At 71.6% G+C, this 56710-nt stretch carries 53 protein-coding genes and 1 pseudogene (2 of these 54 cut by a window edge); 32 read left to right on the top strand and 22 right to left on the bottom strand.

Annotated features, from left to right (window positions below; translation table 11 throughout):
- A protein-coding gene (locus tag AC07AW_RS24425; RefSeq protein WP_392158894.1) for a DUF6126 family protein crosses the window boundary here: on the bottom strand, positions 1-32 show its 5' portion. It extends 109 nt beyond the left edge of the window; only the first 32 of its 141 coding nucleotides appear in the window; the start codon lies at positions 30-32; its stop codon lies off the left edge, out of view.
- 131 nt (positions 33-163) lie between these two features.
- On the opposite strand from AC07AW_RS24425, the gene AC07AW_RS24420 reads away from it, so the two are divergent.
- The 4 genes from AC07AW_RS24420 to AC07AW_RS24405 are packed head-to-tail and all read left to right on the top strand — an operon-like array spanning position 164 to position 2736.
- Positions 164-1243 carry an LLM class flavin-dependent oxidoreductase gene (locus AC07AW_RS24420; protein WP_478817569.1) on the top strand — a complete coding sequence of 360 codons (1080 nt, stop codon included), beginning with the start codon at positions 164-166 and terminating at the stop codon, positions 1241-1243.
- A gap of 4 nt (positions 1244-1247) precedes the next feature.
- The gene (locus AC07AW_RS24415; RefSeq protein WP_478817568.1) at positions 1248-1871 is read left to right on the top strand and encodes an FMN reductase; all 624 of its coding nucleotides are present in this window, start codon (positions 1248-1250) and stop codon (positions 1869-1871) included.
- Between the two features lie 50 nt (positions 1872-1921).
- Positions 1922-2359: a universal stress protein gene (locus AC07AW_RS24410; RefSeq protein WP_478817567.1), complete on the top strand. Its 438-nt coding sequence runs from the start codon at positions 1922-1924 to the stop codon at positions 2357-2359.
- A gap of 2 nt (positions 2360-2361) precedes the next feature.
- The gene (locus tag AC07AW_RS24405) at positions 2362-2736 is read left to right on the top strand and encodes a VOC family protein (RefSeq protein WP_478817566.1); all 375 of its coding nucleotides are present in this window, start codon (positions 2362-2364) and stop codon (positions 2734-2736) included.
- A gap of 51 nt (positions 2737-2787) precedes the next feature.
- Here the strand turns inward: AC07AW_RS24405 and AC07AW_RS24400 are convergent, their stop codons facing one another.
- Positions 2788-3192, bottom strand: a complete 405-nt coding sequence (locus AC07AW_RS24400; protein ID WP_478817565.1) for a hypothetical protein — start codon at positions 3190-3192, stop codon at positions 2788-2790.
- Positions 3193-3279: 87 nt separating this feature from the next.
- Positions 3280-4611, bottom strand: a complete 1332-nt coding sequence (locus tag AC07AW_RS24395; RefSeq protein ID WP_478817854.1) for an aminotransferase-like domain-containing protein — start codon at positions 4609-4611, stop codon at positions 3280-3282.
- A 93-nt stretch (positions 4612-4704) separates the two neighbouring features.
- On the opposite strand from AC07AW_RS24395, the gene AC07AW_RS24390 reads away from it, so the two are divergent.
- The 8 genes from AC07AW_RS24390 (at position 4705) to AC07AW_RS24355 (ending at position 11545) form a co-directional block, all read left to right on the top strand.
- Complete coding sequence (locus AC07AW_RS24390) at positions 4705-5478, top strand: alpha/beta fold hydrolase (RefSeq protein WP_478817564.1); 774 nt, start codon at positions 4705-4707, stop codon at positions 5476-5478.
- A 37-nt stretch (positions 5479-5515) separates the two neighbouring features.
- Positions 5516-5956: a DUF7144 family membrane protein gene (locus tag AC07AW_RS24385; protein WP_478817563.1), complete on the top strand. Its 441-nt coding sequence runs from the start codon at positions 5516-5518 to the stop codon at positions 5954-5956.
- Positions 5957-5962: 6 nt separating this feature from the next.
- Entirely contained in the window at positions 5963-6394 is a 432-nt protein-coding gene (locus tag AC07AW_RS24380; protein ID WP_478817562.1) for a hypothetical protein, read from the top strand.
- The gene (locus AC07AW_RS24375; RefSeq protein WP_478817853.1) at positions 6391-7377 is read left to right on the top strand and encodes an endonuclease/exonuclease/phosphatase family protein; all 987 of its coding nucleotides are present in this window, start codon (positions 6391-6393) and stop codon (positions 7375-7377) included. The genes AC07AW_RS24380 and AC07AW_RS24375 overlap by 4 nt, the downstream gene beginning before the upstream one ends.
- Before the next feature lie 18 nt (positions 7378-7395).
- Positions 7396-7638 carry a DUF2630 family protein gene (locus tag AC07AW_RS24370; RefSeq protein ID WP_478817561.1) on the top strand — a complete coding sequence of 81 codons (243 nt, stop codon included), beginning with the start codon at positions 7396-7398 and terminating at the stop codon, positions 7636-7638.
- Between the two features lie 173 nt (positions 7639-7811).
- Positions 7812-8789 carry a hypothetical protein gene (locus AC07AW_RS24365; protein WP_478817560.1) on the top strand — a complete coding sequence of 326 codons (978 nt, stop codon included), beginning with the start codon at positions 7812-7814 and terminating at the stop codon, positions 8787-8789.
- Between the two features lie 229 nt (positions 8790-9018).
- Positions 9019-10494, top strand: coding sequence for an APC family permease (locus tag AC07AW_RS24360; RefSeq protein WP_478817559.1), 1476 nt, complete (start codon positions 9019-9021; stop codon positions 10492-10494).
- 61 nt (positions 10495-10555) lie between these two features.
- Positions 10556-11545, top strand: a complete 990-nt coding sequence (locus tag AC07AW_RS24355) for a hypothetical protein (protein ID WP_478817558.1) — start codon at positions 10556-10558, stop codon at positions 11543-11545.
- A gap of 12 nt (positions 11546-11557) precedes the next feature.
- Here AC07AW_RS24355 and AC07AW_RS24350 read toward each other — a convergent pair whose 3' ends face one another.
- Entirely contained in the window at positions 11558-13621 is a 2064-nt protein-coding gene (locus AC07AW_RS24350) for a PhoX family protein (protein WP_478817557.1), read from the bottom strand.
- A 258-nt stretch (positions 13622-13879) separates the two neighbouring features.
- Between AC07AW_RS24350 and AC07AW_RS24345 the strand changes: the two genes are divergently transcribed.
- Positions 13880-15910 (top strand): VWA domain-containing protein, encoded by a 2031-nt coding sequence (locus tag AC07AW_RS24345; RefSeq protein WP_478817556.1) that lies wholly within the window; start codon positions 13880-13882, stop codon positions 15908-15910.
- On the opposite strand, the gene AC07AW_RS24340 is transcribed toward AC07AW_RS24345, so the two are convergent.
- Together AC07AW_RS24340 and AC07AW_RS24335 are read right to left on the bottom strand one after the other, a co-directional pair.
- Positions 15907-17001 (bottom strand): ATP-binding protein, encoded by a 1095-nt coding sequence (locus AC07AW_RS24340; protein ID WP_478817555.1) that lies wholly within the window; start codon positions 16999-17001, stop codon positions 15907-15909. The genes AC07AW_RS24345 and AC07AW_RS24340 overlap by 4 nt on opposite strands.
- The gene (locus AC07AW_RS24335) at positions 16998-17825 is read right to left on the bottom strand and encodes a response regulator transcription factor (RefSeq protein WP_478817554.1); all 828 of its coding nucleotides are present in this window, start codon (positions 17823-17825) and stop codon (positions 16998-17000) included. Before AC07AW_RS24335 ends, AC07AW_RS24340 begins: the two co-directional genes overlap by 4 nt.
- 100 nt (positions 17826-17925) lie before the next feature.
- On the opposite strand from AC07AW_RS24335, the gene metG reads away from it, so the two are divergent.
- Entirely contained in the window at positions 17926-19533 is a 1608-nt protein-coding gene (gene metG / locus AC07AW_RS24330; RefSeq protein ID WP_478817553.1) for a methionine--tRNA ligase, read from the top strand.
- 67 nt (positions 19534-19600) lie between these two features.
- On the opposite strand, the gene AC07AW_RS24325 is transcribed toward metG, so the two are convergent.
- Positions 19601-19954: a DoxX family protein gene (locus AC07AW_RS24325; protein WP_478817552.1), complete on the bottom strand. Its 354-nt coding sequence runs from the start codon at positions 19952-19954 to the stop codon at positions 19601-19603.
- 74 nt (positions 19955-20028) lie between these two features.
- Between AC07AW_RS24325 and AC07AW_RS24320 the strand changes: the two genes are divergently transcribed.
- The 3 genes from AC07AW_RS24320 to AC07AW_RS24310 all read left to right on the top strand — a co-directional run bounded on the left by AC07AW_RS24320 (position 20029) and on the right by AC07AW_RS24310 (position 22368).
- On the top strand, positions 20029-20793 hold the full coding sequence (locus AC07AW_RS24320; RefSeq protein WP_478817551.1) for a hypothetical protein: 765 nt from the start codon (positions 20029-20031) through the stop codon (positions 20791-20793).
- Positions 20794-21525 carry a hypothetical protein gene (locus AC07AW_RS24315; protein ID WP_478817550.1) on the top strand — a complete coding sequence of 244 codons (732 nt, stop codon included), beginning with the start codon at positions 20794-20796 and terminating at the stop codon, positions 21523-21525.
- Between the two features lie 63 nt (positions 21526-21588).
- On the top strand, positions 21589-22368 hold the full coding sequence (locus AC07AW_RS24310; protein WP_478817549.1) for a triphosphoribosyl-dephospho-CoA synthase: 780 nt from the start codon (positions 21589-21591) through the stop codon (positions 22366-22368).
- Here the strand turns inward: AC07AW_RS24310 and AC07AW_RS24305 are convergent.
- From AC07AW_RS24305 to AC07AW_RS24295, 3 genes and pseudogenes are all read right to left on the bottom strand, one after another.
- Positions 22362-23264, bottom strand: a complete 903-nt coding sequence (locus AC07AW_RS24305) for an intradiol ring-cleavage dioxygenase (protein WP_478817548.1) — start codon at positions 23262-23264, stop codon at positions 22362-22364. The two genes, AC07AW_RS24310 and AC07AW_RS24305, sit on opposite strands and share 7 nt — an antisense overlap.
- 65 nt (positions 23265-23329) lie before the next feature.
- The gene (locus AC07AW_RS24300) at positions 23330-23539 is read right to left on the bottom strand and encodes a DUF397 domain-containing protein (protein ID WP_478817547.1); all 210 of its coding nucleotides are present in this window, start codon (positions 23537-23539) and stop codon (positions 23330-23332) included.
- Positions 23536-24410: pseudogene (locus AC07AW_RS24295) on the bottom strand (helix-turn-helix domain-containing protein). Before AC07AW_RS24295 ends, AC07AW_RS24300 begins: the two are co-directional and overlap by 4 nt.
- Positions 24411-24565: 155 nt before the next feature.
- Between AC07AW_RS24295 and AC07AW_RS24290 the strand changes: the two are divergent.
- The 6 genes from AC07AW_RS24290 (at position 24566) to AC07AW_RS24265 (ending at position 32861) form a co-directional block, all read left to right on the top strand.
- A complete protein-coding gene (locus AC07AW_RS24290) occupies positions 24566-24973 on the top strand; it encodes an ATP-binding protein (RefSeq protein ID WP_478817546.1) in 408 nt (135 codons plus the stop codon).
- Between the two features lie 291 nt (positions 24974-25264).
- Positions 25265-26119, top strand: coding sequence for a helix-turn-helix domain-containing protein (locus AC07AW_RS24285; RefSeq protein WP_478817545.1), 855 nt, complete (start codon positions 25265-25267; stop codon positions 26117-26119).
- 491 nt (positions 26120-26610) lie between these two features.
- Positions 26611-27126 carry an SseB family protein gene (locus tag AC07AW_RS24280; RefSeq protein ID WP_478817544.1) on the top strand — a complete coding sequence of 172 codons (516 nt, stop codon included), beginning with the start codon at positions 26611-26613 and terminating at the stop codon, positions 27124-27126.
- A complete protein-coding gene (locus AC07AW_RS24275) occupies positions 27123-27770 on the top strand; it encodes a hypothetical protein (RefSeq protein ID WP_478817543.1) in 648 nt (215 codons plus the stop codon). The genes AC07AW_RS24280 and AC07AW_RS24275 overlap by 4 nt, the downstream gene beginning before the upstream one ends.
- A complete protein-coding gene (locus AC07AW_RS24270) occupies positions 27770-32425 on the top strand; it encodes a putative T7SS-secreted protein (RefSeq protein ID WP_478817542.1) in 4656 nt (1551 codons plus the stop codon). The genes AC07AW_RS24275 and AC07AW_RS24270 overlap by 1 nt, the downstream gene beginning before the upstream one ends.
- A 22-nt stretch (positions 32426-32447) precedes the next feature.
- Positions 32448-32861: a hypothetical protein gene (locus AC07AW_RS24265; protein WP_478817541.1), complete on the top strand. Its 414-nt coding sequence runs from the start codon at positions 32448-32450 to the stop codon at positions 32859-32861.
- 114 nt (positions 32862-32975) lie between these two features.
- Here the strand turns inward: AC07AW_RS24265 and aspS are convergent, their stop codons facing one another.
- On the bottom strand, positions 32976-34796 hold the full coding sequence (gene aspS / locus AC07AW_RS24260) for an aspartate--tRNA ligase (protein WP_478817540.1): 1821 nt from the start codon (positions 34794-34796) through the stop codon (positions 32976-32978).
- 174 nt (positions 34797-34970) lie between these two features.
- On the opposite strand from aspS, the gene AC07AW_RS24255 reads away from it, so the two are divergent.
- Together AC07AW_RS24255 and AC07AW_RS24250 are read left to right on the top strand one after the other, a co-directional pair.
- Positions 34971-37097, top strand: coding sequence for a SpoIIE family protein phosphatase (locus AC07AW_RS24255; protein WP_478817539.1), 2127 nt, complete (start codon positions 34971-34973; stop codon positions 37095-37097).
- A gap of 608 nt (positions 37098-37705) precedes the next feature.
- Complete coding sequence (locus AC07AW_RS24250; protein WP_478817538.1) at positions 37706-38521, top strand: MBL fold metallo-hydrolase; 816 nt, start codon at positions 37706-37708, stop codon at positions 38519-38521.
- Here AC07AW_RS24250 and AC07AW_RS24245 read toward each other — a convergent pair.
- Positions 38518-39576 carry an AI-2E family transporter gene (locus AC07AW_RS24245; protein ID WP_478817537.1) on the bottom strand — a complete coding sequence of 353 codons (1059 nt, stop codon included), beginning with the start codon at positions 39574-39576 and terminating at the stop codon, positions 38518-38520. The two genes, AC07AW_RS24250 and AC07AW_RS24245, sit on opposite strands and share 4 nt — an antisense overlap.
- A gap of 331 nt (positions 39577-39907) precedes the next feature.
- On the bottom strand, positions 39908-40870 hold the full coding sequence (locus AC07AW_RS24240) for a pirin family protein (protein ID WP_478817536.1): 963 nt from the start codon (positions 40868-40870) through the stop codon (positions 39908-39910).
- 227 nt (positions 40871-41097) lie between these two features.
- Between AC07AW_RS24240 and gcvH the strand changes: the two genes are divergently transcribed.
- The gene (gcvH, locus tag AC07AW_RS24235; protein ID WP_478817535.1) at positions 41098-41493 is read left to right on the top strand and encodes a glycine cleavage system protein GcvH; all 396 of its coding nucleotides are present in this window, start codon (positions 41098-41100) and stop codon (positions 41491-41493) included.
- A 74-nt stretch (positions 41494-41567) separates the two neighbouring features.
- On the opposite strand, the gene AC07AW_RS24230 is transcribed toward gcvH, so the two are convergent.
- A complete protein-coding gene (locus tag AC07AW_RS24230; protein ID WP_478817534.1) occupies positions 41568-42086 on the bottom strand; it encodes an SseB family protein in 519 nt (172 codons plus the stop codon).
- Positions 42087-42462: 376 nt separating this feature from the next.
- On the opposite strand from AC07AW_RS24230, the gene AC07AW_RS24225 reads away from it, so the two are divergent.
- From AC07AW_RS24225 to AC07AW_RS24215, 3 genes are all read left to right on the top strand, one after another.
- Entirely contained in the window at positions 42463-44292 is a 1830-nt protein-coding gene (locus AC07AW_RS24225) for an acyl-CoA dehydrogenase (protein WP_478817533.1), read from the top strand.
- Between the two features lie 131 nt (positions 44293-44423).
- On the top strand, positions 44424-45731 hold the full coding sequence (locus AC07AW_RS24220) for a M18 family aminopeptidase (protein WP_478817532.1): 1308 nt from the start codon (positions 44424-44426) through the stop codon (positions 45729-45731).
- A 52-nt stretch (positions 45732-45783) separates the two neighbouring features.
- The gene (locus AC07AW_RS24215) at positions 45784-46107 is read left to right on the top strand and encodes a hypothetical protein (protein ID WP_478817531.1); all 324 of its coding nucleotides are present in this window, start codon (positions 45784-45786) and stop codon (positions 46105-46107) included.
- Here the strand turns inward: AC07AW_RS24215 and AC07AW_RS24210 are convergent, their stop codons facing one another.
- Entirely contained in the window at positions 46108-47901 is a 1794-nt protein-coding gene (locus tag AC07AW_RS24210; protein ID WP_478817530.1) for an NHL domain-containing thioredoxin family protein, read from the bottom strand. It abuts the gene before it with no gap.
- Positions 47902-48032: 131 nt separating this feature from the next.
- Between AC07AW_RS24210 and AC07AW_RS24205 the strand changes: the two genes are divergently transcribed.
- Positions 48033-48524, top strand: a complete 492-nt coding sequence (locus AC07AW_RS24205) for an LURP-one-related/scramblase family protein (RefSeq protein WP_369145235.1) — start codon at positions 48033-48035, stop codon at positions 48522-48524.
- Positions 48525-48526: 2 nt separating this feature from the next.
- On the opposite strand, the gene AC07AW_RS24200 is transcribed toward AC07AW_RS24205, so the two are convergent.
- Positions 48527-49711 (bottom strand): trans-sulfuration enzyme family protein, encoded by a 1185-nt coding sequence (locus tag AC07AW_RS24200; protein ID WP_478817529.1) that lies wholly within the window; start codon positions 49709-49711, stop codon positions 48527-48529.
- Between the two features lie 116 nt (positions 49712-49827).
- On the opposite strand from AC07AW_RS24200, the gene AC07AW_RS24195 reads away from it, so the two are divergent.
- Positions 49828-50436 carry a hypothetical protein gene (locus AC07AW_RS24195; protein WP_478817528.1) on the top strand — a complete coding sequence of 203 codons (609 nt, stop codon included), beginning with the start codon at positions 49828-49830 and terminating at the stop codon, positions 50434-50436.
- 7 nt (positions 50437-50443) lie between these two features.
- Here the strand turns inward: AC07AW_RS24195 and AC07AW_RS24190 are convergent, their stop codons facing one another.
- Complete coding sequence (locus AC07AW_RS24190; protein ID WP_478817527.1) at positions 50444-51562, bottom strand: SMI1/KNR4 family protein; 1119 nt, start codon at positions 51560-51562, stop codon at positions 50444-50446.
- 29 nt (positions 51563-51591) lie between these two features.
- Positions 51592-52395, bottom strand: coding sequence for a carbon-nitrogen family hydrolase (locus tag AC07AW_RS24185; protein WP_478817526.1), 804 nt, complete (start codon positions 52393-52395; stop codon positions 51592-51594).
- A 155-nt stretch (positions 52396-52550) separates the two neighbouring features.
- Here AC07AW_RS24185 and AC07AW_RS24180 point away from each other — a divergent pair, with 155 nt between their 5' ends.
- Positions 52551-53378, top strand: a complete 828-nt coding sequence (locus tag AC07AW_RS24180; protein WP_478817525.1) for a maleylpyruvate isomerase family mycothiol-dependent enzyme — start codon at positions 52551-52553, stop codon at positions 53376-53378.
- A 54-nt stretch (positions 53379-53432) separates the two neighbouring features.
- Here AC07AW_RS24180 and AC07AW_RS24175 read toward each other — a convergent pair whose 3' ends face one another.
- The 4 genes from AC07AW_RS24175 to AC07AW_RS24160 form a co-directional block, all read right to left on the bottom strand.
- The gene (locus AC07AW_RS24175) at positions 53433-54725 is read right to left on the bottom strand and encodes an MFS transporter (RefSeq protein ID WP_478817524.1); all 1293 of its coding nucleotides are present in this window, start codon (positions 54723-54725) and stop codon (positions 53433-53435) included.
- Complete coding sequence (locus tag AC07AW_RS24170) at positions 54722-55396, bottom strand: GntR family transcriptional regulator (protein ID WP_478817523.1); 675 nt, start codon at positions 55394-55396, stop codon at positions 54722-54724. The genes AC07AW_RS24175 and AC07AW_RS24170 overlap by 4 nt, the downstream gene beginning before the upstream one ends.
- 81 nt (positions 55397-55477) lie before the next feature.
- Positions 55478-55972, bottom strand: coding sequence for a hypothetical protein (locus AC07AW_RS24165; RefSeq protein ID WP_478817522.1), 495 nt, complete (start codon positions 55970-55972; stop codon positions 55478-55480).
- 17 nt (positions 55973-55989) lie between these two features.
- Positions 55990-56710: the final stretch of a DUF6531 domain-containing protein gene (locus tag AC07AW_RS24160; RefSeq protein WP_478817521.1), read on the bottom strand. Its footprint extends 3998 nt past the window's final position; only the last 721 of its 4719 coding nucleotides appear in the window; its start codon lies beyond the right edge, outside the window; the stop codon is at positions 55990-55992.

Below are 56710 nucleotides of genomic sequence, written 5' to 3'. Positions count from 1 at the left end.
CAGCGTTCGTTGTCGTGCGCCTTCTCGGTCATGGGGTCCAGGGTACGGGCGTCGCGGGGTGCTCGGACGCGGCCGGAATAGCGGAGGGGGTCGCACCGTTGAACGCGATGGTTTAAGGTTCAACCAATAGGCCGCGAGGCAGACACCGCGAGAGGTGAGCACGATGCAGTTCGGGATCTTCACCGTCGGCGACGTGACGACCGACCCCACCACCGGCCGTACCCCCAGCGAGCACGAGCGCATCAAGAACACCGTCGCGATCGCGCTCAAGGCCGAGGAGGTCGGGCTCGACGTCTTCGCGACCGGCGAGCACCACAACCCGCCGTTCGTCCCGTCCTCCCCGACGACCCTCCTGGGGCACATAGCCGCCCGCACGGAGAACCTGATCCTCTCCACCTCGACCACCCTCATCACCACCAACGACCCGGTGAAGATCGCCGAGGACTACGCGACCCTCCAGCACCTCGCCGACGGCCGCGTGGACCTGATGATGGGCCGCGGCAACACCGGCCCGGTCTACCCGTGGTTCGGCCAGGACATCCGCCAGGGCATCCCGCTCGCCATCGAGAACTACGCGCTCCTCCACAAGCTGTGGAGGGAGGACGTCGTCGACTGGGAGGGCAAGTTCCGCAGCGCCCTCCAGGGCTTCACCTCCACCCCGCGCCCCCTCGACGGCGTCCCGCCGTTCGTCTGGCACGGCTCCATCCGCTCCCCCGAGATCGCCGAACAGGCCGCCTACTACGGCGACGGCTTCTTCGCGAACCACATCTTCTGGCCCAAGCAGCACACCGAGAAGATGGTCCGCCTCTACCGGCAGCGGTACGCCCACTACGGCCACGGGACGGAGGAGCAGGCGATCGTCGGCCTCGGCGGCCAGGTCTTCCTGCGGAAGAACTCGCAGGACGCGGTACGGGAGTTCCGCCCGTACTTCGACAACGCTCCGGTCTACGGCCACGGTCCGAGCCTGGAGGAGTTCAGCCGCGAGACCCCGCTGACCGTCGGCTCCCCGCAGGAGGTCATCGAACGCACCCTGTCCTTCCGCGAGTACGTCGGCGACTACCAGCGCCAGCTGTTCCTCGTCGACCACGCCGGACTGCCCCTCAAGACGGTCCTGGAGCAGCTCGACATCCTCGGCGAGGAGGTCGTCCCGGTGCTGCGCAAGGAGTTCGCGAACCTGCGGCCCGCCGGCGTACCGGAGACCGCCCCGCTCCACCCCGCCGTCCTCGCGTCCAAGGAGGTCTGACGCCATGCAGACGTTGAAGCTGGTCGCCGTGTCGGCCGGACTCAGCTCCCCGTCCTCCACCCGGCTGCTCGCCGACCGGCTGCTCCAGGCGGCCCGGTACCGGCTGGCCGAGCAGGAGTACGCCGTCGACGTCCAGGTCGTCGAACTGCGCGACCTGGCCGTCGACATCGCGAAGAACTTCGTGACGGGCTTCCCGTCGGCCGCGCTCCAGGAGGCGATCGACACGGTCACGTCCGCGGACGGCGTCATCGCGGTGACCCCGGTCTTCACGGCCTCCTACAGCGGTCTGTTCAAGTCCTTCTTCGACCTGATCGACCCGACCGCGCTGAGCGGCACCCCGGTCCTCATCGGCGCGACCGGCGGCACGGCCCGCCACTCCCTGGTCCTGGACCACGCCCTGCGGCCCCTCTTCGCCTACCTCCGCGCCTCCGTCTCCCCCACCGCCGTCTACGCGGCCTCGGAGGACTGGGGCTCGGGCGGCGACGAGTACACCGAGGGGCTGCCGGCGCGGATCACCCGGGCGGGCAACGAGTTCGCGGACACGGTGGCCGCCCGTCCGGCCCGGCGGACCGACGACGAGGAGATCGTCCCGTTCGAGAAGCAGCTGGCGGATCTGCGCCTGGACTGACCGGTTTTGTTACGTTAGGTCCACTGGCAGCGACGAAACGGAGGTCGGCGATGGCCGGCGGCAGGATCGTGGTGGGCGTGGACGGATCGGAGCCTTCCCTGAAGGCGCTGCAGTGGGCGGCCGCACAGGCCGCCCTCACCGGGGACCCGCTCCAGGCGGTGATCAGCTGGGACTACCCGGCGGTCTGGGCGTCGGTGATGCCGGGCGTCCCGCTCCAGTACGACCCCGAGGAGCTCTCCAAGCAGATCCTCGACCAGGCGGTGGACGCCACCCTCACCCCCGAGGAGGCCGCCACCGTCACCCGTACGGTGGTCGGCGCCAACGCCACCCAGGCCCTCATCGACGCGGCCTCCGGCGCGAGCCTCCTCGTCGTCGGCGACCGCGGCTACAGCGGGTTCAAGGCGGCCGTCCTCGGCTCGGTCTCCTCCCACGTCACCCAGCACGCGCCGTGCCCGGTCGTGGTCGTACGGGGCGAGGTGCGGTCCTGACCATGGACATCAGACTCGAACTCATCGGCGTCCCCGTCACCGACATCGACCGGGCCAAGGCCTTCTACGAACAGGTCGGCTTCCACGCCGACCACGACGTCACGGTCAGCGAGGACATCCGCTTCGTCCAGCTCACCCCGCCCGGCTCCGCCTGCTCGATCGCCCTCGGCAAGGGCATCACCGCGATGGCCCCCGGCTCGCTGGACAACATGCAGGTCGTCGTCACCGACATCGAGGAGGCCCACGCGGACCTGACGGCCCGGGGGATCGCGGTCAGCGACATCTCCGACCAGCCGTGGGGCTCCTTCGTCTACTTCGAGGACCCGGACGGCAACCGGTGGTCCGTGCAGCAGACGACGCCCCGGGGGGCGGCGTAGGCAAAGGTCGGGGCCCCGCTCGGGGCCCCGACCGATACGACGGCGTCAGCGTCAGTACGGGGCCGGGTGGCCCGTTGCGTCCTCGTGCGTGTAGAAGAGGTAGAACGCCGAGCCGCCCGCGATCGCCCCCACGATCAGCCCCAGCAGCACCGACGAGTAGATGCTCGCGCCCGAGAGGCTGAACAGGAAGCCGATCGCGATGCCCGCGTAGGCACCCCAGACGGCGCCCCGCAGTTCACGGGGCAGGACGTGGCCGTAGCGCTGGAGGGCGTACATCCCGACGGCGACGACGACGGCGGAGATGAGGCCCAGCCAGAACTGTCCCCAGCTGAGCGCGCCTCCGTCTCGGACGATGACCGGCGCGTACAGGCCGTACAGGATGCCGGTCGTCGCCGGGAGGGCCCAGCCGTGCATGCTGAATGAGCGCCGGACGGGCACCGCTGCGTGTGCGGCCATGGCAGGAGCTCCTTCGTGTCCGACCCCCCTGGTTCCGGGTTCCCGCACCCTCCAGAGCACACCCGCGCCCCGTACCCCGCAAGTGGATCACGGGCCTGAGGCGGCCACCGCGGCCAGCCGGGCCAGGGCCTCGTCCAGGACCGCGACCGGCGGCGACGCGAGGCCGAGCCGGACGGCGTCGGGCGCGGCGGCCCGGCCGACCGCGAAGGCGCTGCCGGGGGTGACGGCCACGCCCGCGCGTGCGGCGGCCGCGGCCGTGAAGGTCTCCGCGCGCCAGGGCGCGGGCAGCTCCCACCAGCAGTAGTAGGCGTGCGGGGAGGTCCGGAGCGCGTGTCCGGCGAGGCGGCGCCGGAGCAGGGCGTGCCGGGCCTCCGTGTCCGCCCGCTTGAGCGCCACCGCCTCGGCGACCGTCCCGTCCCCGGTCCAGCGCGTGGCGGCGGCGAGCGCGAGCCCGCCGGCCGTCCAGGCGCCGGAGCGGAGGGCGTCGGCGACGGCCGTACGGAGTCGCGACGGCACCACGAGGTAGCCGACGGTCAGTCCGGGGGCGAGCCGCTTGGAGAGGCTGTCGACGAGGAGGACCCGCTCGGGGGCGTGGGCGGCGAGCGGCGCGGGCGCGCAGGGGAGGAGGAAGGACCAGGTGGTGTCCTCGACGGCCGTCAGGTCCAGGCGACGGAGCAGCTCGGCGAGTGCGGCCCGCCGCCCTTCCCCGGTGGTCGTGGAGAGCGGGTTGTGGAGGGTGGGCTGAAGGTAGACCGCGGAGAGCGGAGCGGCACGGTGGGCGGCCTCCAGGGCTTCCGGCCGCACCCCTTCCCCGTCCAGGGCGAGCGGTACCAGCCGGATCCCGAGGCGTTCCGCGACCGCTTTGACCAGGGGGTACGTGAGTGCTTCGACGCCGAGGCGGCCGCCGGGCGGTACGAGGGCGGAGAGCGCGGCGGCGATGGCCTGGCGGCCGTTCCCGGCGAAGAGGACGCCGTCGGGGTCCGGGGCCCAGCCGGGCCGGGCGAGCACGGCCACCGCCGCCTCCCGGGCCTCGGCCGTCCCGCTCGCGGCGGCCGGCCGGGACACGGCCTCGGCGAGCACGTCGGGCCGGGCGAGCGCCGCGAGCGCACGGGCCATCAGCTCCGACTGGCCTTCGGCCGCCGGGTAGTTGAGCTGGAGGTCGACGGGCGCGGCGCCGGTCGCCTCGGCGAGCGCGGGCCCGGGCAGTGGGGGCGCGGCCCGGACGAAGGTGCCGCGCCCGACCTCGCCGACGACCAGGCCGCGGCGGGCCAGCTCCCCGTACACGCGGATCGCCGTCGAGTTCGCGATCCCGTGGCGGCGGGCGAAGACCCGCTGCGGCGGCAGCCGGTCGCCGGGGCGCAGCCGCCCGTCCCGTACGGCCGCCTCGACCCGGTCGGCGATCCTCCGGTACTCCTCCACGAGCCCCACCCCCGCCCCACTCCTTGCACCCTCATTGCACCGAGAGCAAAGATCTTATTGCACCGAGCAGTTGGGGCTGCCTAGCCTGCCGTCATGCCCACCTTCTACGAGGACCGGGGCACCGGCCCCGCTCTCCTCCTCGTCCACGGCCACCCCTTCGACCACACCATGTGGCAGCCGCAGATCGACCGCTTCTCCCGCACCCACCGCGTCATCGCCCCCGACCTGCGGGGTTACGGCGCCACGCCGCTCGGCCCGACGACCGGTGCCACCGCGCTCGGCGACTTCGCCGAGGACCTCGTCGCCCTCCTCGACGAACTCCGCATCGAGGAGTGCGTCCTCGCCGGCCTCTCCATGGGCGGCCAGATCGCCATGGAGCTCGTCCGCCGCCACCCCGAGCGGGTCCGGGGCCTCGTCCTCGCCGACACCTTCCCCGCCGCCGAGACCGAGGACGGCAAGAAGGCCCGCAACGCCATGGCCGACCGGCTCCTGCGGGAGGGCATGCGCGGATACGCCGACGAGGTACTGGACCGGATGGTCGCCCCGTACAACACGCACGCCGCGCCGCACGTCCACCGCATGATGCGCACCACCGACCCGGCCGCCGCGGCCGCCGCCCTGCGCGGCCGGGCCGAGCGCCCCGACTACCGCGAGACGCTCACCACGGTCGCGGTCCCCGCGCTCGTCGTCGTCGGCCGGGACGACACGTACACCCCGGTGGCGGACGCCGAGGAGATGCACGCCCTGCTCCCCCACTCCACGCTCACCGTGATCGAACGGGCCGCCCACCTGCCCAATCTGGAGCGGCCCGAGGAGTTCGACGCGGCCCTCGACGCCTTCCTCCGCTCACTCGTTCGGCCCAGTTGAAAGTTCGGAATCGTACGAACGCTCCCACGATGGGGCCATGAGCCAGAACACCGCACCCCGCCCGTCGGACACCAAGCCGAGCAGCACCTCCGGCGCCTGGGCCGCCGGCGGCACCCTCTTCGCCGGCGTCCTCATGCTGGTCACCGGCTTCATGGACGTCTTCCAGGGCATCGCCGGCATCGCCGAGGACGACATCTACACCCGCGTCGGCGACTACGTCTTCAAGTTCAACCTCACCACCTGGGGCTGGATCCACCTGATCCTCGGCGTCATCGTCGCCATCGCCGGCTTCGGCATCCTCAAGGGCGCCGAGTGGGGCCGGGTCGCCGGTATCTGCCTGGCCTCCCTCAACGTCCTCTTCCAGTTCCTCTTCCTGCCCTACCAGCCCTGGTGGGCGCTCTTCTCCATGGCCATCTCGATCTTCGTGATCTGGGCGCTGGCCACGGACGACGCCTACGGCCCCGGCGAGAGGTACTGACCGCCCATGCGACGCACCGCGGGAACCGTGCTCGCCCTGGTCACCACCACCCTCCTCACCCTCACCGGCTGCGACGCCGCCTCGGACAAGGCCAGCGAGATCGTCTCCTCCGCCACCGCGGCCGTCGCCTCGGCCGCCCAGGAGAAGATGAACGAGGTCAAGGACGGGGTGGACGCCGGCGGCGACGTCAAGGCCGGGCCGACGAGCACCGACGGGGACCGCACGGTCGCGGAGATCACCGCGACCAACCCCAAGGACAAGACGGCCGACTACACGATCATGGTCAACTTCCGTGACGAGGGCGGCAATCTGCTCGACGCCGTCGTCCTGAACATCGACGGCGTCGAAGCCGGCAAGTCCAAGACCGGCACGGCGCGCAGCAACCGGACCCTCACCGGCGAGACGAAGGCGGAGATCGCGCAGGCGCTGCGACACTGAGGCGCGTGGACGAACCGCAGCCCCTCCGGCCCAGGCGCCGCCTCGCCGCCTGGGCCGCGGGGCTGCTCCTGGCCGTGCCCGCGCTGGTCACGGGCTGCCGGGTGCTCGACACGGACGCCGTCACCCCCGTCCCGCAGCTGCTGTCCTTCCTCCCCTGGCTCACGGTCCCCGCCGGCCTCGGCCTCCTGCTCGCCGCGTTCGCCCGCCGCCGCACCCTGTCCCTCCTGGCCGTGGTCGTCCTCGCCACCACCGCCTGGAGCGCCCTGCCCCACCTGCCGCAGGCCGTCACCGCCTACGGCCGGCCCCTCGCGAAGGTCCGCGTCCTCGCCGCCAACGTCGAGTTCGGCCAGGCGACCGAGGCGCTCATCGGCACGATCCGACGCGAACGCCCCCGGCTGGTGTTCGTCTCCGAATGCGACCGCGCGTGCGGGCGGGCCCTGGCCGCCGCCTTCCCCACCGAACTCCCCCACCGGACCGCCGTCGAAGCCGCAGGATCCGCCGGATCCGTGCTGCTCAGCGCCTATCCGCTGCGCGACGAGGGGGTGATCCCCGCGGCCATGGGCATGCCGGGCGCCACCGCCGACATCGCCGGACTGCCCGTACGCCTCCAACTCGCCCACCCCCTGCCGCCGCTGCCCGGCCAGGTACGCCGGTGGAAACGGGAACTGGGCCGGATCGAGGACGCGGCCGCGGGACGACCGTACGACCGGCCGTTCCTGGCCGCCGGAGACTTCAACGCCTCCCAGGACCACGCCGCCTTCCGCGCGATCCTCGACCACGGCCACCTCCAGGACGCCGCCCGGCAGGCGCACACGAGCCGCACCCCCACGTGGCCCACGGAAGGCCCCGTCCCGCCGTACGTCCAGATCGACCACGTCCTGGTCAGCGACGACTTCAGCGTCTCCGGCATCCGCTTCCCCACCCTCGCCGGCTCCGACCACCGGGCGGTCCTCGCCGATCTCGACCTGCGCGGCGGGCGCTGATCCGCCACGCTGGAAGGCATGGAAAACGAGGAGATCCTGGACGACATCGGCGCCCTCGTCGAGGAGGAACGCGCCCTTCGGGAGCGCGCGGGCACCGGCGGCCTCGCCCCCGAGGAACGCGCCCGCCTCGCCGACCTCGAGGTACGGCTCGACCAGTGCTGGGACCTGCTGCGGCAGCGGCGCGCGAAGGTTGAATTCGGCGAGGACCCGGACGAGGCAACCCTCCGCCCGGCCACGGAGGTCGAGTCCTACCGCAACTAGCGCGCGGGCCGCGCGCGGGCAATCGCCCCGCAGCCCCAGCCCACCCGCCGTGTGGGCAATCGTCCCGCTGGGGCGGGACGCAGGTCCACAACGGGGGCGGGTGGGCGCCGCCCCAGCGGAACGATTGGCCACAACGGGGCGGCGGCGCGCCGCCCACGTCGTACGTTGGTCGCATGGCTCGTCCCGCAGGCCCCGTCCGGATCACCCCACCCCCCTGGCTGACCGCAGGTCTGAGGCCGGCGCCCACCCCCATCCCCTGGGCCGCCGTCGCCCGCGCCTCGATCGCCCTCTCCGCGCCGCTCGCCGTCGGCCTGGCGACGGACCAGGCCGCGTACGGCGCGCTCGTCTCCATGGGCGCCCTCTCCGGTGTCATCGGCGACACCGCGGACGCCTACCGCATGCGGGTCTTCAACATCGCCGTGCCGCAGCTGTTCGGCGCCCTCGGGGTGACCCTCGGGACCCTCGTCTTCGGGGAGGGATGGGTCGCCGTCGCCGTCCTCACCCTCGTCGCCCTGCTCTCCGGGATGATCTCCTCGATCGGCGCCGTCGCCTCCGTCTCCGGCCTCCTCCTGCTCCTCAACGCCGTCGTCGGCGCCGGACTCCCCATGCCCGACCCCTGGTGGAAGGCGCCGCTCCTCCTCGCCCTCGGCGGGGTCGAGGTCCTCGCCCTCACCCTCCTCGGCTGGCCCATGCGCCGCGCCGCGCCCGAGCGGGAGGCCGTCGCCGACACCGCCGCCTATGTGGCGCGGGCCTTCGGCGGCGACACGGACCAGGGCGGCCGGCTGCGGGCCCGGCGGAAGCTCTACCGCGATCTGTCCACCGTCCGCTCCGAGTTCCAGCGGGCCCTGACCGAGCCGCCTCCCACCGGCACCCGCGCCGCCGCCTGGTGGCCGCTCGTCGTGGCCGTGGAGCGGATCGTGGACGCGACGACCGCCGCCCGGATCCGGGTCAACCACGGCGCCCCCGCACCCGACCCGGCGGAGGTCGCCGACGTGGAGCGGGAGTTGCGGGAGCTCGCGGACGGACTGCGCGGCACCGACACCCTCGTGGAGGTCCGCACGGAGCTCCCCGGCGACGAGAACGGAGTCCTCGCACCCCTCCGCCAGGAGGTCAGCGCGGCACGCGCCATCGCCGGTCCCGACCTGCGATAAACCTTCCTCCGGGGGCGTACGGGAGAACTTACCGGCGGTCACGGAACGGAACCCTCCCCACCGCCGTTACCGGAAGCCACTCGGGCGACTACGATGCGCTCGATTCACCGTGATCCGCGCCCGCCGCCGTCGGCAACCGGCCCGGCGGACCGGCCACTTCGCTCTGCCACCGTCCGACCCCCGTGCCACCACCGCCCTGCCTCAGCCCCTGCGCCCCCGAGGACCCGCCATGCGCACCACCACGAACAGAGGGCTCCAGCCCAACGTCCTCGGCACCTTCGACACGATCGTGATGGCGGTCGCCGGCAGCGCCCCCGCCTATTCGCTGGCCGCGACCGCCGCCGTCCTCTTCGGCGCGGTCGGCCTCGCCGGACCCGCCGCCCTGCTGTACTGCGCGATACCGATGCTCGGCATCGTCCTCGCGTACGCCCGCCTCGGCCGCATCGATGTCAACGCCGGCGCCGGCTACTCCTGGGTGGGCCGCACCCTCCACCCCTTCCTCGGCTTCCTCTCCGGCTGGGCGCTCGTCTTCGCCGCCACCGTGTTCATGGTGGCGGGTTCGCTGCCCGCCGGCTCCCTCACGCTCTCGCTGATCGACCCGGACCTCGCCGAGAACACGCCGCTCGCTGCGGCCGTCGGCGCCGGCTGGTTCCTGATGATGCTGCTCGTCGTCCTGGGCGGCGCCCGGCTCACCGTACGGGCGCAACTCGTGATGTCCGGCGTCGAGATGCTGATCCTGGTCGTCTTCGTCCTGGCCGCCGTCGCGCACCGGGGCCGGGCCACCGCCTTCGACTGGTCCTGGTTCGCCCTCGACCACTTCAACGGGGCCGACACCTTCGCCGCCGGGGCGCTGATCGCCGCGTTCTACTACTGGGGCTGGGACGTCACCAGTAACCTCAGCGAGGAGACCCGGAACAGCCGCCGCACCGCCGGACTCGCCGCGCTCGTCGGCGTCGGCTTCGTCTTCCTCCTCTTCGAGGCCTTCACCGTCGCCGTCAACGTCCTGCTGAGCGCCGAGGAGATCCGCGCCGCGGGACCCAACGTGCTCGCCGTCCTCGGCCAGGAGATCTGGCCCGGTGTCGGCGGCAAACTGCTCGTCGTCGCCGTCCTCCTGTCGACCGTCGCCACCCTGGAGACCACCCTCCTCCAGGTCACCCGCTCGCTCTTCGCGATGGGCCGCGACCGGACCCTGCCGGCCTCCCTCGGCCTCGTGCACCGCCGCTGGAACACCCCCTGGGTCGCGATCGCCACCGTCGGCGGCGCCGCCCTCCTGATGTTCTGCGCGGCCGCGGCCGCCGGCTCCGTCCAGCGCATCCTCAGCGACGCCGTCTCCGCGATCGGCCTCCAGATCGCCTTCTACTACGGCCTCGCGGGCATCGCCGCCGTCGTCGCGTACAAGGCGGTCCTGTTCCGCTCCGTACGGAACCTGCTCCTCGGCGGCCTGTGGCCGCTGCTCGGCTCGGCGTTCATGCTGTGGTCCTTCGTCGAGTCGCTCGGCGAACTCTCCACGACCGCCCTCGTCATCGGTCTCGGCGGCCTGCTCCTCGGCGTGGTCCCGCTGCTCGTGTACTGGCGCAAGGGCAGCGACTACTACCGCCCGGCCCGCCTGGACGCCGTCCGCGCCCTCGAGGCGGCGGAGGGCTCCGCCCCGGCCACGCGCCCGCGTACCGGACCCCGCGACAAGAGCTACGCGACGGACTTCTGACCGCACCTGTACGTACGCAGCGACTTCTTCCTACGGCAGCCGAACCCGAAGGAGGCCCCCGATGGCCGTACGACGCCGCAACGCGCGCGGGGGGCGCCCGGAGCGCTTCACGCCCGACTTCGACCCGGACTTCGGGGACCGGGCGCTGACCGAGGCGCGCCACGACATCGTCATCGGCCGCTGGCAGGGCGTACGGGACCTGCTCGCCGCGACCGGTACGGACTGGGCGCGCCGCACCCACCGGCTGCGGCTCCTGTCGCACGCCGCGGCCGGCAGCTCCACCGTCGAGACCTGGCGGGCCGCCGAACCGGGCAACCCCGACGCGGCCGTGCTGCGGGCGGCGACCGAGGTGGTACGGGTCTTCGACGCGGCCATCGCGGCCGGCCGGGGCGCCACCATGGAACGGGCCCGGATCGACGCCGCCGTCGACGCCTGCCGGGGCGCGGCCGAGGCGGCACCGGCCGACCCGATGCCGTGGGTGTCCCTGCTGTCGGTGGCACGCCTCTACGAGGGCGGGGTGCCGCGCCGCGAACTGCGGCACTGGTTCGACGAGTTGCGGCGCCGGGACCCGTACAACACCGAGGGTCACATCCAGGTGCTGCGCTACTGGTCGGCGCGGTGGCACGGCACGCACGGCAGCATGTACGACTTCGCCCGTGACGCGGCGGGCGTGGCACCGCCCGGCTCCCCGCTGCCGGTGCTGGTCCAGGTGGCCCGGGTCGAGGAGTACCGGTACATCGCGGACGGCGCGCTCGGCCGGGGCCCGGTCCGCGGCTTCGACCAGCACTGGAAGCACGAGCTGGCGGTGACGGAGCTGCGCCGCACGCACGCGCGCTGGATCGGCGGCCGGGACCCGGAGCAACCGGTGGCACCGGAAGAGGTGGCCGACCTCAACTTCCTCGCACACGCGGCCTGTTACGCGGGGCAGGTGGAGATCGCACGAGAGCTCCTCGGGATGCTCGGGACGCGCGCGGCATGGGTGCCGTGGGCGTACACCGGGGATCCCGAGGAGCAGTTCGTCCGCTTCAGGGACGGCCTCGACGTGAGCTGATCAGCTCAGGTCTCAGACGCCGATGTCCCGCCCGTCCGCACGCCACACGGAGACGACGGCCGGGCGGACGATCTTGCCGGGCCCGTCGGGCCAGACGGAGGCGGGCTTCTCGACGGAGGCGCCGTCGATCTCGCCCGGGTGCTGCACGGAGACCAGGACGCGGCGGTCCTGGACGAGCGGGCCGCAGGTCTCGGCGCCGGTCGGCACGGTCAGGAACTGCTTGAGCTCACCGCGCCGCTCGCCGCGCGTGGCGACGCCGAACAGGCCGTCGTGCGAGCCGAGCTGGTTGCCGTCGGTGGAGATCCACAGGTTGCCGTGCGGGTCGAAGGCGACGTTGTCGGGGCAGGAGATCGGGGAGACCTTCTCCTTGGGGAAGCCGGCGAAGTAGGTGGCCGGGTCGGTGGGGTCACCGGCGACGAGGAACAGCCGCCACGCGAAACCGTCGGAGGACGGGTCGTCCCAGTGCTCGGAGAGCTCCAGGATGTGGCCGTGCTTGTTGACGTTGCGCGGGTTGGCCTCGTCGGCGGGGGCGTTGCCCGTGGTGCCGCGCTTGGAGTTGTTGGTGAGCGCGACGTAGACGCGGCCGCTGCGCGGCGAGGGCTCGACGTCCTCGGGCCGGTCCATCTTGGTGGCGCCGACCTTGTCACCGGCGAGGCGGGAGAAGACGTACACCTCTTCGGCGGTCATGCCGGGCACGTGCGAGACGGCACCGTCGGGACCGGCCGTGGCGAGCGGGATCCAGACGCCGGAGCCGTCGAACTCGCCGTCGTTCGGGAGCTTGCCGGTGCCGTCGATCTCCGCGGCGGGCGAGTCGCCGGTGAACTTGGCGACGTAGAGGGTGCCCTCGTCGAGGAGGGTGAGGTTGTGCTCGTGGGCGGCGCGGGAGCTGCCCTTCTTCATCCGCTTCGAGGAGACGAACTTGTAGAGGTAGTCGAACCGCTCGTCGTCGCCCATGTAGACGACCGGACGGCCGTCCTCGGTGAGCCGGGGCTGCGCGGCCTCGTGCTTGAAGCGGCCGAGGGCGGTGCGCTTGCGGGGCGTGGACTCGGGGTCGTACGGGTCGAGCTCGACGACCCAGCCGAAGCGGTGCGCCTCGTTCGGCTCCTGCTTGAGGTCGAAGCGCTTGTCGAACCGCTCCCACTTGCGCTCGGAGGCGCCGGTGCCGATGCCGTACCGCTTGTCGGTGGCGGAGGAGCCGTTGGCGAAGTACTGGTTGAAGTTCTCCTCGCCGTGGAGCGTGGTGCCCCAGGGGGTGGTGCCGCCGGAGCAGTTGTTGAGCGTGCCGAGGACGGTACGGCCCTCCGGGTCGGCGGAGGTCCTGACGAGGGCGCCGCCGGCGACGGGCCCGGTGAGCTCGAACTCGCTGGTGGCGGTCAGACGCCGGTTGAGCCGGTGCCGGGTGACGGCCGTCAGCTTGCCGGTGCGGTACTCCTCCTGGACCACGACGACACCGAGACCGTGCGCGGCCCAGGCGATCTCGACCTGCTCGCGGGTCGGGTTCTCGGGGTCGTACCCCCGGAACATCAGCACCTCGTCGGTGTACTCGTGGTTGGCGACGAGGACCTGGCGGTGCGGCTCGTGGCGCAGCGGCAGGAGGGAGAGGAAGTCGTTGTTGTAACCGAACTGGCCGGCCTGGGCGGCGGCGGTCTGGTTCTCGGAGTCGAAGGCGGGCGCGCCGCGGAGGATGGGCTCGCCCCAGCGGATGACCACGTTCTGCTCGTACCCGGCGGGGACGGTGACCCGGTCGTCGGTGTTGGGCGCGACGGGCGCGAAGCGCAGGCCGCGGGCGCCGTCGGTGGGCTGCGGCTTCTGCGGGCTCTGCGGGCTCGCCTCGGCCGCGGGGGCGTTCCCGAGGGTGACGGCCCCGCCGACGGCGGAGGCGACGGTCACGACGGCGGCGGCGCGGAGGGCGGAACGGCGGGAGAGGGCGCCGGCTATGACGTCGCCGACGTACTCGTTGTCGCTGGTGTTGGGCACCTCGTGGAAGCAGGCGTCACCACAGCGGAACCGGCAGGTGAGAGCGGAACGGCCGCCTCCGTGGGGGTTCGTGCTCAGCAGCGGCAGCAGTTTGCGCACTTCGTCCTCCTCCGGCGCACCACTGCGCCGACATGGTGTCGGATTCCTTCGGCGGCGACGCTATGTGCGTAGATCTGCACAGGGACGGCAGCAGAGTGAACGCCGAATGAATGCACGGCATCCGAGGGCGACCGGGTCACCGGAGGGGGAGGGGGTGGCCGCTAACCTTACGTGTCCGCCCTGGCCAGGGATGAACGTCCCGAAACGCCCAGTACGGACATTCACACTGCACCCCCACTCATGCGAAAGGGTTCGCCCATGGGTATTCGGAGCATGCTGCGCAAGGTGTTCGGCCGGGACCGCGAGGAATCCCCGGCAACCTCCGTCCCGCCCCAGACGCGTGAGACCCCGGAGGCAAGGACCGCTCCGGACACCGCCCCGGAGTCCCCGACCACGGAGGACGCCCCGGCCACCCCGGCGACCCCGGAAGCGGCGGCGCGCCGCGCGGCGGACGACCTGGTGGCGGCGGCGTTCGACAACCCGCAGATCCCGAAGGCGAGGACGGCGGACAATGACGCTCCCGCGGGGGAGCCGGGTGAGGGTGCGGGTACGGCTCCCGAGCCGGAGGACGCGGGTGCGGTGACGGAGGCGGACGCGGCTTCCGCCACCGAGCCGACCGCCGAGGAGCCGACCGCCGCGGCGGAGGCCGAGGCGGAGGTTGCCGTCGCGGCGGAGGCGGAGGCCGAGGTCGCCGTCGCCGCGGAGCCGGAGGCGGAGGCCGAGGTCGCCGTCGCCGCCGCCGCGGAGGCTGACGCCGATGAGGAGCCGCAGGCCGAGGGCGCCGTCGCGGCTGAGCCGGAGGCGGCCGTCGCGGTGGACGCGGACGCGCCCGAAGCCGCTCCGCAGGAGGAGGAGGCGGCGGAGCCCGCCGCCGAAACGACCGAGCCGGAGGCGGAGGCTGCGGAGGAGCCGGAGGCAGTCGTCGCGGCGGAGCCGGAGGCGGCCGCTGCGGAGGAGCCGGAGGCCGAGGTTGCCGTCGCGGCGGAGCCGGAGACGGTTGCCGCCGTGGACGCGGACGCGTCCGATGCCACTCCGCAGGAGCAGGAAGAGACGGCGGAGCCCACCGCCGAAACAGCCGAGGCGGAGACTGCGGAGGAGCCGGAGGCCGAGGTCGCCGTCGCGGCGGAGCTGGAGGCGGTTGCCACCGAAGCGGCCGAGCCCGAGGCCGCCACGCCGGCGGAGCCGGAGACGGCCGTCGCAGTGGACGCGGACGCGTCCGAAGCCGCTCCGAAGGAGCAGGAGGCGGCGGAGCCGGAGGCTGACGCCGCCGACGAGCCGCAGGCCGAGGTCGCCGTCGCGGCGGAGCCGGAGACGGTTGCCGCCGAAGCGGCCGAGCCCGAGGCCGCCACGCCGGCGGAGCCGGAGGCGGCTGCCGCCGCAGATGCCGACGCGCCCGCAGCTGCTGCGGAGCAGCAGGAAGAGGCGCCCGCCGCCGCAGCGATCGACGAGACGGCCGAGCCCGAGGCGGACGCCGCCGACGAGCCGGAGGCCGAGGTCGCCGCCCCGGCGGAGCCGGTCGCCGTCGCCGTCGCCGTCGCGGACGCGGAGCCCGAGGCCGACGTCCCCGCCGAGCCGGAGGCTCAGGCCGACGAGGCTCAGGCCGACGAGGTCCCGGCCGACGAGGCCGTCCCCGCTCTCCCCCTCGCCGCCGTCAAGGCCGCCGCCCCGCATCTCGCCGACGCGTACAAGGCCGCCGGGGCTCAGCTCAAGAAGCAGGGGCTCACGGGGGCGCGGGCCGCCGTGTACCTCGTCGTCGACCGGTCCGGGTCGATGCGCGGGTACTTCAAGGACGGTTCCGTGCAGCGCCTCGCCGAGCAGGTCACCGCGCTCGCCGCGCACCTCGACGAGGCCGCCACCGTCACGACCGTGTTCTTCTCGACGGACATCGACGGCACGGTCGACCTGACCCCCGCCGACCTCACCCCCACCCGCATCGACGAGGTCAACGGCACCCTCGGCCGCCTGGGCCGTACCAACTACCACCGGGCCGTCGAAGAGGTCCTCGCGCACCACGAGAAGAACGACCCGGCCCGCCCGGCGCTCGTCGTGTTCCAGACGGACGGCGCCCCGGAGTCGAAGACGGCCGCCACGCAGGCGCTCGCCGAGGCCGCCGACCGCCCGCTGCACTGGCGGTTCGTGGCCTGGGGCGAGGAGGACAACAAGGCCTTCGACTACCTCCGGAAGCTCGACGGCACCCCCCGTACCGCCACGTACTTCGCGGGCGTGACCCCCGTCGAGACGGCGCACGCGGCGTTCTACCGGGGTCTGCTCTCCGGCCTGGAGTTCTAGGAACAGGAAGAGGAGGTGGTGACGGTGACCGGCAGGGTCACCGTCACCACCAGCCCACCCCCCTCCCCCTCGCCCCGCGCCACGGCCCGCACCGCACCCCCGTGCGCGACGGCGACCGACCGCACGATGGACAGCCCGAGCCCCGCGCCGGGCCCCATCCGGTCCCGCCCTTCCCCCCGCCGGAAGGGCTCGAAGAGCGCGTCGACATCGCCCTCCGGAACGACCGGCCCCGTGTTGACGACGGTCAGGACCCCGGGCTCCTCGACCCGTACCGCCACCTCGCCACCGCCACCCGGCAGGTTGTACGCCTCCGCGTTCGCGACGAGGTTCCGTACGAGCTGCGCGAGCAGCACCCGGCTCCCCCGGACGACACCACCGTCACCCACCACGCACGCGTGCGCGTACTCCTCCGAGACGACCTCGCCGAAACGCACGTCCTCCCGTTCGGCGAGCCCCCGCTCGCTGCGCGCGAGGAGCAGCAGCCCGTCGATGAGGCGCTCGCTGCGCCGGTTGGCGTCGAGGAGGACCTGCCGTACCTCGCAGTCGTCGTCGAGCCCGATCTGGATCGCGGCGCGCTGGGTGGCGAGCGGGGTCCGCAGCTCGTGGGAGGCGTTGGCGATGAACCGGCGCTGGCTGTCGAAGGCGGTCTCCAGGCGTCCGAGGAGCGCGTCGATCGTGTCGCCGAGCTCCTTGAGCTCGTCGTCGGGCCCGCGCACGTCGAGCCTCTGGTCGAGGCCGGAGAGCCGCCGGGCCCGCGCGGTCATCTCGTGGACGGGCCGCAGGACCCGCCCGGCGGTCCACCACCCCACCACGACCGCACCACAGGCGATGACGAGCAGGGCCAGGCTGGACCACATGAGCATCTGCTCGCCGGCGGCCCGGCTGACGTCGTCGCCGATCCGGTACGCCTCGACGACGGCGACGTCGTCCGCCCGCGCGACGATGGCCTCTGCGTCGGCGTCCGTACCGGCTCTGACCAGCAGGTTCACCACGAGCAGCAGGACGGCGCCGAGGACCAGGAAGACACCTCCGTAGACGAGCGCGATGCGGGTACGGATGGTGGACCCGGCGCCGAGGAAGGACTCGCTCACACCACGTACCCCACGCCCTGCACGGTCCGGACGAGGCCGGGCTCCCCGAGCTTCCCCCGCAGCTTGCTCATGCAGACCCGTACGGCCCCGGTGAAGGGGTCGGCGTGGGCGTCCCAGGCGCGTTCGAGGAGCTCCTCGGCGGAGACGACGGCGCCGTCGGCCTCCAGGAGGATCTGGAGGACGGAGAACTCCTTGGGGGAGAGGTCGAGGTCCCGTCCGTCACGGGCGGCGGTCCGCCGGACGGTGTCCATGACGAGCCCGTGGCGTTCGAGGAGGGGCGGCAGGGCGGGCCGGGCGGAGCGCCGCCGGAGGGCGCGGACGCGGGAGACCAGCTCGGGGAAGTCGAAGGGCTTGCCGAGGTAGTCGTCGGCGCCGAGGTCGAGGCCTTCGACGCGGTCCTCGACGGCGGCGGAGGCGGTGAGCATGAGGATCCGGGTGGGGGAACCGGCGGCGAGGAGCCGCCGGGCCACGTCGTCCCCGTGGACGCGGGGCAGATCGCGATCGAGGACGAGCACGTCGTAGGGACTGGCCGCGACCGGATCGGACGGAACGGGACCGGGCACGACCGGACCGGACGGAACGGGACCGGGCACGACCGGACCGGGCGCTACAGGGCCGGCCGCGACCGAATCGCCCAGGGCACCGCCATCGCCCACAGCGCCGCCATCGCCCACGACGCCACCGCCGCCGTACACGTACAGCCCCAGCCGCTCCAGGGCGTCGTCGCCCGCGTGGACGGTGTCGACGGCGAAGCCCGCCCGCCGCAGGCCGGTGGCGAGGAGCGCGGCGAGGTCTCGCTCGTCCTCGGCTACGAGTACACGCATGGGGCCCATCCTCCCGAGGAGGGACACGAGGACGGCCCCCACCCCCACCCCCGCTTTATGGATGTGAGTGGATCTTCGTCAGACCGTTAGGATTTCGACCATGGCGGCCACTGGATCCGAGAAGCAGGGGGCGAAGGCGTTCTACGTCACGACCCCCATTTACTACGTCAACGACGCTCCTCACCTGGGCCACGCCTACACGACCGTCGCAGGCGACGTGCTCACGCGCTGGCACCGTCAGCGCGGCGAGAAGGTGTGGTACCTCACCGGCACGGACGAGCACGGTCAGAAGATCATGCGCACGGCCGAGGCGAACAACGTCACGCCCCAGGCCTGGTGCGACAAGCTCGTCGAGGAGGCGTGGAAGCCCCTCTGGGAGCACCTGAACATCGCGAACGACGACTTCATCCGCACCACGCAGAAGCGTCACACCGACCGCGTGCAGGAGTTCGTGCAGGACCTGTACGACAAGGACGAGATCTACAAGGGCGGGTACGAAGGCCCGTACTGCGTGGGCTGTGAGGAGTTCAAGCTCCCCGGCGACCTCATCGAGGCGGAGGACGGCACCAAGCTGTGCCCCGTCCACAAGAAGCCGGTGGAGATCCTCAAGGAGGAGAACTACTTCTTCAAGCTGAGCGAGTACGGCCCGAAGCTCCTGGAGTTCTACGAGGCGAACCCGGGCTTCATCCAGCCGGAGTCGGCCCGCAACGAGGTCGTGAACTTCGTCAAGCAGGGACTTGAGGACCTCTCGATCTCCCGTTCGACCTTCGACTGGGGCATCCCGGTCCCGTGGGACGAGAAGCACGTCATCTACGTGTGGATCGACGCGCTCCTGAACTACGCGACGGCCGTCGGCTACAACGAGAACCCCGCGAAGTTCGAAGAGACCTTCCCGGCGAACGTGCACCTCATCGGCAAGGACATCCTGCGGTTCCACGCGGTGATCTGGCCGGCGATGCTGATGGCGCAGGGCCTGCCGGTCCCGGGCCGGGTCGCGGCCAACGGCTGGCTGATGGTCGGCGGCGAGAAGATGTCGAAGTCGAACCTGACGGGCATCAAGCCGCAGGACCTGACCTCGCACTTCGGCGTGGACGCGTACCGCTGGTACTTCCTGCGGGCGATCGCGTTCGGCCAGGACGGTTCGTTCTCGTGGGAGGACTTCACCGCCCGCTACACGTCCGAGCTGGCGAACGACTACGGCAACCTGGCGTCCCGCGTCGCGGCGATGGTCGGCAAGTACTTCGGCGGCGAGCTGCCGGCGTCGACGGCCGACGGCGACGCGGAGAAGGCGATCCACGAGGGCCTTGCGAAGGCCGTCGCGACGGCCGACGCGAAGATCGGCGAGGAGCTGGACTTCCAGGGCGGCATCCTGGCGATCTTCGACTTCGTGAAGCAGGTCAACGGCTACATCACGGAGCAGGAGCCGTGGAAGGTGGCCAAGGACGAGTCGGAGGAGGGCCGGGCCCGCCTGGCGACGATCCTCTACACGGCGGCGGAGTCGCTCCGCGCGGTGGCCGTCCTGCTCAACCCGATCATGCCGGAGACCTCGCAGGCCCTCTGGGAGTCCCTGGGCGCCGAGCCGTCCCTGGGCGCCCTGGCGGCGCAGCCGGTCCAGTCCTCCGCCATGTGGGGACAGCTCCCGGCGGGCGCGACGGTGACGAAGGGCGCGGTGCTGTTCCCGCGCCTGGAGGACCCGAAGAAGGACTGACGCGTCCCCGTACGAAGAAGGCCGCCGTCCCGGTGTCGATCCGGGAGGGCGGCCTTTTCCGTACGGGTCACCAGGTCAGGGCGAGGGCGGCGACGGCGGGCGCCATGTAGACGACCGGGAAGGGAGCGTGAGCGTACGCGCGGGCCCGCACCACGGTGATCACCGCACCGAGGAAGTACAGGATGAGTCCGATCGCGGCGAGCGTCCCGATGACCGGGATGTAGAACCCGACGATGAGTCCGACGGCCCCGGCGGCCTTGGCGGCACCGAGCCAGTTCCACCAGGCCTGCGGAACCCCGTACTCGGCGAGGGGCTCGACGGTGAACTTGGCCTTGAAGAAGATCGACGCCCCGGAGAACCCGGCCATGAACGCGGCGACGGCGGTGACGACGATGGCGGTGGTGGACATCTCGGCGAACATCTCGGCTCCTTAGGCCTTCCCGTGTCCGCCTCGTTCGAGCCGGACACTGCACTGACGGAGACGAGGAGAAGTGTGTGACAGCCGCCGAGAATTTTCTTTCCCCAGCTCTCTTCAGCAGGCTCCAGATCCACGAGGTGGTGGCACCGGACGACGCCGCCGACGGAGGAATCTGCGTCGTCCGCTGTCTCAGGGGCATCGCCCGGGTCGGGCAGGTCTTCATCCTGGAGGGGGACCAGGACACGGCGGCTCCCGAGGTCGCGCTCACGCTGGACGTCATCGAGAAGGACAGGCGGTCCCTGGAGTTCATCGACCCCCCGCACAGTGCCGCGGTCCTCCTGTCCGGCGGACCGCTCGACCGGCTTCGGGAAGGGGACGTCCTTGTGTCCCACCCCATGCCCGACTGGTACCGGAAGCTCGAAGCGAGCGGACTGCAGGTCCTGGACTTCGACAGGTCACCCGGTCTGCCCGATCCCCTCCGGGCGTTCCACGCCTTCGTGGGGTACGAGGTGAGGCCGACCGTTTCGGTCGTCCATGCGCGCCCCGATGCCGCGGCAGAACTGGACCTCCAGTGGGACACCCTGGCGAAGTCCGCTCAACTCATGAACAACGACGGGGAGTTCTGCATGCTTGCCCCGAGCCCGGGGAGGGACGAGATGCTCTGGATCCGCGTGAAGGACCCCGTCGGGGTCGACCTGCCCTCCCGCGTCCTGGCAGGCGCCGGCCTCGGGGAATTCCTGGCCGTTTCCGTGGACGGGCGGATCATGTGCGCCGTGTCCGACGAGGAGTACGACCAGTGGATCATCGTGCACCGCTTCGACGAAGAAGACCGAGGAGCCTGAGTGTCGACGACGGACGGAGGGTTCGCGGCGGACTGGTCGCGGGGGATGTCCGTGGTCCCGGTGCCGGCGAGTGGGCGCCTGGACGCCACTGCCGCGCGCAGGATCGCGGCAGGCTGCCGTGCGTCGGGCGAAGACCGGGTCCTGTACCTCGTCTCCCGTGACACTCCGGCCGTCGCCCTACGGCCCACGGAGGCCGACCTCGTCGGCATGGCTCCACCGGCGCTCCTGCTCACCCCCGACGGGGACGGGGCCCTGCTGTTTCCCGAGCCGGGGTACGCGCTCGTCGCCGGGACCGGGGCGTTCCTGGCCGCCGCCGTGGGCGAGGGAGCCGACGCGGCGCGGGCACGGTTCGGGCGCTATGCCCGGGCGGTGAAGGGGCGGTGGCCGCGCGTCGAGGAGATCGCCCGCGCCTACCCGCCCGTCCACAGGGTGTGGTTCCGCGCGGCCGATGTCGTACCGGGGACCGCGACGGCACGACTCCTGTCGCTGCTGGACGGCTTCACCCGGGGAACGTGTACGGCGGCCGATTTCGCCGACGGGTGGCGGGAGACGCGGAGGGCGGCGCGGGCGAACGGCGAGCGGACAGGCGGAGCCCTGGCCGAGCTCTTCGACCGCGTGTTCCTGACGCTGGAGGACTACACGCCCGACCCTCAGCTGAGGGAGCCCGGCGACCTCACGGACACCGAACTGCGGGAGGCGATCCGTACCCTCCGGCCTCACCCGCCCGCGTAGCGCACAGCCGGCTCACAGGCCGTCCCGACGCGGGGCCCAGGTTCGGTGCCTAGCGTGCGCCGCATGGTCGTGACGCGTGAGGACGAGAAGCTGGCCGGGGCTGCCGTGGAAGGCCTGTGGGCGGGGGTGGAGCTGACGCCCAAGCCGGGGCTTCCCGATGCGCGGGAGGCGGATCTGCCGGGGCTGCGGTGGTCCGCGCGGGCGTTGGAGCCCGGGTTCGCCGCGATGGCGGCGGCCGCACGGCGGACCGGGGAGCCGGGCCGCGCGCTCAGGGAGGAGTTGGGCGCGATCGGGCGGGCCACGGAGCGCGACATGGCGCGGGCGGACGGCGGCGCGGGGACCCACCACGGGGCCGTGTGGCCGCTGGGGCTGCTGGTGGCGGCGGCCGCGCTCGCGCCCGCCGGGGACCTGGACGAGATCACCGCCCTCGCCGGCCGGATCGCCGCGCACCCCGACGCGCGGGCGCCCCGCCGCCCCTCCCCCGGTTCGGCCGTCTCGGTCCGGTACGGGGCGGCCGGCGCGAGGGGCGAGGCGCGGGCCGGGTTCCCGCACGTACGGCGGGCGTGCGCAGCCCTCCGTACCGCCTGCGACGCCGGGGCCCGCGAGCCCGAGGCCCGTCTGAACGCCCTGCTCACGGTCATGACCACCCTCCAGGACACCGGGCCGCTCCACGCGGCCGGCCCGCACGGCCTGCGGGAGGTGCAGGACGGAGCCCGTGAGGTCCTGGCGGGCCGGACAGCGGTCGAAGCCCTCGACCTGCGGCTACGGGAACGGGGCCTGATCCCCCGGGGCAGCGGCCATCTGCTGGCCGCTGCCCTGTTCGTGGACGCGCTCCGTCAGTAATCCGTACCGGTGTGGGTGGCGTCGGGGTCGACGCCCAGGGTCAAGGTGGCGAGGACGCCCTTCTCGATCTTCTTGGCCCGGTACTTGAGCGTGAGCAGACCGCCCTCGGCCCCGTTGCCGGGGTAGATGGTGTCGGCGTCGAGCGTGGTGCGCTCGGTGGTGCTGGTGGAGTACGGGGCGACCTCGGCCGAGTCGAGTACGGCGCTCTCGGCGAAGAAGAGCTGCCCGGTGTGGCAGGTGTGCCCGCCCTCGTACCCGGCGGACGTCATCGTCCCTCCCGCATGCACCTTGGTGTGGATGTGCACGCAGCGCCCCCGGTACCAGCCGGGGAAGACGGTCGTGAACTCCACGTACCCGTGCTTGTCGGTGAGCTGCGTCCCGCGTAGGTACCGCTTGTCGTCGGTGGGCTCCTCGTGCCCACCGCCACCACCGCCACCGCCGGGCCCGGGGCCGCCGGTCGGCGGCGTACCGGTGGGAGCGCCCGTGGGCGGGGCCCCGGTGGGAGGCGTACCGCCCCCGGAGCCACCCGTGCTGAGGCTCTCGTACCCGGAGTAGATCCCGAGCGCGTCGCAGTGCCAGATGTCCACGGCGGCGCCCCGCAGCGGCTCACAGCTCTCGGAGTCGATCACCTTGAGGCGCACGGTGAGGGGGATGCCCTCGCGGTCCTCGGTGATGTCCTTCCGGATCTTGTCCGCGTCAATGTAGTACGGACCTTCGGTCGTCTCGGAGGTCAGCCGATAACAGGCCTCGCCGGACGTCGTCGTCTCGGAGGTCGTGTCCGCCGAGGCCGTGGTGACGACCCCGGCACCGATCCCGGCCGCGACCACGACCCCACCCCCGGCGACGAGGGCCCGCCGCCGGGTCATGTCCCGCCTGTGCTTCTGGTTTTCGCTCATGGGCGAGGACCCTAGGAACGGCACCTGTCAGGAACGTGAGAGCGGGCTGTGGGTAGCTGTGTACGTCAACTGCCGGAGGCGTACGCGACGAACCCGGCCCACGCGGCGGGCGCGAGCGCGAGCTGGGGCCCGACGATGTCCTTGGAGTCCCGGACGTGCACGGCGCCGGGGGCGGCGGCGACCTCGACGCAGGAGTCGCCCTCGCTACTGCTGCTGTAGCTGCTCTTGAACCACGCCAGTTCGGAGGCGTCCCCGGCCGAGGTGTTGCGGATCATGTTTCTCCCAGCAATTGCTCGATGAGGGCCGTCGACTCACGAGGAGTGAGAGCCTGAGCCCGGATGATGCCATAGCGCAACTCAAGGATATGGAGCTGTTTCCGCTCGGTCGCGGGCCGCCATTGGCCACGGCAGGCGAGCGACCGACAGCCGATCCGTCCTCGAACTTCAGCACCTCGATGCCGCCCGCGAGCCCGGCGTGCTCCTCGCGGTTCATCGGCATGACCTGAAGCTCGACGTTCCGGAGTCGCCCGACCTCCAGCAGGTGTTCCAACTGGTTGCGCAGCGACGCACGCCCGCCCAGCGGGCGCCGGAGCGTCCACTCCTCCAGTACGAAGCTGAGCTCCGGCGCGGGGTTCCGCTCGAAGACGCTCTGACGGGCCACCCGCCCCGCCACCATCCGCTCCACGTCGTCCTGCGAGTACGCCGGGCGCCGCATGAGCAGCAGCCCACGCGCGTACTCCGGGGTCTGCAGCAGGCCGTGGATGTTGAGCGGATCGTACAGCTGGAGCTCCACCGCCCTGGCCTCAAGGTTCGCCAAGTCCCGAACCTTCTTCGGGTAGCGGACCTTCGCCACGTCCTCCTTCATCGCGGAGAGCAGCCCACCCGCCCCCAGCACCTCGTCCGCCTTGTCCAGGTACTCGGGCCGGGGGATCCGCTTCCCGCCCTCGATCTTGTAGACCAGGTCCTCGCCGTAGCCGACCACCACCCCGAACTCGGCGGCCCGCATCCCCACGGCCTCCCGCCGCAGACGCAACTGCCGCCCCACTGTGGCGATGACGGCGAGACCCCAGTCGTCGTCCGGGTCGACCTCCCACCCCGGCTCGTCCGCCTCGCTCTTGAGGTGCCGTACTCCTTCGTCCACCGACATGCGCGCCCTTCCTCCAACCGCCCGATCACCGCAACATCCCTACCCGGCGCACAGGTTCGGACAGGCCGGACAGCAGTGGACAAGCCCCGGACAGTGACCGTACGCATCGGTGCCGTCACTGTTCACGCTAACCAGGGGCGACCACGCTCGGTGACGTGAACCAGAAGAACACCACCCAAGTACCAGTACAGGACCACGACTTCCGAGTGCTGTTGTCACCCACTCCGCGCGGCGCGAGGCTCGCCCGGCTGCTCGCCGTCGAGTGGCTACGGACGGGCGATGTCCCGTACGAGGTGACGGAGGCGGCCACTCAGATCATCGCGGAGCTCGCGGCGAACGCGGCCACCCACGGGCGGGTGAGCGGCCGGACCTTCCGTCTCTCGCTGTGGGTTTCGGCGAAGGCGCTCCGGATCGAGGTGACGGACACGCGGGGCGACGCCCTCCCCCGGCACACGGGGCGGGGCCTGCTGCTCGTGGAGGCGCTGGCCGACCGGTGGGGCGTCGACCTGGGACCCGTACCCAGGAAGACGGTGTGGGCGGAACTCGACCTGCCACGCCCCTGACCTGTGCAAACAACCCAGCCACCGAAGCACGGAATCGCGAGCTTCGGTGGGTCGGGCGGTCTTTCCAAGGACGACAAGAGAGAGAAAGAAACCCACCAAACCCCACCCCTCCCGCCCCAAGGACGACACTCACTCATGCGGGTGAAAGAACCCAACTGGGCTGGATTCGAGAGGGGTTGCCTGCTTTACGCTCAGCTCGATCGGCATATGCCGCCAGACATGAGTCAGCCCTCGCCGGGACGGCAATCCCGAATGGCGAGGGCCTGACTCGAGGAAGTTAAGGGCTTCCCCATGGGCAACCACGCTACAACGCGCACCCCCTCCCCGTCCCGTAAGAGCGCGGGAAACCACCCTCATAGGGGCACGCGCACACGCTCCGCCGGCGTCATCCACGACAACACCCGCCACAGCACCCGCTTCACGGTGATCGGCAACCACCTGGCCCAGCACCCGGAGCTGTCGGGGCTGGCCATCGGACTCGCCGTCTACATCCAGTCGCTGCCGAGCGGGGCGCCGGTCGACATCAAGTCGCTCGCGGCCCGGTTCCCCGAGGGGACGACCCGGATCGCCGCCGCGCTGCGTGAGCTGGAGGCCCACGGCTACCTGCGCCGTACGCGGGAGCGCACCGACTGCGGGCGGATGATCACCCGTACGGTGTCCTGCAACCAGCCCGGCCGGACCGGCGGCGAAGACGTGCCGAAGCCCAAGCCGAGGCCCCCGGCCCGCCGGCCGGAGGCGAAGAAGCGCCGCGCGCTGCCGGCCGTACCGCAGCCCGCGTACCCGGCGCCGGACCTCCTGGCCACGGCCCTGGACATCCTGGCGGGCCTGCACCGCGAGGACCCCCGCCTGCACCTCTCCGCCACGGACGCCGAGCACCTGACCCCAGGCGTGGCCAGCTGGCTGGAACGCGACCTCACGCCCGACGACGTACGCCGCGTCCTGACCTTCGACCTACCGAAGGAACCCATCCACCGCCCGGCCTCCCTCCTGGCCCACCGCCTCAACGCCGGCCTCCCGCCGCTCCCGCCGTTCCGTCCTCAGACCCCGGCCGTCGTGCACCCGATGCAGAACTGCGACAGCTGCAACCACGGCCACCGAGCCCCGGAACCGGGGCCCTGCCGGGCCTGCCGCACGGCAAACGACTGACCCTCACGCGCCAGGGAACCAGGAGAATCCCTGCAGTCATCTCACTGCACGAGCGCAGCAGGCGAGCTGGTCCGCGAATTCCTGACCCAGCGACCCGCACACAGGACCTTTCCCGCCTCCCGGCAGGGGATGCGGCGGTGAGCGACTACGTCGGAGCCTTGCGGCGATTCGGCGCGGTCGCCGGGTAGAGCCTCGGACCGCCGCGGAAGGGCCCGGGGCGATGCCGTGGAACGCAGGGCCGCGACCACATCGCGCTCGCGGCCGGGACAGCTCTTCCCGGACGGAACCGAAGGGCACTGCGGGCGCCGACCTGACAAAGACGCGCCGAACCACGCACGATGCCGCGAGGCCTTGGCCCACCCGCTCTGCGGCTCAAGTGCCAGCACACCAGCGCGGTTCGCACGGACCCAGGCTGTCGTCCGCCGACAGGCGCGGCCAGATCGGACTTTTGTTCGTTGCTGGTGTGAATGGTCGCATGGCAGCATGCGTGAGTGGATGAGACCGGGGACGACGAAGCACTGAAGCCTCAACAGTTCTCGAGGCTGGCGGAGTTGGCAGACACACCGGTTCCGGTGGAGGAGCCCGCGCCGGAGACGACGCCGCCTGTGCCGAACCTTCCGGAGCCGGAAGCCGTCGACGAGGTGGCGGTGGCCCGCCGGGAGTTTGCGCGATTGCTCGGTGAATTTCGACGTACGGCGGTCGTGATGCCGTTCGACGAGTACGGGAGTCCGTGGACGGCCGACTTCAACGGGGTCCGGTGGATCTGCGCGTTCTCGGACGAGGAGGCGCTGGCGCGGTTCGCGGTCGCGCGGGGGGATGCGGCGCGGGAGTGGACGTACCAGACGATCCTCGGCGCCCGGCTTCTCGACGTGATGGTGCCGATGCTGCCCGGTCCGGCCGGGGTCGCGCTGGACGCGGGCAGCGAGGACGGAATGGTCTTCCCTCCGGTCGCGGGGATCGTTCCGGATGAGGTGGCGGTCGATTTCGGGGGGACGGGGACACGATGAGCGGGAACGAGCCTGATCTCGCGGCGCCGGCGGAGGCGCTGGCGGCGATAGCGAAGGGTATCGACCTGGCCCATGCCGAGCTGAAGGAGCTCGGGATGACCGGCGAGGCGTCGGCGGGCCGGGGGTTCTCCGACCTCGCCCTGTCCGGCCTTGAGTTGGGGCACGGCGGGCTGACGTCGGAGTTCGAGACGTTCTGCGACCGGTGGGAGTGGGGCGTCCGCACGCTGACCATGCGGGGGAACGGGTTCGCTCAGGCGGTCGGCCTGTCCGCCGGCTCGTTCGCGGAGCAGGAGCAGTACATCAAGGACTCGATCAAGATCGGCGTGAACTCCCTCAACGGGAACCCGCACCTCTCCGAGGACGAGGTCAAGCAGAAGAGCTGGGACACCATCCGTGACCAGCGGACGTGGGACGGCGCGGACTGGAGCGGGGAGTCGTTCAGCGACGCTCACGACGAGGTCAAGCAGACCTGGAAGAACACCGCGTACGACGTCGAGGACTCGATGCTCGACGGCATGGAACGCTCGGGCGCGCTGGACCCTGAGCGGCGGGAGGCGGCGGACGAGCGGCTCAGGGACCTGCTCGATCCCGACCAGGCAACGCTCGACCAGGCTGAACAGCCGCGCTGGGGGGAGAGCCGCTGATGGTGGACTGGGGCGGTCTGGTCGACAAGGGCATCGACAAGATCGGTGACGGCATCGACAAGGGCAAGGAACTCGTCGGCGAGGGCATCGACTCCGCGACCGACTACACCGGTCAGCTCCTGGACACGGCGGGAGCGCACGACTGGGCGGACTCGGTCGAGGACTGGGGCGACGAGACCGCCTCCTCCCTCGGCGCGGAAATCGGGGAGAAGCAGCTCGGGCAGACCGAGGACGCGAACGAGCTCGTCCACGGCAGACCGGAGAAGATCGCCGAGGCGGTGAAGAACCTCCGGGACTTCCAGCGCGCGTTCGACCTGGTCGGCGGCGGGATGAAGAAGCTGGACGCAGGTCACTGGAAGGGCGAGGCGGCCGACGCGTTCCGGGAGAAGTTCCAGACGCTGCCGACGGACTGGCTGCACGCGGCGGACGCGATGGAGAACGCGGCCAAGGCGCTGGAGACGTACTCCCAGGCGATCGTGAGCGCGCAGGGCAAGGCGCGTGAGGCGATCGCGCTGTACAAGGAGGGCGACGAGGCCTCCAAGGCGGCCGAGGCCACACACAAGGAGAAGACCGCCGCCTACGAAGCGGCCCGCACCAGCGACAGCCCGCTTCCCGATCCCGGCCCGTTCACCGACCCCGGCACGGCCAAGCGGCAGCGCGCGCAGGAGATCCTCAACGACGCGCGGAAGGCCCGCAACGAGGCCGCGGAGACGGCGAAGGCGGCGGTCGGCGCCGCCCTCGCCCACGCGCCCAAGGAACCGACGGGCCGCGAACGGGCCAAGGCCGAGCTGATGGACCACGCCCTGGGCCAGGGCTTCGAGCTGGCCCACTTCGGCGGTGGCGTCGTCAAGGGCACGGCCGGCCTGCTCAACTTCGTCCGCTCGGTCAACCCGGTGGACCCGTACAACCTGACCCACCCGGCGGACTACTACAAGGGCGTCAACATGACGCTCGCCGGCCTGGTGTCCACGGCGGCGAACCCGGACCGGGCCCTGAAGAACGCCTGGGACGCGGCGAAGGGCGACCCGTCGGAGTTCCTCGGCCGGCTGGTGCCGGAGCTGATCGGGACGAAGGGCGGCGGGCTGATCAGGGCGGGCCTGCGCGACGCGCTGAAGAACGGCACCAAGCACCTGCCGGAGGGGAAGAGGCCGCCCGGCAGCCGCGGGGACCACGGGAAGGACCCTGACAGCAACGGCAAGACGTGTGGCGAGACGGCGTGCAAGAACGATCCTGTCGACATCGCCACGGGCCGGATGCTGCTGCCGCAGACCGACATCGCTCTACCCGGCTCGCTGCCGCTCATCTTCCGTCGCACCTTCGACTCCACGCGGCGCTCCGGGCGCTGGTTCGGCCCGACGTGGTCGTCGACGGTGGACCAGCGGCTGGAGATCGACTCGGAAGGCGTCGTCTTCAGCTGCGACGAGGGCAGCCTCCTCGCCTACCCGCACCCGGCCCCCGGCGTCCCGGTCATGCCCACGCACGGCCGGCAGTGGCCACTGGACCGGGTCGAGGACGGCTACACGATCACCGACCCCACGACCGGCACCGTCCGGCACTTCGGCGACCACGACGACGAACTCGCACTCCTGGCCCAGATCGACGACCGCAACGGCCGCTGGATCACCTTCGAGTACGACGAGTCGGGTACCCCCACGGCGATCGTCCACCACGGCGGCTACCACCTGAAGCTCACCACGAGCGAAGGCCGCGTGACCGCCCTGCACCTCGCGGGAGCGGCCGCGGACGGATCCGACCAGGAGGTCCTGCGCTACGGCTACACCAACGACCACCTGACCGAGGTCACCAACTCCTCCGGCCGCCCCGTGCGCTTCGGCTGCGACGAGCACGGCCGCATCACCTCGTGGACCGACACCAACGGAAGCCACTACGACTACGTCTACGACGACCAGGACCGCTGCACCTATCAGTCAGGCGCCAACGGACATCTCGAAGCCACGTTCACCTGGGACGACGTGGATCCGGCCACCGGGCTCCGCCTGACCACCTTCACCGATGGCGCGGGGAACACCGAGCGTCATCTGATCAACGACCGTGCACAGGTCGTCGCCGAGATCGACGCACAGGGCGCGGTCACGCGCTTCGAATACGACCGTCACAACCGCCTGCTGTCACGGACGGACCCGCTGGGCCACGTCAGCCGCTCCACCTACGACGAGCACGGCCGCAGGACGATGCTGGAGCGCCCGGACGGCCGGCAGGCGCGGGCCGAGTACGACGAAAACGGGATGCCGACACGCATCACCGGCACCGACGGCAACGTCACCCGCCAGACCTTCGACGAACGCGGCAACCGCACGTCGGTGACGGCCCCCTCGGGCGCCCGGTCGGAGTTCGCGTACGACGAGCAAGGCCGACTGACTTCGGTGACGGACCCGCTGGGCGCCACGACCCGCTTGGTCCTGGACGCCCGGGGACTCCCCGTCGCGATCACCGACCCCCTGGGCGCCACGACGCGCTACAAGCACGACGCGTTCGGCCGCACGGTCGAGGTGACGGATGCCCTGGACGCGGTCACACGCCTGGAATGGACGGTCGAGGGCCGCCTGGCGCGCCGGACGGCACCCGACGGCACGGTGGAGTCCTGGACGTACGACGGCGAGGGCAACTGCCTGAGCCACACGGACGCGATGGGCGGCACGACAAGCTTCACGTACACGGACTTCGACCTCCTCACCTCCCGCACGGGCCCGGACGGAGTCCGCCACGAGTTCTCCCACGACTCGAACCTGCGGCTGACGCGGGTGACCAACCCGCAGGGCCTGACCTGGGACTACGACTACGACCCGGCGGGCCGCCTGCTCACGGAGTCGGACTTCGACGACCGGACGCTGAGCTACGACTACGACGCGGCGGGCCGGCTGACCTCCCGCACGAACGGTCTCGGGCAGCGCGTCAGCTTCTCGCGCAACGAACTCGGCGGGACCGTCCGCAAGGACGCCGAGGGGTCGGTCACCACGTACGAGTACGACCTCTTCGACGAACTGGCGTCGGCGACCGGACCGGACGCGACGCTGATACGTCTCCGGGACCGCTACGGCCGCCTGAAGTCGGAGGCGGTCAACGGCCGGACGCTGACGTACGCGTACGACGAAGTGGGCCGCCGGGTGGGGCGAACGACGCCGGGTGGTGCGGTCAGCACGTGGTCGTACGACGCGGCGGGCCGCAGGACGAAGCTCACGGCATCCGGACGCGAGCTCGCCTTCTCCTTCGACGCTCTGGGTCGCGAAGTGGACCGCACGGTCTCGGACTTCGTGTCTCTGACGTCGTCGTTCGACGAGATGAGCCGCCTGACGACGCAGGAGATCACCTCGCGCGGCAGCCGTCTCCAGCACCGCGCGTACGGCTACCGCCCGGACGGCGGCCTGATCTCCGTCACGGACGGCCTTACGGGCACGCGCCGCTTCGACCTGGACGGCGCGGGCCGCGTCACGACGGTACGGGCGGACCGGTGGACGGAGCGGTACGCCTACGACGAGGCCGGCAACCAGACAGAGGCGGACTGGCCGGCCGCCCACGCCCATCACGACTCGACGGGCCGACGCACTTACACCGGCACCCGCCTCACCCGGGCCGGATCGGTCCAATACGAACACGACGCCCAGGGCCGGGTCACGCTCCGCCGCCGAACCCGCCTCTCGCGGAAGCCGGACGTCTGGCGCTACGCGTGGGACGCGGAGGACCGCCTGACCTCGGTGACGACACCGGACGGCACGGTGTGGCGGTATGCGTACGACCCCCTGGGCCGCCGCATATCCAAGCAATCCCCTTTCGAAACCGTCCACTTCACGTGGGACGGCACGACCCTCTGCGAGCAGACGACGGACGACGTCACCGTCACCTGGAACCACGCGGGCCTACGCCCCCTGACCCAGACGGAACGCCGCACGGACACGGACTCCACGGGCTCCACGAATGAGCGCTTCTTCGCCATCGTCACCGACCTGATCGGCACCCCGACCGAACTCGTCGACGAGTCGGGCACCTTGGCCTGGCACACCCGCACGACCCTCTGGGGCACGACCACCTGGAACCGCAACGCCACGACGTACACCCCCCTTCGCTTCCCAGGCCAGTACTTCGACCCGGAATCGGGGCTCCACTACAACTACTTCCGGTACTACGACCCGGAATCGGCCCGGTATCTCAGCCAGGATCCCCTGGGGCTGTCTCCCGCCCCGAATCCGGCTACGTACGTCCATGCCCCACACAGGTGGAGCGACCCGCTGGGACTCTCACCCTGCCCGGATGAACGCGGTAAATACGACTTCCGGCAACCAAATCCCCAGTTTCCACCCGACCAGGGTGCCGTAGACGCCATGAGGTCCGCCCCTCGTGGTGGAAACATCGATTGCTCGGAGATCGCGGAACGAGTACTCGAGGGTTCCAGCGGTAACGGGAAGATCATCAACTTCACGCTCAGGGAAGGCGATGACATCAACATCCCGGAGAATATGGGTTCACTGGTGACGGGGTATCGATATCATGATGTATACACGGACGGGAAATACGTATACGACCCAGCGATGAGCAACGACCCCATTCCCTATGGTGACTATGAACGTGCGATTCGTCTGAATAACCCCGGGAAGAAATTGATCGTCGGCGACGGCGGATACGACGGCCCTCTCTGGTGACGTGGCGAAAGGTATCGGACTCATGTCGACACGATTTCGCGTGGCGGGCGAGGCAATCAGCCGTCTTGGGGCCTTGGAGTGGTTCAAGCTGAGCGTGAGTCGTCACCCGGACCTTGGGCACCTTCAAGTGCCCTACATCGGTTGGCGGTTCGCCGAGCCCAGCGATGCGAAGCTCCGGTTCGTCGAAGACGCCGTGCGCGCAACACCCACCCAGGTGGACTGGCGCCTGGACACGTCCCGGCGGAACTGGCTTCTCGCTCCGGCACGCATCCTGGGAGACGGTGCGAACCCGGCCGCTTCGCCCGCCTTCGACGAACGCGTCGAGGCAGCCACGCGGGACCAGGGTTTCTGCGCGCAGGCGTGGGACGACCTCGACGCGATCATACGAACCCTGGGCGACCTCACCGCCGCACGAGAGGACCTGCACGGGGGCTGAGCTGTCGCGGCCGCTGGGGGTCAGGGGCCGCTGATCGTTCGCGCAGCCGAGAAACACCGGTGGGGCCCGGCACCGTATCTACGGTTCCGGGCCCCACCAGCGTCGAAGGGCTGATTACCGCCCCGCCTCCGGGTGGACCGACTCCGTGACCGGGCGGTCCTCCGTGACGGTCTTCTTCTCGACCGGCTTGCGGAGCTGGATGTTCAGTTCGCGCAGGCGGGACTCGTCCAGCTCGGTCGGGGCGCCCATCAGGAGGTCCTGGGCGTTGCCGTTGAGCGGGAAGGCGATGGTCTCGCGGATGTTGGGCTCGTCGGCGAGGAGCATGACGATGCGGTCGACGCCCGGGGCGATGCCGCCGTGCGGCGGGGCGCCGTACTCGAAGGCGCGGAGCATGCCGGCGAACTCGGACTCGACGGTCTCGCGGGAGTAGCCCGCGATCTCGAAGGCCTTGAACATGATCTCGGGCTCGTGGTTCCGGATGGCGCCGGAGGAGAGCTCGATGCCGTTGCAGACGATGTCGTACTGCCAGCCGAGGATGTCCAGCGGGTCCTGGGTCTCCAGGGCCTGAAGGCCGCCCTGCGGCATGGAGAACGGGTTGTGCGAGAAGTCGATCTTGCCGGTCTCCTCGTCCCGCTCGTACATCGGGAAGTCGACGATCCACGCGAAGCGGAAGACGTTCTCCTCGAACTGGCCGGCGCGCTTGGCGGCCTCGACCCGGACCGGGCCCATGATCTTGGAGACCTCGTCGAACTCGCCCGCGCCGAAGAAGATCGCGTGGCCGGGGGCCAGGCCGAGGCGCTCGGTGAGGACCTTGACGTTCTCCTCGGTGAGGAACTTGGCGATGGGGCCGGTGAGGGCGTTCTCCTCGCCCACGCGGACCCAGGCCAGGCCCTTCGCGCCGAGGGAGACCGCGAAGTCGCCGAGGGAGTCGAAGAACTTGCGCGGCTGGTCGCCCGTGTTCGGGACGGCGAGCGCGCGGACGTGCTTGCCGGCGAAGGCCTTGAACTCGGAGTTCTCGAAGACGTCCGAGATGTCGACGAGTTCGAGGGCCGTGCGCAGGTCCGGCTTGTCGTTGCCGTACTTGAGCATCGACTCGCGGAACGGGATCCGCGGGAAGGGGGAGGTGACGTGGCGGCCGTTGCCGAACTCCTCGAAGAGTTCGGTCATCAGCTTCTCGATGGGCTGGAAGACGTCTTCCTGCTCCACGAAGCTCATCTCGACGTCGAGCTGGTAGAACTCGCCCGGCGAGCGGTCGGCGCGGGCGTCCTCGTCGCGGAAGCAGGGCGCGATCTGGAAGTACCGGTCGAAGCCGGAGATCATCAGCAGCTGCTTGAACTGCTGCGGCGCCTGCGGCAGCGCGTAGAACTTGCCCGGGTTCAGTCGGGACGGGACGACGAAGTCGCGGGCGCCCTCGGGGGAGGTCGCGGCGAGGATCGGGGTCGCCATCTCGTTGAAGCCGAGGGCCACCATCTTGGAGCGGATGGAGGCGATGACGGCGGAGCGCAGCATGATGTTGCGGTGCATGCGCTCGCGGCGCAGGTCGAGGAAGCGGTACTCCAGGCGCCGCTCCTCGTTGACGCCGTCGTCGGCATTGATGGTGAAGGGGATCTGCTTGGCGGCACCCAGGACCTCGACCTCGGCGGCCTCGATCTCGATCTCGCCGGTCGGCAGCTCGGGGTTGACGTTCTCCGCGCCGCGGGAGACGACCTTGCCGTCCACGCGGACGACGGTCTCCTTGGTCAGCTTGTCGAGAACCTCGGCGGCGGGGGTGCCGGGCCGGGCGACGAGCTGCGTGATGCCGTAGTGGTCGCGCAGATCGATGAAGAGGATGCCGCCCAGGTCGCGCCGATTGTGCAGCCAGCCGCTCAGCCGGACGTCGGTGCCGACGTCAGAGGCGCGGAGCTCGCCGCAGGTGTGGGACCTGTACCGATGCATCGTCGTTCATCCAGTCTTCGGGATCGTGGGTCGTGGGGCGCCGGCCGGCCGTGACCACTGTCACAGATGTCACAGGACACGAGGGCAGACCCACCCAGAGTACCGGCCGGGCCAAGATCGCATTTCGAATAGTGTCGGTGGCGACCTGCTGTCCGCTATTCATAAAGTGGGGCAATGCGCACCGAGGACGTCCTGGCCGCGATCGCGACCGGCCTGTGGCGCTGGGACAACGCGTCCGGGATCGTCTCGCTCGACGCCGAGGCCGCCCGGCTGCTCGGGCTGCCCGCCGAGCCCGTGCGACTCACCGAGGCGGCCGTGCGGTCGCGTTTTCATCCGGTCGACTGGAACGAGATCGACGGGGTGGTCAACCTCGCCGTCGCCGAGGGCACCCTCGCCGAGGCCCGGCTGCGGATCATGGACGGGCACGGCCGGGTGATCCGTACCGTACGGAGCAGGTCGAAGCCGCTCATCGAGGGGAACGACTACCAGCTGGTCGGCACGCTCCAGGAGGTCGCCGAGCAGCTGCCGGGCACCGCGGCCCGTACGCCCATCACGGGTGACTGGCGCCGCTCCCGTGAGGCCTTCCTGCTCGACGCGGGCCGGGCGCTCGCCGAGGCCCGGTCGACGGCCGAGGTGCTGCGGGTGGCGGCCTCCCTGTCGATGCCCGGCTTCTCGCCGGACGGACTCGCCGTCTTCGGCGTGGCGGGCGAGCGGCTGACGGTGATCGGCCACCACGGGCACAGCGAGGGCGACGAGGGGCCGTTCTCGTCGATGTCGCTGGACACGGACTATCCGGCGGCGGAGGTCGTACGGACCGGGCGGGCCATCTATCTGCCGACGCCGGAGGAGTACCTGCGGCGGTTTCCCATGACCTGGCCGCTCGCGCAGCGGTTCGGGCGCCGCTCCTGGGCCTTCGTGCCGCTGGTCGTCGCCGGGCGGACGATGGGGGCCTGGATGGCGGCCTTCAAGCATCCGGTGGCGTTCACGCCCGACGAGCGTTCGGTGCTGACGACGGTCGCGCGGATGCTCGCGCAGGCCCTCGCACGCGCGGGCGTGGCCGAGTCCGAGCGCGAGCTGTCGCTCGGCCTCCAGCGCACGATGATGCCGGTCCTCGGTCCCGGCATCCCCGGCATCCAGGTCGCCGCGCGGTACGTGCCGACCGGCGGCGGGCTCCAGGTCGGCGGCGACTGGTACGACATGATCCGGCTGCCCGGCGGCTCCTCCCGCACCGGCGGGAGCGGCCCCGGACGGATCGCGCTCGTCATCGGCGACGTGCAGGGACACGACGTGCGGGCCGCCGGCCTCATGGGGCAGCTGCGGATCGCCCTGCGCGCGTACGCCTCCGAGGGCCACCGGCCGGACGCGGTCCTCTCCCGGGCCTCGCGGTTCCTGTACGGGATCACGGACGGGGACGACGAGGACCTGGGGAACGGCGGCGGGCCGCGCTTCGCGACCTGCCTCTACCTGGAGGTCGACCTGGAGACCGGGTCGGTCGACATCGCGCGGGCCGGGCATCCGGATCCGGCGGTGCGGATGAACGACGGAACGGTTCTCCTCAGGCCCACCGCCGGGGGGCTGCCGCTCGGCATCGACCCCGACACCGACTACCCCACCACCCGGCTCACGCTGGACCCCGGCGAGACCCTCATGATCTGCACCGACGGGCTCCTGGAGACCGGCGGGCACGACCTGGACACCGGCTGGGAGCGCGTACGGGCGCTCCTGGAGTCCCACGACGGCGAGGACCTGGAGGGGCTCGCCGACGCCCTCGTGGAGGCCGTCCACGGGCCCGGCTCGCACCACACGACGGGCCCGCTCGCGGACCGCCGCGAGGACGACATCGCCGTCCTGCTGCTCTCCCGCCGGCCCGCCGGGACCGTACGGGAGGCCCCCCGCCGCACCCTCATGTCGATCGCCCAGGCGGAGCCGGAACGGATCGCCGAGGCCCGCGAGCAGGTCCGGCAGCTGCTGCACGACTGGACGGACGGGGACCAGCTCGACTCGGCGGTCCTGATGGTCTCCGAGATGGTCACGAACGTCCTCGTCCACACCGACGGCGACGCGCTCCTGATCGCGGAGGTGGCGTGCGCCGAGAAGTCGCGGCGGCTGCGGGTGGAGGTCTCCGACGGGAGCGACGAGCTGCCGCACAAGCGGCACCCGGGCGAGATGGCGTCGAGCGGCCGCGGCCTGGTCCTGATGGAGATGCTCGCGGACGCGTGGGGGGTCGACCCGCGGGGCGAGGGCAAGGCGATCTGGTTCGAACTGAACGAAACGGAGTCGGAGGGCGGCTGCTGCCGCTAGCCTCCGGCGGGCAGCCCCGGTTATGGGCCCGCGCCCCGCGCCGTGTGGCCCATCGTTCCGCTGGGGCGGCGCCCACCCGCCCCCGTTGTGGCCAATCGTTCCGCTGGGGCGGTGCCCCCGCCCCCGTTGTGGGCAGGCGTTCCGCCGGGGCGGCGCCCACCCGCCCCCGTTGTGGGCAATCGTTCCGCTGGGGCGGAACGGGTGGGCACAACGGACCCGCGCCCTGCCGGCGCCAGAGGCTCCCGAGCCTGAACCCGCACCACGACGTGCGCCGCCGCTGGGGGTGCGGGTCCAGGCTCGGAACGCGGAGGCGCCGCTAGAGGGCGCCGTCCCGTGTGCCCACCCGTCCCGCCCCAGCGGGACAATTGCCCACACGGCGGTGGGCACCGCCCCGCATGGGCGCGGGCGCGCACGGGCGCCGTCCCGCGCGGCGCGGGGCCCAAACGGGCGGGGCGCCGCCTAGCGGGGCGCGGGCGCGCGCGGCGGTGGGCGTCGCCCAGCAGGGCGCGGGCGCACACGGCGGGGGCGTCGTCCCGCGCGCGGTGACCCTGCCCCCGGCGCAGACTGGTTTCGTACGCGGTCGCGCGCGGGGGACCTCGGAGTGCGCCATGGACACCCATAAGGTCGGCAGCGACACCACGGTGATCGCCGACAGTCTCGACGTGCCGGGCATCGGGCACATCCCCGTCAACGCCTACGTCCTCACCGCCGCCGAACCCGTGGTCGTCGACACCGGGCTCTCAATCGAGGACCGCGACTTCGTCGCGGCGCTCAGCGGGGTCATGGACCCGGCCGACGTCCGCTGGATCTGGCTGACCCACCCCGACCGGGACCACACCGGCGGGATCTTCGACCTGCTCGACGCCGCCCCACGCGCGCGCGTGATCACGACCTTCCTCGGCTTCGGGATCATGACGACCGAGCGGGCGCTGCCCATGGACCGGGTGTACTTCCTCAACCCGGGCCAGTCCCTCGACGTCGGCGACCGCACGCTGCACGCCTTCCGCCCGCCGCTCTTCGACAACCCGGCCACCGTCGGCTTCTACGACGACCGCACCCGGATCTGCTTCAGCTCCGACTGCTTCGGCGGCCCGATGCCGAGCGCCGAACTCGCCGAGAGCGGGCACGCGAGCGACCTCAAGCCGGAGGAGCTGCGGCAGGCACAACTGCTCTGGGCGACGCTCGACAGCCCGTGGGTGCACCTGGTGGACGCGGAGAAGTACCGGGCGACGCTCGCGCCGCTGGCCGAGATGAACCCGGAGATCGTGCTCTGCACGCATCTGCCGCCGGCCGTACGGATGACGAACCAGATGCTGGAGACGATCGCCGCCGCCCCGGACGCGGACCCGTTCGTGGGCCCCGACCAGGCGGCCCTGGAGCAGCTCCTGGCCTCGTTCGAGCCGGGCGGTCTGACCCCGGCCTAGGTCTCCCCGGCAGGCGTCCCGTACCGCGTCCGCAGCACCCCCAGGACCCCCGTCGCGGCGGCCGTCAGCGGTACGGCGAGCAGCATGCCCAGGACCCCCGCGACGGACGCCCCCGCGGTGATCGCGAGCATCACCACCGCCGGGTGCATCTGCACGGTCCGGCTCTGGACCATGGGCTGGAGGACGTTGCCCTCGATGACCTGGACGGCCAGGACGATGCCGAGCACCCACAGCGCGATGACGAAGCCGCGGTCGGCGAGGGCGACGAGGACCGCGATCGCGCCGGAGAGGAAGGCGCCGAGGTACGGGATGTAGGCGGTGACGAAGACGAGCGCGGCGAGCCCGACCGCGCCGGGCACGTCGAGCACGACCAGGCCGATGCCGATGAGGACGGCGTCGACGAGGGCGACGAGCGTCGTGCCGCGCATGAAGCCCTCGACCGCCTCGAAGGCGCGCCGCGCCATGGCCTCGACGAGGTCGCCGGTGGCGCGGGGGGCGAGGGAGCGCAGGGCGCCGGCGACCCGGTCGGAGTCCTTGAGGAAGAAGAAGATGAGGAGCAGGGCGAGGACGGCGGTGGCGAGTATCTGGCCGACGACGCTGAGCCCGCTGATGACCCCGGAGGCGGCGGTGCCGCCGAACTCCCTGAGGAGCTTCTCGGCGTTCTTGGCGAGGTCGTCGAGGGAGGTGCCGGCCGCGCCGAGGTGGTCGGCGATGTCGGAGGCGGCCTGCCGGAGCGAGGCGAGGATCTGGTCGCCGGTGTCGATGAGCGCGACGACGACGATGTACGTGGCGCCGCCGACGACCACGAGGACGGCGACGACCGTGAGCGCGGCGGCGAGCCCCTCGCGGACCTTCATCCGCAACAGGCGCCGGTAGAGCGGGCCGAGGAGGGCGGTGCCGAGGATCGCGAGGAGGACGGGGGTGACGGCCGTCTTGAAGACGACGCAGAGCCAGATGAAGACGGCGGCGACCCCGGCGGCGAGCAGCAGGACGACACACCAGGCGGCGAACCGGCGGGCGGGTTCGGGGAGGAGCGGCGCTCGGCTGGTCTGCACCTCATCACCGGACCACGCCCGTCGGCGTGTCGTCGCGCGCTGACGGGCCGTACGGGTGACGTCCCGTCAGCGACCGGGGAGAGGCGGTACGGGGCGGGTCCGAGCGCTCCGTGAGGGCAGTACGGGGCGGGGCCGGGCGCCCTGTACGGGCGGAGTCGGGCGCCCCGCACGGGCAGGGCTGGGCGCCCCGTACGAGCGGGGCCGGGCGCTCCGTACGGGCAGGGCCGGGCGCTCCGTACGGGGCGGAGCCGGCCGCCAAGTACCGCCCCGCCTCCGCCCTACCGCCCCGCCTACCTCTCGTACCGACCGCCTCCCCCGTACCGTCCCCCCGCTACTCGCCCATCCCGTGGACCGCCGGGATCGTGCCGAGGCGGCCCGCCTGGAAGTCCTCGAAGGCCTTGCGGAGTTCGGCCTGGGTGTTCATCACGAAGGGGCCGTAGTGCGCCATCGGCTCCCGGATCGGCTGCCCGCCGAGGAGGACGACCTCCAGGTCCGGGGTGTTCCCGTCCTGCTTCTCGTCCGCGCGGACGGTCAGCGCGCCGCCCTTGCCGAAGACGGCGGTCTGGCCCATGTGGATCGGCCGCCGTTCGGCACCGGCCGTGCCGCGGCCGGCGAGCACGTACGCGAGGCCGTTGAAGTCCTCGCGCCAAGGCAGGCTGATCTCGGCGCCGGGGCGCAGGGTGGCGTGGATCATCGTGATCGGGGTGTGGGTGATGCCGGGCCCCTGGTGGCCGTCGAGCTCGCCGGCGATGACGCGGAGCAGCGCGCCGCCGTCGGGGGAGGTGAGGAGCTGGACCTGGCCGCCGCGGATGTCCTGGTAGCGGGGGGCCATCATCTTGTCGCTCGCGGGCAGGTTCACCCACAGCTGGAGGCCGTGGAAGAGGCCGCCGCTGACGACGAGGGACTCCGGCGGGGCCTCGATGTGGAGGAGGCCGGAGCCGGCGGTCATCCACTGGGTGTCACCGTTGGTGATGGTGCCGCCGCCACCGTTGGAGTCCTGGTGGTCGAAGGTCCCGTCGATGATGTAGGTGACGGTCTCGAAGCCGCGGTGGGGGTGCCAGGGCGTGCCCTTGGGCTCTCCGGGCGCGTACTCCACTTCACCCATCTGGTCCATCATGATGAACGGGTCGAGGTACTGGTAGTTGATCCCGGCGAACGCGCGGCGCACCGGGAATCCCTCGCCCTCGAAGCCCGAGGGGGCCGTGGTGACGGCGAGCACGGGGCGGGCGGCGGCGTCGGCCGGGGCGGCGACGCGCGGCAGGGTGAGCGGGTTCTCGACAGTCACAGCGGGCATGACCGGACCTCCTAGGTGCGACCTTGTACGTCCATTTTAGTTGAACACTGAACTTCTTGCTACCCGGAACGCGCCTCTGTCCCGTGTCATTCCCGCGCCCCCTCCCGGACGGCCGAAAGTCACCCATCCGTCCGAGTGAGCCACGCCGCCGCACCCCCGGCCGCTCGGGCACGCTGTCCCCGCCGGGCGGACCACCCGGCACCCCGACGGCCCCTGGAGGAGCCCGTATGTCGAACTACCCGGACCACCTGAAGTACACGAAGGACCACGAGTGGGTGGAGCGGACGGGCGACAAGCGCGTCCGCGTCGGCGTCACCGACTTCGCGCAGAAGCAGCTCGGCGACATCGTCTTCGTGGACGTCCCGAGCGTGGGCCGCGACGTCGAGGCGGGAGAGCCGTTCGGCACCCTGGAGTCGGTCAAGTCGGTGAGCGAGCTGTACGCGCCCGTCTCCGGCCGGGTGGCGGTCGTGAACCCCGACCTCGAAAGCGACCCCGAGAACATCAACAGCGACGCGTACGGAGACGGCTGGATCGTCGAGATCGAGATCACCGGCACCGGCGCGCTGGACGGCCTGCTCGACGCCGCGCAGTACGAGAAGCACCTCGCCACGGACGACGAGTAGGCCCCACGAGGAACGGGCGGGCCCGGCGCCCCTCAGGGGCCGCCGGGCCCGCCCGTACGTACGTCGCGGATCCGTCAGCCGTACATCCGCCGCATCGCGAAGTCGACCATCTGCTCCACGGCCTTCGCGTCGAAGACCATGCGGTGGTCGCCCTCCATGTCGAGGACGAAGCCGTAGCCGGTCGGCAGCAGGTCGATCACCTCGGCGCCGGTGATCACGAAGTACTTCGACTCCTTGCCCGCGTACCGCCGCAGCTCCTTGAGCGAGGTGAACATCGGGATGACCGGCTGCTGGGTGTTGTGCAGGGCCAGGAAGCCGGGGTTGTCGCCGCGCGGGCAGTAGACCTTCGAGGTGGCGAAGATCTGCTGGAAGTCCTCGGCGGCCAGGGTGCCGGTCGTGAAGGCGCGTACGGCGTCCGCGAGGGAGGGCGGCGAGGGCTCCGGGTACAGCGGGGGCTGCTGCTGGGCGTACCCACCGCCGGGCATCCCGGCCTGCATGCCGCCCGGCATTCCGGCCTGCGGCGGCGCGTACTGCCCCTGCTGGGGCGGCGCGTACTGCTGCTGGGCACCCGGGTTCTGCTCGTAGCCGTACATGGGGCCAAGACTATCGAGAGGCGTTCGCGCACCTCTACACGTCGGGGCATGGAGGGTTCTCCAGGAGAAAGCGAGAGGGGGGTGGCCGCCCGCCGGCACACAGGGACGGGCGCTCGATCACGTACCGTAGCCGACCGGTTACGCATGATGCCCCGCTCGCCCGGGTTCTCCACTCTCACGTGGGCGAGTCCTCCGCCTCCCTTGACGGTGGCGATCGACGTCGCGGACGTCACGGACGTCACAGATGGCCGGATAGGGGTTGCTTCTTATTACCGGTGGGTAGCATCATCGGAGAGAGCGTGTTGCTACTCGCTGGTACGTGTACGAGGAACCTGTACGGGAACCTGCCTCCCCGAGCCTTAACGGAGCCGTCGCCATGGGGCACTACAAGTCGAATCTCCGCGACATCGAGTTCAACCTCTTCGAGGTCCTCGGCCGCGACAAGGTGTACGGCACCGGTCCGTTCGAGGAGATGGACGTCGAGACCGCCAAGAGCATCCTCGACGAGATCCGCCGTCTCGCCGAGAACGAGCTCGCGGAGTCCTTCGCCGACGCCGACCGCAACCCGCCGGTCTTCGACCCCGAGACCAACACCGCCCCGGTCCCCGCCACCTTCAAGAAGTCGTACAACGCCTTCATGGAGTCCGAGTACTGGCGCCTGGGCATCCCGGAGGAGATCGGCGGCACCGTCTCCCCGCGCTCCCTCATCTGGGCCTACGCGGAGCTCCTCCTCGGCTCGAACCCGGCCATCTGGATGTACTCCTCCGGCCCGGCCTTCGCCGGCATCCTCTACAACGAGGGCAACGAGGCGCAGAAGAAGGTCGCGCAGATCGCCGTCGAGAAGCGCTGGGGCTCCACCATGGTCCTCACCGAGCCCGACGCGGGCTCGGACGTCGGCGCCGGCCGCACCAAGGCCGTCCAGCAGGAGGACGGCTCCTGGCACATCGAGGGCGTCAAGCGCTTCATCACCTCCGGTGAGCACGACATGGAGGAGAACATCCTCCACTACGTCCTCGCCCGCCCCGAGGGTGCCGGCCCCGGCACCAAGGGCCTGAGCCTCTTCCTCGTCCCGAAGTACGAGTTCGACTGGGAGACCGGCGAGCTGGGCGCCCGCAACGGCGTCTACGCCACGAACGTCGAGCACAAGATGGGCCTCAAGGCCTCCAACACGTGCGAGATGACCTTCGGCGACCAGCACCCCGCCAAGGGCTGGCTGATCGGCGACAAGCACGACGGCATCCGCCAGATGTTCCTCATCATCGAGTTCGCCCGCATGATGGTCGGCACGAAGGCGATCTCCACCCTCTCCACGGGCTACCTCAACGCCCTGGAGTACGCCAAGGAGCGCGTCCAGGGCACCGACCTGGCCAACTTCATGGACAAGGCCGCGCCCAAGGTCACCATCACGCACCACCCCGACGTCCGCCGCTCGCTGATGACGCAGAAGGCGTACGCCGAGGGCATGCGCTCCCTCGTCCTCTACACGGCCTCCGTGCAGGACTCCATCGCGGTCAAGGAGGCGGCCGGCGAGGACGCCAAGGCCCTGCACGGCCTGAACGACCTCCTGCTCCCGATCGTGAAGGGCTACGGCTCCGAGAAGGGCTACGAGCAGCTCGCGCAGTCGCTCCAGACCTTCGGCGGCTCCGGCTTCCTCCAGGAGTACCCGATCGAGCAGTACATCCGGGACGCCAAGATCGACACCCTCTACGAGGGCACCACGGCCATCCAGGGCCAGGACTTCTTCTTCCGCAAGATCGTCCGCGACCAGGGCGCCTCCCTGAACGCGCTGTCCGAGGAGATCAAGAAGTTCCTCGCGGTCGGCACCGGCGGCGAGGAGCTGGCCGGCGCCCGCGACTCGCTCGCCAAGGCCGCCGTCGACCTGGAGGGCATCGTCGGCAAGATGATCACCGACCTCACCGCCACCGGCGAGGACGTCAAGAACATCTACAAGGTCGGCCTCAACACCACCCGCCTGCTGCTCGCCTCCGGCGACGTCGTCGTCGGCTACCTGCTGCTGAAGGGCGCGGCCGTTGCCGCCGAGAAGCTGGCCGCAGGCGCCACCGGCAAGGACGTCGCCTTCTACCAGGGCAAGATCGCGGCCGCGAAGTTCTTCGCCGCCAACATCCTGCCCGGCGTCTCCGCCGAGCGCGCGCTCGCCGAGGCCGTCGAGGGCTCGCTGATGGACCTGGACGAGGCCGCGTTCTAAGACGCACCTCGCTCCGCAGGCACGGCCCGTCCCCGGGGAGGGGGGCGGGCCGTTCTGCTGCCCGGGACGCACCCGGTTCCTCATTTCCGGGGTCTCGTATTCGAATTCCGGTCCGTGCGTAAGGTGAACCCATGAGCAGCGCAGCTTCCCGTCCCACCGCCGGCCCCTTCGACCGCGGACACACCGACGACCTCATGGCCTTCCTGACGGCCTCCCCCTCGCCGTACCACGCGGTGGCGAGCGCCGCCGAGCGGCTGGAGAAGGTCGGCTTCCGCCGCGTCGAGGAGACCGCGGCCTGGGACGGGACGGCCGGCGGGAAGTACGTGATCCGCGGCGGCGCGATCATCGCCTGGTACGTGCCGGAGGGCGCCGCCGCCCACACCCCGTACCGGATCGTCGGCGCCCACACCGACTCCCCCAACCTGCGCGTCAAGCCGCAGCCCGACATGGGCGCCCAGGGCTGGCGCCAGGTCGCCGTCGAGATCTACGGCGGGACGCTCCTCAACACCTGGCTCGACCGCGACCTCGGCCTCGCCGGCCGGCTCACCCTCCGCGACGGCAGCCACCACCTCGTCAACGTCGACCGGCCGCTGCTGCGCGTCCCGCAGCTCGCCATCCACCTCGACCGCCAGGTCAACGACGGCCTCAAGCTCGACCGCCAGCGCCACATGCAGCCCATCTGGGGCATCGGCCAGGTCCACGAGGGCGACCTCATCGACTTCGTCGCCGCCGAGGCCGGCGTCGACGCCGAGGACGTCACCGGCTGGGACCTCATGGTCCACGCCGTCGACGCGCCCGCGTACCTCGGCCGCGACCGCGAACTCCTCGCCGGACCGCGCATGGACAACCTGCTCTCCGTCCACGCCGGCGTCGCCGCGCTCGCCTCCCTCGCGGGCCGCGACGACCTCCCGTACATCCCGGTCCTCGCCGCCTTCGACCACGAGGAGAACGGCTCCGAGGCCGACACCGGCGCCCAGGGCCCCCTCCTCGGCAACGTCCTGGAGCGCTCCGTCTACGCCCGCGGCGGCTCCTACGAGGACCGGGCCCGCGCCTTCGCCGGCACCGTCTGCCTCTCCTCCGACACCGGCCACGCCGTGCACCCCAACTACGCGGAGCGCCACGACCCGACGCACCACCCGCGCGTCAACGGCGGCCCGATCCTCAAGGTGAACGTCAACCAGCGGTACGCCACCGACGGCAGCGGCCGCGCGGTCTTCGCCGCCGCCTGCGAGAAGGCGGGGGTGCCCTGGCAGTCCTTCGTCTCCAGCAACGACATGCCCTGCGGCACCACGATCGGCCCGATCACCGCGGCCCGGCACGGCATCTCGACGGTCGACATCGGCGTGGCGATCCTCTCCATGCACAGCGCCCGCGAACTCTGCGGCGCGGACGACCCGTACCTCCTGGCGAACGCGCTGGTGGCGTTCCTGGAGGGCTGACCTCCGGGTCGCGAAACATCCGCGAAAGGCCCCCGCTGACAGCGTGGCCCTCATGGAACGTCATGAGGGCCCGCCCCGGGGGAAGTTCGCCACCGTCCTCACCACCGCCGTGGTGCTCGCCACGGCGGCGGGCGGAGCCGTGATCGCGCACTACGACGAACGGCCCCCGTGGGGCACGGACATCGCCTACGAGGGCGGCTACCTCCAGGCCGTACGGATCGTGAAGTGGCGCCCCCTGCGCGACGGCGAGTGCGCCGACATGGAGCGGCAGGGGATGGGCGGCGACCGGGCCGTGCACGATCCGGCGGCCTGGGTGGAGGGGTGCCTGGACGGGGCCGCGGGGCGCCCGTCCAGGAACCAGGGGATCGTCCGCTGATCAGCCGTCCATGCCGGCGAGGATCAGCGGAAGCCGGGCGACACCCTCGGCCGTGATCTTCACCGGGACGCCCCAGTCCTGCTGGTGGACGTGGCAGGCCGGGTACTCGTTGGCCGGGTCGTCGTCGCAGGACGCGGCCATCGCGGACACGTGCAGCACGCCCTCGGTCACCTCCGGGTTCAGGTCGAGCTCGCGGAAGAGATCGGTCCCGGTCCCCTCACCGCCGAGGAGCAGCTCCGGCGGGGTCGAGGAGACCAGGAGGCGGGTCGAGGGACCGTAGCGCTCGTCCAGCTTCTGCCCGGTCGGCGCCTGGAAGACGACGTCGAGGCGGAGGCTGCCGGGGGCGACCTCGGTGGCCTCGCGCTGCGTCCGGTAGGCGGCGGACTCGACCTGGACGGCCTCCTCGGGCAGCCGCAGCCGGGTCAGCCGGTGCCGGGCGGACTCGACGACCACGATGTCGCCGCCGACGAGGACCGCGTCGCTGGGCTCGCGCAGGTCGGTGGCGAGGGTGGTGACCTCGCCGGTGGCGGGGTCGTAGCGGCGCAGGGCGTGGTTGTACGTGTCGGAGACGGCGACCGAGCCGTCGGGCAGGGCGGTCACGCCCAGCGGGTGCTGGAGCAGGGCCTGGTCGGCGGCGCCGTCGCGGTGGCCGAAGTCGAAGAGCCCGGTGCCGACGGCGGTGTGCACGACCCCCTCGGTGTCGATGTACCGCACGGCGCTGGTCTCGGAGTCGGCGATCCACAGCCGGTCCTCGGTGGCGGCGAGCCCGGAGGGCTGCGCGAACCAGGCCTCGGCGGCAGGCCCGTCGACGAGCCCCTCGTTGGTCGTCCCGGCGGCGACGTGCACGGTCCCGGTCTCGGGGTCGTACGTCCACAGCTGGTGGACACCGGCCATGGCGATCCACACCTTGCCCTGCCACCAGGCGACGTCCCACGGCGAGGAGAGGTCGACGTCGAGGGCGGGCCCGGAGGTCGGGGACCCCTGCCACCACTGCTTCCCGGTGCCGGCGACGAGCTCGATCGCACCGGTCTCCGGGTCGTACGTGCGCAGGGCGTGGTTCACGGTGTCGGCGACGACGACCTTGCCGCCGGGCAGGAGCGCGAGCCCCTGCGGCTCCCGGAAGACGCCTTCGCCGATCCGCCGCACGACGGTCTCGCCGTCCTCGGCGAGCTCGACGAGCTGGTGCCGGGTGGTGTCGGAGACGAGGAAGTTCCCGTTCTCGAGGATGACGGCCTTCCCGGGGAAGCGCAGGTCGGTCGCGACGGGCTCGGGTGCCACGTACGGCCCGTCGCCGCGGCGCAGCGTCCCCTTGGCCTCGTGCTCGGCCTCCAGCTCCTCGACGAGCGTCCGGATGGCGTTGGCGTGCCCCTCACCGGCGTGCTGGGCGACGACGTACCCCTCGGGGTCGATGACGACGAGCGTCGGCCACGCGCGCACGGCGTACTGCTTCCAGGTCGCGAGCTCCGGGTCGTCGAGCACCGGGTGGTGCACCTCGTACCGCTCGACGGCGTCGACGACGGCCTGGTGCTCGGCCTCGTGCACGAACTTCGGCGAGTGCACCCCGACGATCACGAGCGTGTCGCGGTGCTTCTCCTCCAGGTCCCGCAGCTCGTCGAGGACGTGCAGGCAGTTCACACAGCAGAACGTCCAAAAATCCAAGATCAATACGCGGCCTCGGAAGTCGGCGAGCTTCAGATCCTTCCCACCGGTGTTGATCCAGCCCCCTTTGCCGATCAGCTCGGGGGCACGGACACGGGCACGTCGGGGCGCGGGGGTGGGCGCGGAGTCGTTCATGGTTCAAGCTTGCCATCCGCACGTGAACACAGGATCACAGCGGATGGAGCGCCTGATCGGCGGCGCGCTGGCGCCGGCGTTCATGTTCCTCTTCGGGTGAGAAACCCACAGGGCCGGGCAGACATAGGCCCGTGAAATATCTCGTACGGGACAAGATCTTCGCGATCGGCGACGACTACTGGATCGAGGACGAGCAGGGCCGCCACGCCTTCCTCGTCGACGGCAAGGCGCTGCGGCTGCGCGACACCCTGGAGCTGAAGGATCCCGACGGGCGGGTCCTCGTCACCCTGCGGCAGAAGATGTTCAGCCTCCGGGACGCCATGACGATCGAGCGGGACGAGCGGCCCCTCGCGACCGTCCGCCGCAAGCGGCTCTCCCTGCTCCGCAACCACTACCGGGTGACGCTCGTCGACGGCACCGGCCTCGACGTCAGCGGGCGGATCCTGGACCGGGAGTTCACCGTCGAGTACGAGGGCGAACTCCTGGCGCACATCTCCCGGCAGTGGTTCCACGTCCGCGAGACGTACGCCGTGAACGTGGTCCGCGAGGACGCCGACGCCGCGCTGCAGATCGCGGTCGCCGTGTGCGTCATCCGGATGGCGGAACGGGAGAGGGAGGACTGACCTCAGCCGGTCTTCGTCAGCGCCTGTTCCAGGTCCGCCCACAGGTCCTCCACGTGCTCGATGCCGACCGACAGCCGGACCGTGCCCGCGCCGATGCCGGCCGCCGCGAGCGCCGTCGCGTCGAGCTGGTGGTGGGAGGTGGACGCCGGGTGCATCACCAGCGTCTTCACATCGCCGAGGGAGACGCTGAGGGAGGCGAGTCGTACCGCCTCGACGAAGGTACGGCCCGCCTCCCGGCCGCCCGCGAGGTCCACCGAGACGACCCCGCCGCCGCCTCCGGGCAGCAGACGCGCGGCGATGGCACGGTCCGGGTGGCTCGCGAGGGCCGGGTGGCGGACGGCCTCGACCGCCGGGTGCGCTTCGAGCCGGGCGGCGAGCTCGGCGGCGCTCGCGCACTGGCGCTCCATGCGCAGGGAGAGGGTCTGCATGCCGCGCAGGGTGAGCCAGGCGGCGAACGGGTCGGTGGACGCGCCCTGTTCGACGGCGTGGTGGCGGACGCGACCGTACAGCTCGGTGTCCTTGAAGACGGCGATGCCGCCGAGGACGTCCGCGTGTCCGGCCAGGTACTTGGTGGCGGAGTGGACGACGATGTCGGCGCCGTGGTCGAGGGGGCGGCAGAGCAGCGGTGAGGCGAAGGTGTTGTCGACGGCGACGGGGACCCCGGCCTCGGCGGCGACGGCGGCGAGCGCGGGGACGTCGGCGACGCGGGTGGTGGGGTTGGCGATGGTCTCCAGGTAGAGGAGCCGGGTCTCGGGGCGCAGGGCCGCCCGCACCTCCTCCGGGTCGGTGCCGGAGACGTACGTGACGTCGACGCCCCAGCGGGCGGCGAGGTCGGTGAGGACCGCGTACGTCCCGCCGTACAGGCAGGTCTGGGCGATGACGTGGTCGCCGCTGGAGAGCAGGCCGAGGAGGACGGCGTTGATGGCGCCCATGCCGGAGGCGAAGGACCGGGCGGCGGCGCCGCCCTCCAGGCGGGCGACGGCTTCCTCCAGGGCGCGGACGGTGGGGTTGCCGTGGCGGGCGTAGAGGAAGGTGTCCGGGGAGGTGAAGCCCTCGGCGAGGGCGTCGGCCGAGTCGAAGGCGAAGACGTGCCCCTGGTGCAGGGGGATGCCGAGGGGCCTGCTGCCGGTGATCTCGACGTGGGGCGGGTGGACGGCGAGCGTCTCGGGGCGGATGTCACTGCTCATGAACTCATTCTGGGGAGGCGTCGGTTGCCCTCACAGGTCCAATCCCGGCAGATTGGTTCGGCGATGATCTGACAGCCCGCCCCCGCCCCCGCCCCGCCCTCGCCGAGGAATCGTTCATGCACCTCCACGTCACCCCCTTCGACCTCCGGGCGTGGAGGGAGGGGAACCGGCACGACCACCGGGCCGGCTGGCAGGGGGTGTCGGCGGAGTTCGGTGAGATCACGCTGACCTGTCCCCTGCCCCGTACCTCTCCCGAGTCGCTCGTCTCGGAGGTGCGCGGCGGTCGGCTGCCGACCGCCTCCTTCGAGGCGCGCGGGCCGCACGTCGAGGGGATGAGGCTGCCGGGCCTGAACCGGTCCACGCTGCGGGTCGGCGACCGGGTCGTGTACGTGACGCGGAACCGTTTCGGCGCCACCCTGGAGCAGCGCGCCCTGGAGATGCGGCACGCGGGCGACCACTACCGGCTCGCGGCCCTCGACAGGCACGGCTACGTCCTGACCCGCGCCGCGGACGACGAGGACCCCGGCGTCCGGATCACCGTCCGCGAGACCGGGCGCGGCAAGGGCCACAGGCTGTCCGTGCACGTCGACGGGCGTGCCGAGGGCGGGGATCTGGCCCTCGGTCTGGTCTTCGCGGGCGTCGACCGGTCCGCCCTGACCCGGATCGGCGCGGTGAGGGCGGGCCTGGCCCGCGCCACCCATTTCTGGACCGAGTCCCAGTACTGAGCCGGGGCTAGTCGGCCCTCGGTCCGTACGCCTCGAAGTCGATGACGTCCAGCGGGTCCTCGTGGGGGCGTACGAGGCCGGGGAGGCCTTCCGTGCGGAGTTCGCCGCGCAGCCAGGCGAGGAGGGTCCCGGTGAGGGTGCCGGTGAGCGGCGGGCCCTGGTCGGCGTGGCGCGGGATGACGATCAGCGGCCAGTCGTCGGGGGTGTCGCCCTCGGTGAGCCAGCACAGCTGGTCGCCGTCGATGGAGTCGGCGAAGGGCAGGAAGCCGCCGGGTTCGGGCCAGACGGCCAGCGGGTGGTACTGGGGGTGGTCGGCGCGCAGGCCCCGGTAGGCGTCGCCGTACCACTCCTCCGTGCCCGCCAGGTCGTACCGGCCGGTGCCCAGCGGCACGCTGAGGCGCAGCCACTGGCACACCTCCCCGCCGCCGTACGTCTCCATCAGGCGGACGTACTCGGTGGGCAGGCGGGTGCCGAGGCGTTCGTACAGCCACTCCCAGCTCTCCGTGCCGAGGTACGGCTCGGCGGGCGGCGGGAGCAGGGCGGTGAGCGTGTCGAGTCCGGTGCCGCCGGAGACGAGCGCGGCCCGCTGCTCGGGGGTGGGTTCGGGGCGGCGGGGCGGCGGGGTCCAGGCGGTCAGCTCGCCGGCGGCGACGCCGCTGCGGGCGAGGTGCGGGCGCAGTCCGTCGGAGACGAAGCCGGTGAGGGTGGGCAGGAGGGTGGTGCCGGGGCGGAGCCAGGGGTCCTTGCCGGCGTTCGCGAGGTTCTGCACATGGACGACGACGGGCCACCGGTCCGGGTCGTCGGACGCGGTCGTGTCCCAGTAGAGGGTGTCGGCCATGCGGGTGGCGCCGAAGGGGAGGACGCCGGGGGCGGCGCGGCGGCCGCCCTCGACGAAGCTCCCGTAGTCGAAGAGGCGCGCGTCGCTCGCGAAGGGGGTGTGCAGCCAGAGTCGTTCGCCGATGTCGAGGGGGCCGTAGGCGGTGGCCACGGCCTTGTAGTCGGCGGGCAGCCGCAGGCCGAGCCACTCCTCGACAGCGTCCCAGTCGACGGGCGGGGCGGGCTCCTCGGGCGGCGGGCCGAAGAGTGCGGCGAAGGCGGCGAAGGCCGCCTTCTCCTGGTCGTTCACGAGGTGCCTCTCCACGGATCCGAAGGGGTTCAGGCGCGGCGGTTGCGCGGGGGCGCGATCCCCAGCACCCGGTCCTTCAGCGCGGGGAACTCCTCCCTCGTCGTGCGGACCTTCGCCGGGTCGAGGACGACCCGCAGGATCTCCTCGTCCGGGCCGGCCTCCGCGAGGGTCTCGCCCCAGGGGTCGACGACGATGGAGTGCCCGGCCTGCTCCACGCCCGCGTGGGTGCCGGCGGTGCCGCAGGCGAGGACGTACGCCTGGTTCTCGACGGCCCGGGCCCTGGCCAGGAGGGTCCAGTGGGCGCGGCGGCGGGCCGGCCAGCCGGCCGGGACGACGAAGGCCTGGGCGCCCGCGTCGACGAGGCCGCGGAAGAGTTCGGGGAAGCGCAGGTCGTAGCAGGTGCCGACGCCGACGGTGAGGGTCGGCAGGTCGACGGTGACGAGGTCCTCGCCGGCGGCCATGAGGACGGCCTCGCCCTTGTCGAAGCCGAAGCGGTGGATCTTCCGGTAGGAGGCGACGAGTTCGCCGTCGGGGGAGAGGACGAGGGAGGTGTTGTAGAGCGCGCCGCCCTCCGCCTCGACGAAGGAGCCGGCGTGCAGCCAGACCCCGGCGTCGCGGGCGGCGGCCGCCATGGCGCGGTGGGTGGGGCCGTTCAGCGGTTCGGACTCGGCGGCGAAGAGGTCGGACGCGAACGCGCCGACGGTCCACAGTTCGGGCAGTACGACGAGGTCGGCGCGGCCGGATTCCTCCCGTACGAGACGCGCCACGCGGGCACGACGGGCTTCGACCGGTTCGTCCGGGTCTACCGCGATCTGGATCAGCGAGGCGCGCACACTACCACCGTCCTGGCATTCGAGCCGTCAACACCGGCCTACGATCGTCACACGAAAGCACTGCCGGGGTGCCTTCGGGCAGCGTAACTTAGCGTCCGAGCCTCCCACCCAGTCGTGTTTTCAGCCCGCGCACCGAAGAACCGCCGAGGGGTCCCGTGACCGTCCATCCCAGCCTCCAGAACTACGCCGACGCCTGGACCCATTCCATCGAGGCGATAGCCGAGCTGGTGCAGCCGCTCGTGGAGGGCGAGTGGAACCGGCCGACCCCGTGCATCGGCTGGTCGGTGCGGGACATCGTGTCCCATGTGATCGGCATGGAGACGGAGATGCTCGGCGATCCGCGGCCGATCCACTCCCTGCCCCGCGACCTGTACCACGTACGCAGTGACTTCGCGCGCTACATGGAGGTCCAGGTCGATGTGCGGCGGCACCACACGGCTCCGGAGATGACCTCGGAGCTGGAGTACATCCTCATCCGGCGGGCCCGGCAGCTCCGCAACGAGTCCCGCTCCCCCGAGCATCTGATCCGCGCTCCCCTCGGCGCCGAGCAGTCCCTCGAACTGGCCTACCGGGATCGTGCCTTCGACGTGTGGGTGCACGAGCAGGACCTGCGGACGGCGCTGGGCGTGCCGGGCAACCTGGACTCGGCCGGTGCGCTGGTGGCCCGTGACGTGCTCCTGGAGGCGCTGCCGAACGTGGTCGCGAAGGACGCCGGGGCGCCCGCGTCCTCGGCGGTGGTGCTGGACGTGACCGGCCCGGTGGAGTTCCTGCGGACGGTACGGGTCGACGCGGAGGGCCGCGGTTCGATCGACGGCGCGCCGTCGCTGGGCCCCGCGGTGACGCTGGCGACGGACTGGGAGACGTTCGTCCGGCTCGCCTGCGGCCGGGTTCGGCCGGCCGAGGTGGCCGACCGGGTCAAGACCGAGGGCGATGCCGACCTCGCGGCGGCGATCCTGGACAACTTCGCGGTGACGCCCCGGTAGATCGCGGCGCTCTCCATACGGGGCGCGGTGACTCCCGGTAGATCGCGGCGCTCTCTACACGGGCACGTGCACGGCCTCGACGCGGCTCGCGACGAGCCGTTCCCGTTCCCTGCGGTGGGTGCGGGCCTTGAGGCGCAGGATCTGCACGATGCCGAGGGTCTCCAGGACGAAGACCGAGGAGAACGCGATCCGGTAGTTGCCGCCGGTCGCGTCGAGCAGCACGCCCACGGCGAGCAGCGTCGTCATCGAGGCGACGAAGCCGCCCATGTTGACGATGCCGGAGGCGGTGCCCTGACGCTCCGGCGGGTTGGCCGGGCGGGCGAAGTCGAAGCCGATCATCGAGGCCGGTCCGCAGGCGCCGAGGACCAGGCAGAGGGTGACGAGCAGCCACATCGGCGCGTGGCCGGGGTACGCGAGGGTGGTCCCCCACAGCAGGGCGGTGGCCGCGACCGTACCGAGGGCGAGCGGGGCGCGGGCCCTGTGGTGGCGGGCGATGATCTGCCCGTACGCGAGGCCGACGACCATGTTCGAGAGCACGACCAGGGTGAGCAGGGTTCCGGCGGTGGACCGGGACAGGCCCTGCGCCTCGACGAGGTAGGGCAGGCCCCAGAGCAGCAGGAACACCATGGCCGGGAACTGGGTGGTGAAGTGCACCCACAGGCCGAGCCGGGTACCGGGCTCGCGCCAGGACTCGGCGATCTGGCGGCGGACGAAGGCGGCGCCCGCGTGGGTGGAGGGCTCCGGCTCGTACCCCTCGGGGTGGTCCTTGAGGAGGAGCAGCAGCAGGACGAGGACGAGGACGCCGGCGAGGGAGCTGCCGACGAAGGTGGCCGTCCAGCCGAAGCCGTGCAGGGCGCGGGCGATGAAGACGGTGGAGACGAGGTTGCCGGCCATGCCGATGAGTCCGGCGAGCTGGGCGATCAGCGGGCCGCGGCGGGCGGGGAACCAGCGGCCGCCGAGCCGCAGGACGCTGATGAAGGTCATGGCGTCGCCGCAGCCGAGGAGGGCGCGGGAGGCGAGCGCGGTGCCGTACGAGGGTGAGAGAGCGAAGCCCAGCTGGCCGATGGTGAAGAGGACGACGCCGAGGGTCAGGACCTTCTTGGTGCCGAGCCGGTCGACGAGGAGGCCGACGGGTATCTGCATGCCGGCGTAGACGAGCAGCTGGAGGATGGAGAAGGTGGAGAGCGCGGAGGCGTTGACGTCGAAGCGGTCGGCGGCGTCGAGTCCGGCGACGCCCAGGGACGTACGGAAGATGACGGCGACGAAGTAGACGGCGACGCCGACGCCCCAGACGAGGGCGGCCCGCCTTCCACCGGGCGGATCGCCGGGCAGGCTGACCGTGCTCATCGGTCCTCACCCCGGACCAGGACCTTGACCCAGCTGAGGTGCTGGCGGACGCAGTGCGCGGCGCCCTCGACGTCGCCGGCCTTGATGCGGTCGAGGATCTCGGCGTGCTCGGTGATGTTCTTGGCGACGCGGTCGGGCTGGGACTGCATCACGGCGACGCCCATGCGCAGCTGGCGGTCGCGGAGCTGGTCGTAGAGGCGGGAGAGGATCTGGTTGCCGGCGTGCCGGACGATCTCGGCGTGGAAGCAGCGGTCGGTGACGGCGACTTCGGCGAGGTCCCCGGCCTCGGCGCGCCGCTTCTGCTCCTCCAGGAGCTCTTCGAGCCGGGCGATGAGGGTGACGGGGGCGGGCACGGCCCGGCGGACGGCGAACTCCTCGACGAGGAGCCGGGTCTCGACGACGTCGGCGATCTCCTGCGCGGAGACGGCGAGGACGAGGGCGCCCTTCTTCGGGTAGAGCTTGAGCAGCCCTTCCATCTCCAGCTTGAGCAGCGCCTCACGGACGGGGGTCCTGGACACCCCGACGGCCTGGGCGAGTTCGCCCTCGGTGAGGAGGGTGCCTCCCTCGTAGCGCCGGTCGAGCACGGCCTGCTTGACGTGCATGTAGACGCGGTCGGCGGCGGGGGGCTGCCTGGTGGGCTGGGGGGCGGGACCGGCGGGCGCTGATGGCATGCGCACAGCATAGATACAACAGAGGTGCAAGACAGGGCCCCGTCCGCATCGTGGACGGGGCCGGCCGTACGGACCGCGGACTCAGCCCGCGTTCTCGTAGCGGTAGTCGTAGTACTTCTCACCCGCGACGAGAACGGAGGTGAAATGGACCGGAATTCCGTCCGCATTCCGCTGGACCTCCTGCGAGGTCTGCCGCGTGAAACCGAGCGAGACCCCCGGGACCACCGGATTCTCCGGATTCTCCGCGTCGACCGTCCAGCCGCGCTCCGCCGCCCGCGCCAGGAGTTCGTCGGCCGGGACGCGGAACACGTCCTCGCCGTCGAGCAGGACCCGGGTCGAGGTCTCCCGCCCCTCGCCCGGCCACCACAGCTCGACCGCCGTGACGGTGTCCTCCTCCTCCAGGAGCACCTCCACGCCCACCTTGTCGCACTTCGCCGAGATGGTCACCAGGACACGGTTGGGGCGGGTGCGGACCCGGGGCTCGCCCCAGGGCGACACGGCCGCGACCGCCTCGTCGAGCGTCATCCCGAGCCGCACCGGCCCGACACCGTGCGGGGGTTCGAGCAGCAGGTCCATTCCCCACCCATGCCTTTCTATTTCAGGATGTCGTAGTCAATCGTCCAGCCGCGGTCTGCCAGCATTTTCTGGAATTTGCGGTTGTGTTTGAGGCTCTCGATCATATCGGCGATATGGGTGTCGTACTTGTCGCCGTACAGCTCCCGGATCTCGTTGATGTCCATCATCATCGCCTCGTCCCAGCGGCCCGCGTCGATGAGCGCCCGCTGGTCCGCACGCCACTGGTCGGCCTCCTTGCTGGAGCCGGTGCTCGTCACGCCGCGGTGGTCGTCGTACTCCATGCGGATCGCCGGGCCCATGCCCGCGCCGCCGCTCTTCGTCTTCCGGAAACCGGCCTGGTCGAGATGGGCGTAGGAGTCCTTCGCCGGGATGTGGTTGATCTCCATGTCGACGTCGGTGCGGCGCGTCCCGTCGTCGTTCTTGAGGTTCGCCGGCTGGAGTCCGCTGTACCAGCCGCCGTCCTCCGTGCACCCCTTGGCGATCAGGCCCTCGGGGTCCATCCGCACGTGCGGGTTGAGCACATAGGCGACCGGGTTGGGCGCCGCGCCGAGGCCGAGCGGGTCGGGGCTGGTGTAGCGGGCGGTCGCCGGGTCGTAGTGGCGGTGCAGGTTGTAGTGGAGGCCCGTCTCCGGGTCGTCGTACTGGCCGGGGAAACGCAGCGGGGTGTACGCGACGGCGTCCCGGTTCCAGGTGGTGTGGCCCCACACGGTGGTCCGGCTGTGCCAGGCGACCTCCCCG

It is taken from the genome of Streptomyces sp. NPDC044003 (assembly GCF_056435185.1).
This window is presented reverse-complemented; position numbering and strand designations above follow the sequence as displayed.

Excerpts from the sequence above, each read along its gene's own strand:
- AC07AW_RS24420 (WP_478817569.1), top strand. The coding sequence starts at position 164 with ATGCAGTTCGGGATCTTCACCGTCGGCGACGTGACGACCGACCCCACC.
- AC07AW_RS24415 (WP_478817568.1), top strand. The coding sequence starts at position 1,248 with ATGCAGACGTTGAAGCTGGTCGCCGTGTCGGCCGGACTCAGCTCCCCG.
- AC07AW_RS24410 (WP_478817567.1), top strand. The coding sequence starts at position 1,922 with ATGGCCGGCGGCAGGATCGTGGTGGGCGTGGACGGATCGGAGCCTTCC.
- AC07AW_RS24405 (WP_478817566.1), top strand. The coding sequence starts at position 2,362 with ATGGACATCAGACTCGAACTCATCGGCGTCCCCGTCACCGACATCGAC.
- AC07AW_RS24400 (WP_478817565.1), bottom strand. The coding sequence starts at position 3,192 with ATGGCCGCACACGCAGCGGTGCCCGTCCGGCGCTCATTCAGCATGCAC.
- AC07AW_RS24390 (WP_478817564.1), top strand. The coding sequence starts at position 4,705 with ATGCCCACCTTCTACGAGGACCGGGGCACCGGCCCCGCTCTCCTCCTC.
- AC07AW_RS24385 (WP_478817563.1), top strand. The coding sequence starts at position 5,516 with ATGAGCCAGAACACCGCACCCCGCCCGTCGGACACCAAGCCGAGCAGC.
- AC07AW_RS24380 (WP_478817562.1), top strand. The coding sequence starts at position 5,963 with ATGCGACGCACCGCGGGAACCGTGCTCGCCCTGGTCACCACCACCCTC.
- AC07AW_RS24370 (WP_478817561.1), top strand. The coding sequence starts at position 7,396 with ATGGAAAACGAGGAGATCCTGGACGACATCGGCGCCCTCGTCGAGGAG.
- AC07AW_RS24365 (WP_478817560.1), top strand. The coding sequence starts at position 7,812 with ATGGCTCGTCCCGCAGGCCCCGTCCGGATCACCCCACCCCCCTGGCTG.
- AC07AW_RS24360 (WP_478817559.1), top strand. The coding sequence starts at position 9,019 with ATGCGCACCACCACGAACAGAGGGCTCCAGCCCAACGTCCTCGGCACC.
- AC07AW_RS24355 (WP_478817558.1), top strand. The coding sequence starts at position 10,556 with ATGGCCGTACGACGCCGCAACGCGCGCGGGGGGCGCCCGGAGCGCTTC.
- AC07AW_RS24345 (WP_478817556.1), top strand. The coding sequence starts at position 13,880 with ATGGGTATTCGGAGCATGCTGCGCAAGGTGTTCGGCCGGGACCGCGAG.
- AC07AW_RS24335 (WP_478817554.1), bottom strand. The coding sequence starts at position 17,825 with ATGCGTGTACTCGTAGCCGAGGACGAGCGAGACCTCGCCGCGCTCCTC.
- metG (WP_478817553.1), top strand. The coding sequence starts at position 17,926 with ATGGCGGCCACTGGATCCGAGAAGCAGGGGGCGAAGGCGTTCTACGTC.
- AC07AW_RS24325 (WP_478817552.1), bottom strand. The coding sequence starts at position 19,954 with ATGTTCGCCGAGATGTCCACCACCGCCATCGTCGTCACCGCCGTCGCC.
- AC07AW_RS24310 (WP_478817549.1), top strand. The coding sequence starts at position 21,589 with ATGGTCGTGACGCGTGAGGACGAGAAGCTGGCCGGGGCTGCCGTGGAA.
- AC07AW_RS24305 (WP_478817548.1), bottom strand. The coding sequence starts at position 23,264 with ATGAGCGAAAACCAGAAGCACAGGCGGGACATGACCCGGCGGCGGGCC.
- AC07AW_RS24300 (WP_478817547.1), bottom strand. The coding sequence starts at position 23,539 with ATGATCCGCAACACCTCGGCCGGGGACGCCTCCGAACTGGCGTGGTTC.
- AC07AW_RS24285 (WP_478817545.1), top strand. The coding sequence starts at position 25,265 with ATGGGCAACCACGCTACAACGCGCACCCCCTCCCCGTCCCGTAAGAGC.
- AC07AW_RS24275 (WP_478817543.1), top strand. The coding sequence starts at position 27,123 with ATGAGCGGGAACGAGCCTGATCTCGCGGCGCCGGCGGAGGCGCTGGCG.
- AC07AW_RS24270 (WP_478817542.1), top strand. The coding sequence starts at position 27,770 with ATGGTGGACTGGGGCGGTCTGGTCGACAAGGGCATCGACAAGATCGGT.
- AC07AW_RS24265 (WP_478817541.1), top strand. The coding sequence starts at position 32,448 with ATGTCGACACGATTTCGCGTGGCGGGCGAGGCAATCAGCCGTCTTGGG.
- aspS (WP_478817540.1), bottom strand. The coding sequence starts at position 34,796 with ATGCATCGGTACAGGTCCCACACCTGCGGCGAGCTCCGCGCCTCTGAC.
- AC07AW_RS24255 (WP_478817539.1), top strand. The coding sequence starts at position 34,971 with ATGCGCACCGAGGACGTCCTGGCCGCGATCGCGACCGGCCTGTGGCGC.
- AC07AW_RS24250 (WP_478817538.1), top strand. The coding sequence starts at position 37,706 with ATGGACACCCATAAGGTCGGCAGCGACACCACGGTGATCGCCGACAGT.
- AC07AW_RS24240 (WP_478817536.1), bottom strand. The coding sequence starts at position 40,870 with ATGCCCGCTGTGACTGTCGAGAACCCGCTCACCCTGCCGCGCGTCGCC.
- gcvH (WP_478817535.1), top strand. The coding sequence starts at position 41,098 with ATGTCGAACTACCCGGACCACCTGAAGTACACGAAGGACCACGAGTGG.
- AC07AW_RS24230 (WP_478817534.1), bottom strand. The coding sequence starts at position 42,086 with ATGTACGGCTACGAGCAGAACCCGGGTGCCCAGCAGCAGTACGCGCCG.
- AC07AW_RS24225 (WP_478817533.1), top strand. The coding sequence starts at position 42,463 with ATGGGGCACTACAAGTCGAATCTCCGCGACATCGAGTTCAACCTCTTC.
- AC07AW_RS24220 (WP_478817532.1), top strand. The coding sequence starts at position 44,424 with ATGAGCAGCGCAGCTTCCCGTCCCACCGCCGGCCCCTTCGACCGCGGA.
- AC07AW_RS24215 (WP_478817531.1), top strand. The coding sequence starts at position 45,784 with ATGGAACGTCATGAGGGCCCGCCCCGGGGGAAGTTCGCCACCGTCCTC.
- AC07AW_RS24210 (WP_478817530.1), bottom strand. The coding sequence starts at position 47,901 with ATGAACGACTCCGCGCCCACCCCCGCGCCCCGACGTGCCCGTGTCCGT.
- AC07AW_RS24200 (WP_478817529.1), bottom strand. The coding sequence starts at position 49,711 with ATGAGCAGTGACATCCGCCCCGAGACGCTCGCCGTCCACCCGCCCCAC.
- AC07AW_RS24195 (WP_478817528.1), top strand. The coding sequence starts at position 49,828 with ATGCACCTCCACGTCACCCCCTTCGACCTCCGGGCGTGGAGGGAGGGG.
- AC07AW_RS24175 (WP_478817524.1), bottom strand. The coding sequence starts at position 54,725 with ATGAGCACGGTCAGCCTGCCCGGCGATCCGCCCGGTGGAAGGCGGGCC.
- AC07AW_RS24170 (WP_478817523.1), bottom strand. The coding sequence starts at position 55,396 with ATGCCATCAGCGCCCGCCGGTCCCGCCCCCCAGCCCACCAGGCAGCCC.
- AC07AW_RS24165 (WP_478817522.1), bottom strand. The coding sequence starts at position 55,972 with ATGGACCTGCTGCTCGAACCCCCGCACGGTGTCGGGCCGGTGCGGCTC.